A 55747-nucleotide genomic window follows, 5' to 3' on the forward strand; every position below is an offset into this window, starting at 1 on the left:
GTGACGGGGGCGGCGCGTATCGCGAAGCGTATCCGGATGCGTGCCGCGCCACGCGACGACAGCGTCGATTGCGTCAATCGCGTACGACGGCGTCCCACGCACGCTTCAACCGGCGAGCGGCCTCTTCGGCACTCTGTTCTCCCAGCATCGAATACGACACGCGCAGCGTGTCGCGTTCCGGATCGGATGCATAGAATGCGTTGCCGGGCACGAACACGACCTTTTCGCGGATGGCCGCTTCGAGCACCTTTTCCGCCTGAACTTGCCGCGCGAAGCGGCACCACAGGAACATCCCGCCTTCGGGTTCGTTGAACGACAGGTCGTTGCCGAAGGCGTCGCGCAATGCCTTCGTCAGCGCGTCGCGGCGCGTGCGATAAGCGGTGCGCAGCACGTCGATGCGGGACGCCAGGCGGCCCGACGCGAGATAGCGCGCGACGATGTTCTGCGTCAGCGTCGACGTGTGCAGATCGAATGCCTGCTTCGCGACGGCCATCGGCGGACGCAGCGCCGCGGGCGGCACGATCCATCCGACGCGCACGCCGGGCGAGAAGACCTTCGACAAGGTGGACAGGTAGCACACGGTGCGGTTGCCGCCCGGCTGCTGCGAAGCGATCGACAGCAGGCTCGGAATCGCCGCGCCGCTGAAGCGCAACTGGCCGTACGGATCGTCCTCGATGATCGCGCAGCCATGACGCTGCGAGAGTTCGACCAGGCGGATACGCTGCGCGAGCGGCATCGTGTAGCCGGTCGGATTCGCGAAATTCGGCGTCAGGTAGATCGCCTTGACGCCGCCGCGCTTCAGTTCGCGTTCGACCTGGTCGAGATCGAGCCCGTCCGGGCCGCCGTTGATGCCGTCGACCTTCGCGCCGATGAACTGGAATACCTGCAGCGCGGCGACATAGGTCGGCCGCTCGACGAGTACGCGATCGCCCTGGTCGAACAGCACGCGCGCAACGAGATCGAGCCCCTGCTGCGATCCGGACGTGATCAGCATCGATTCCGGCGAAGCCGGTATGCCGAGCGTGCCGGCCCAGTTGCCGATCTGTTGGCGCACGCCCGCTTCGCCTTCGGTGAGGCCATACTGGAACAGGTCGCGGTGCTCGTCGCGCAGGATGGCGCCGAGTGTGTCGTCGATGCCGTCCATGTCGAACAGGTCGGAAGCGGGAATGCCGCCGGCCAGCGAGATCACGTCCGGATTCTTGCTGAACTCCAGCAGCTCGCGCACTGCGGAGGACTTGATGCCACGCGCGCGCATGGCCAGCACGATGTCGTTCATGGAGGTGCCTGTTGTCGGAAATGCCGGCGCGCAGGGCCGCCGGAAGTGAAAAAGGCCGGCAGGTTCGTCGAACCGGCCGGCGGATGGGAAGTGTGTCGAGCGAATCGCGCGCGAAGCACGATTGCCGTCGCTCAATCGAACATGCGCCAGCCGTCTTCCTGGTGGATCAGGAACAGGCCCATCGTGCGTCGCGTCGACGTACAGCGCTCGATCGCATGCAGGTTCTTGCTCTGGAACAGCGTCAATTGACCGGGCTGCGGCTTCAGCATGATCTTCGCGGCCCTTTCGAGCGCGGCGATCGCACCGGTTTCACGATATTCGGCATGCATCTCATCGAGTGCGGCGCGCGATTCCGGCCGGTTGTCCCACATCACCATGCCTGCGTCGTTGTCGGCGCCCTGAATGGTCAGGAACCCGCCGAGCTGCCGTGGAAACGATCGCTTCAACGGCCAGTTCGCGGTGTCGCGCCCGTAGCTCACGTCGTCGCAGTGCGGCGCGAAGTTGAACGGCGCCTCGAAGGGTTCGTACACGCGTCGCGTCGCCAGCAGGAACTCGACTTCGTAGTCATGCCCGATCGTCAGCGGCTTCGCGTCCAGCGCATCCGCAAACAGGCGAACGAAGCGGGTCGTACGCAGGCCGTCGTTGACGCGACAGGCGATCCCGAAGTATTCCGCCGCCTTCGAAACGAGCTTGTCCCCCTGTTCGCGCTGAAGCTGGCCGAGCGTCACCGACGTGGCGACGATACCCGCGTGGTGGGCGTTTTTCGTAAACGGCGAACTCGAGAAGCCCTCGTCGTCCCACCATGCGTCGCGCTCGCCGTCGGGCACGATGTCCATGACGATGGCGTCGGCCTCGTCCGCATCGAGCGCGTGAACCGCCGAGGCGATGGTCATGCGCTCGGCGCGCGCCGCGGTGCCGAAGCGCATCAGTTGAGCTGGGTAGGTATGCTGCATGATGCCTCCACGTATGCGGAATGATTAGGATTGCGGCATAAGGCAGTCGCCCTTGCCCAGTTCGGACAATGCCGGTTGCCTCAATAGACGGTAAAGCTCCGCGGGTTTCGGCTCGGATTCGGATCGCCGGTACTTCGGAAACAGCAGCAGGCCGCTCGTGCCGGCGACGAGCGGCGCGCCGTCCCGCATGCCGAGCCGATCCCCGGCCCGGATCGGCTGGAAATTTCGCAAGCCTGCGTCGAGCCTGACCTCGCCGTCCGGATAGGGGACGATGTGCGCCCACGTATAGATCGGATTCGCGCACGCATCGACGGGCGGCAACGAAGCGCCGTGGACGACCGCGCTGACGGTGGTGATTGCGTCCAGGCACACGCGCACGCCCGCCGCGATCTGGTAGAGGCCGAAGCCCTTCTGGCCAAGCTCGATGCTCAGCGCGACGCCGTCGCCCTGCTGGATGAATTCGTCCGACGTGCAGCCGCCTGCGGACGCGCTGGAAAACGGCCTGCCCCAATGCGTGACGACGGGCGTGTCCGGTGCGATCGCGTGCGCCAGTTGCAGGCTCGTCGGGTGGTAGTTGAAGACGAAGAACGGCGCTTCCGACGGCTCGATCGTCTGATGCAGATCGACGCAGAAGCGGGCGCGCCTCATCACCGGCTCCATCTCGCGAGCGCGCCGGTCGTCGGCCGTGTCGCGCCCGGCGCGACCGAATGTGCGGTTCAAGTCGCGTTCGACGAAGCGCGTGCCGCGCCGCGCGGCGTCGACGTTGCCCAGCAGAAAGCCGATCGACACCGACGGCGCCAGCACGCCGGCCTCCACGTAGCGGCAAAGCGCATTGAGCACGGGGAGTCCGGCGTATTCGTTGCCGTGTGTGAGCGCGATGAACAACAGGTCGAATCGCGGCTCGTGTGCCGCGTTCGCGTGGGGCGGATGGATCACGAAGCCGAAGCGCTCGACACGCTCGACGCGGGCGCGACCGATCGTGCTCGACGCGGCGAAACGTTCGAACGCCGCGATCTCGGCCTCGAGCCGACTGCGCGCGGGGTCGCCGCCCGCCGTTGAAGCGATGTCTGTCATCAGTGAAACATCCGCCATTGACCGTCATGCCATACCAGGAACGATCCGAGCGTGCGGCGCACGGTCGTGCATTGCTCGACCGCATGCATGACGCGCGTGTTGAGAATGTTCAGCTGTCCGGGCCGTCCGTTGATGGTGACGCTGCGCACGCGGTCCAGACGATCGATGCGCCGGGTTTGCGCGAATTCGCTCATCAGTTCGTCGAGCTCGGCGCGCGTCGCGGGCCGGTAGTCCCACATGACGAGGCCGGCGCTGTTTTCCGCGTCCTGGACCGACAGGAAGAGCGAGATCTGATCGTAGCCTTCGTCGTAACCGTCCTTGATCGGCCAGTTCAGCGGTTCGCGGCCGAAGTGGATCGCGTCGCAATGCGGCGGGACGCTGTAGAGCCCGTTGGGCACCGGCTGATATTCCCGTTTGGACACCAGCGGGAGTTCGCCCCAGTCGCCGACCCGAACCGAATCCGCGCCGAGTTCGCGGGCGCACAGTTTGACGAATTCCGTGTCGCGCAGCGCCGCATTCGTGCGGCCTGCATAGGAGAAGTAGTCGATCAAACCGGGGATCAACTGCTCTTTCACCAGCCGCTGGGTCGGCCCGATCGCGAGCCCCGACTTGCCGGCGCCGGCGAAGCTCTGGTGCTGCGTGACCGGCGGGAAGGCCGGATCGTCCCACCATCGGTCGAGCGCGCTCGGGTCGACCAGATCGACAAGAACCGCGGCGGCCTTGCGATCGCGAATCAGCAATGCGGCATCGGCGAGCGTGAGATCCGCGTGCTCGACCTGCTTGTCGAAATCGTAGATTTCGGCGCGATAGTGCTTGTTCAAAGCGAATTCCTCCGAGGAGAAGGCGATTCAGGACAGTGATCTCGGGACTACCGTGCGGCCACGCTCATGGATTCGAGCAGTTTTTCGCTGAAGACGCGAAGACACGGATATTCGAACAGCAGGCGCACCGGCACGTCGTGGCCGAGCTGTCGCTCGAGCTGGGTGCTCACCAGCGCGGCGGAAATCGACGAGCCGCCGATCGTGAAGAAGTCGTCGTCGGGCGTCACGGCGTCGCGGCCGAGGACGCTCGCCACGACGGACGCGACGACGTGGTCGACGCGCCGGACATGAGGAATCTCGATAGGCTGGATCATGGGTTGGCACCGGTCGAATGACGAACGGCGCGCCGCGCCGTTCGCCGGTTTCATGGCCGCGGGTGCGGTCGGTCAGGCGTAGGACGGTTGCTGCGCGAAGCTCACGCCGCGTGCGTTGCGCTCGACGCGGCGGTTATGCCCGAATCGATCCTCGCCGGAGACGAGCACGACGCCGAACTTGTCGAGCGAGATCTTGCTGCCGTATTCGTCGACGGTATCGGTGTCCGGATAGACCTTGACCGCGGCCGGCACGTAGCGGCTCGCGTAGCCGAGCCGGGTCTGGTCGACCGTCGAGTTCGGAAACGACGAGTGCATCAGCGTCGACCAGAAGATCACGAACTGGCCGGGCTTCATCACGATCGACACGGCCTTGCTCTCGTCCGGCTTCCAGTCTGGATCCTTCTGCAGGCTGCGATAGTCGTAGCCGAAGAAGCCGCGCTTGATGCCGTCCTTCTCGAGCGCATTGATGTTGGACGGATCGAATTGCATCTTCCGCGACTCGTCGTAGAACATCTCTTCATGCGTGCCCGGCACGAACCGCAGACAGCCGTTTTGCTCGGTCGCGTCGGTCAGCGCCGTCCATACCGTGATCGCGCCGCCGAAACGCTGGTCGCCCGGCCACACGATCTGCGGCTGGCCCGACGCGTGCGCGAACGTGTCGGCCTGATGCCAGTCGGTCCCTTCGTCGCCCGGATACTTCGGGAACATCTCCGAACGCCAGCAGATGACGTCGGGCCCGAGAATCGAGTTGAGCCGCTGGACGATTTCCTGCCGGCCGATATGCTCGCTCAGCAGATTGACGTCGAGGTGGCGGTCGTAATTGGCGATCGGGCTCGTCGGCGGCAGGTCGTACACCGCGTATTCACGATCGAACAGCTGCGCGCGGATCGTCCTGTAGCGCTCGCGCGCTTCCTCGGGCGAATACAGCGTGAACGGGCCGATGTAGCCTTGCGCGCGAAAAGTGGCGATTTCCTCGGGCGTCAGTCGAAAGTTCTGCATGGAGCTGCTCCTGGTCGAATCGATTAAATGCATCCGCTTCGAACGGACGAAGCGGTGTTCGGGAAATGACGCACGCGCTTACGCGAGTTCGGCGGCCGCGGCTTCGTAGATGCCGGCCCAGCCGTCGATCGTGGGCGCAGCCATCAGCTTGCTGGTCGGCACCCGCACCTGCAGCCGGTTTTCGATCTGAATCTGCAGTTCGACGATCGTCAGCGAGCTGGCACCCCGGTCGAAGAAATCCTCGTCGCCGCGCAGGTCGGCGAAGCCGAGCGTGTCCCGGCAGGTCGAGGCGATCATGTCGGGGATGGCAACAGTTTTTTCAGTCATTACGTTCTCCGGATTTTCAGATGGGACTTGCGAGTCGAACCCGATCGACCTTGCCGTTCGCGTTGACCGGTAGTTCGGCGCACACGGCGATGGCGTCGGGAATCATGAAACCAGGCACCAGCTTGCGCAGTTCGCCGCGAATGAACGCGGCCATGTTGTCGCGCTGTTCGTTGGTCTGGACCGTGGCGACCAGCAACTTTTCGCCGTTCGGGTCTTCGCGAACCTGGACGACGCATTCCTCCACGCACGGCAAGCGCGCAACGAGTTGCTGCACCTCGTCGAGGCTGACGCGGTAGCCGCGGATCTTCGCGAGCCGATCGCGCCGACCGACGAATTCGAGCGTGCCGTCCGCACGGCGCCGGACGATGTCGCCGGTGCGGTAGAGCCGGCCAGGTCCGGACGGATCCGGCACGAAGGCCGCGCGGGTCGCGTCGGGGTTGTTCAGATAGCCGAGCGCGACGCCGTCGCCGCCGGTGTAGAGCTCGCCTTCCTGCCCGTCCGGAACGGACGCGAGATCGCCGTCGCCGCGCACGACATGCACCGACGTGCCGGTCACGGGCGTGCCGATCGGTACGACGCCGTCAGGCCGGTTGTCGCGCGTCATCACGTGGCAGCACGTAAACGTGGTGTTTTCGGTCGGGCCGTATCCGTTGACGACGGTGATGTCGGGGAACGCGTCGAGCGCGGCATTGACCGCGTCCGGATGCAGCACGTCGCCGCCCGCCAGCAGCACACGCACGCCGGTCAGCATGGCCGGATAGCGGCGCACGACGAGATGAAACAGCGCGGCGGTCAGCCACATCACGCTCACGCGCTGTTCGCGAATCAGCTGCGAAACGGCATTGGGATCGAAGATGGCGCCGTCGTACACCACGAGGCGCGCGCCGTTCAGCAACGCGCCCCAGATCTCGAACGTCGACGCGTCGAAGGTGATAGGGGACAGCAGCAGGAATGCATCGCCCGGCTCGATCGCGATGTAGTTCGGCCGATCGACGAGCCGCACGACGCCGCGATGCGGCACCACGACGCCTTTCGGCTTGCCGGTGCTTCCCGAGGTAAACATCACGTAGGCCGGTGCGTCGCCATCGTGCGAGGCGGCGGGCGGCGGAGCGTCGGCAGCTTCGGCATCATCGGCCGATCTGTCGTTTGCGAGATCGGCGACGTGGATGACCGACAGTCCCGACTCGCGCAGCGAGTCGTCGCCGACTGCCGCGATCGCGTGCCGCGCCGCACTGTCACGTGCGTACGCGTGTTTGACCGCAGCGGGGTAGTTCGGATCGAGCGGGACGAAGGTCGCGCCGAGTTTGACGATCGCCAGCATCGCGATCACGGCGTTCGAGCAGCGCGGCAGCATCAGCAGCACGGGCGCGCCCTGCGTGACGCCATGCCGCGCAAGCACCGCGGCAAGCCGGTTCGCGCACCGGTCGAGTTCGCGGTAGGTGAGCGGCGCCGTGTGCGCCGTTCCCTCCAGTGCGATGCGCTCCGGCGTGCGGCGCACCTGCTCGGCGAAGCGGCCGTCGATGGTCGAGTGGTTCATTGAACAGTTTCCGATCGGTTGGCTTGCGTTCCGAAGAATTGCAGCAGCGTGTCGGTCATGGCCGGCTGCGCGCGACACAGCTCGTAGTGGTCGCCGTCGAATTCGTGCACGCCGGTCGCATCCGGCAGGTGCGCCACGATGATGTGTGCGCTTTCCGGCAGCACCTGTCGATCGCTTCGCGTCGCGATCACGAGCGTCGGCTGCGTGACGGTGGCGGCTTCGTCGAGGAAGTCGGTGCGCCGGTACGCGACGTAGTTCAGTCCGTAGCGGTGCAGGTGCGCCGCGCTCGAGAACGGCACCGAGATGAACGAATGAAATTCGGATTGCGGCGCGCTGCGGCCGGACGAGATCTTGTCGAACAGCATGCCGGCCATTTCCTTGCTCGTCGCCGCGACCGGCAGGAGCACGTCCACTTCGCGCTGGAAGCTGCTCGGCGGACAGACCGACGGCTTCAGCATGAATTCGCCGCACACCAGCGCGAGCCGGCGAACGCTGTCGGGGTAGCGCGCGGCGGCCAGCAGGCCGACGCCGGCGCCGGAGCAATAGCCGATCACATCGATCGGGCCGTCGTGACCGACGCGGTCGTTCGCATGCGCGGCGACCGTCACGAGATCGCGCACGTGGTATTCGACGTCGAATGCGTCGTCGGTCGCATCATCCTGCAGGTCGAGCACGAACCGCGATTCCCACGTGATCACATTGAAGTGCGGCTCGAGCGCGTTGCACAGTCGTTCGACCATCGCATGACGCACGCCGAACGGCAAAACGAGCATCAGGTTGCGTCGGCCGGTCGAGCGTTCCGTATGAAACACTCGCAGGGGCCGACCGTCGAAGGCCGGAATGGTCTCTCGCTGCATGGGACGAATATCGTAGGGAAGGAAGGGCGTCGCCGCGTCGCGCGGGACGGCATGCGTTGGGACCGCGGCCGGCCGGATTTCAGCTCGGCGTCGGCGTGCGCGGACAGTCGATGCCCAGCGACGCGCACGTGATTTCATCGATCTCGATCCAGCACGCGAACACCGGCTTTCCGTCGATGATCTGCGGGGGCGCGGCGCGGTGCGCGTGAACCTTCAGACGCATCAGCAGCCGTTCGACGCCGAGCGGCGACACCGTGATGAGCCGTCGCACGCCGTTCGAGCGTGCGAATTCGACGACGTCCGCCAGCAATCTGCGCGTGTTCGCATGCGCGCGCTTGAGGCCGCCGGAATCGGCGCCGAGGATGTAGGACGAAAAGCGCGAGAGTTCCCAGATATCCGGCGCATTCGGCACCGGTGCCGCGCCCATCAGCCCGGGAAAAATCTCGCTCAGCAGGTACGGCCGGGTCGTCGGCAGCAGTCGGGCGCACGAGCAGATCGCGCCGCTATCCTCGCGACCGAAGATATGGATCGTGTCCGGTCGATCGAATTGATCGAACTCCTGCTGATTGACTACCGGAAGCTGCCAGCCCAGCTTCTCGATGAAGATTGCGTGTCGATACGACGCGAGTGCCGCGAGGTTCGATGCGGACAGTTGCGACGCGTTTCCGATAGTGGTTTGGTGCATGTGCGAACTCCAATGGACGTACGCATTAAATGCGAAATGGAGGACGCGTCGAAACTGCAACTTTTTACAGGACCGGCAGGGCGAGATGCGCGCGGACACTAACGGTCCACGGCAGCGTATTGATCCAGTCCGCGAGCAGCGAGCGGGTGTGGTCGGGCCCGACGTCGTAGCCTCTTGCGCAGACGATCATCACGTTGGAGGTCACGCTGTTCGGAAACATTCGGCAAGTGCGATCGCGATCCGTCAACCAGGCCCAGCCGAAGGTCATCGGCGGGCGCCAGTTGGTATCGATCCATTCGCAATGGCCGGCATGACACGCGGGAAGGCCGAGATCCCATGCGTCGCTCAGTACGCGTTCGTCGCACGCTGCATAGAGCAGCGCGAGCGTGATCGACGCGAGCTGCGTAGCGGGCACGCGGACGTATCCGTCGTGCGAACACGTGTCGAAGTAAGCCGGCATCGCATGTCCGTCCGGTTTCAGATCCAAGAGCAACCTCCTTGTTTGGCGTGTGTCCCGGCCGATGCGCGCATCGCGCGCGAATGACGACCGTGACCTTCAAACATGGGCGGACGACTGGCCGCGCGGCGTCGCCACGGCAGGCCGGAAGCGGAACAACATCGATGCGGAACGGATCGGATCGCGCGGCGGGAAGTAGCCGTTGGCGCGACGATGTGCGGTGTGATGCCGGAGGTGATCCGGCTGAATCGCGGTAATCCGGACGGGATTGGTTCGGATACCAAAAAGGCCATGAAGCCACGCCATCCGCCGTGATTCGAAGTGCGGACTTGATGCCATGAATGGCCGGATTTCGGAAATATTCTGCGACTAACCGTGGCGACGCGCAATTCCTTTGATCCTGCAAAAAACTACAGCTGACGGTCGGTGCCGGATGTCTGCATCATCGCGACAGACGGATTGGCCGGCCGCTTCACGGCATGGCCCGACGCGGGCACGCAAGGCCCGGTCGACCGCAGTGAAGCGACAAAGGGAGCGTGGCGTGATCGACGTAGCGGATATTGAGGTACGAAATTTTGACAGCGCCGACATCGACGGCTTCATCGCGTACTGGTACGACAGCGGCGACAGCCATCTGATCGAAATGGGCGTCGACCCGGCGCGGCTGCCCGGCCGCCGCCAGATGCGCGACATGCTCGCGCTCAACATCGAGCGGGACACGCGTGCCGACATGCCGCGCAACGCGATCCTGAGCGTCGCGCTGAAAGGACAGACCGTAGGCGTGCACGAACTCACGCATCTCGAACCGCGCGTCGGCGGGGCGCCGGGGCAGTACGTCAGCGGCGTCATGCATGCGCATATCTGGAGCCCGGAACATCGGCGACTCGGCATCGGCATCGTGTCGTACGTGAAGGCGATGGCGGCATTCTTCGCGCGCTTCTCGCTCGATTCGATCCGGTTCGAGTCGCCGGCCAACAACGTGGGCGCCAATCGGGTCAAGACGCGGCTCGGCATCGACGCGCAAGGAGAGGGCGTGTTCGATCTGCCGATCCTGCGCACGCCGCTGCGTACGGTCAGGTATTGCGTGACACGGGATCAGCTGCCGGCCATTACCGCGCGCATGGAAGCGCTGTGGGAAGCGCGCCGGCATAGCGGCTCGCCTGCGTGACGTACGCGTCCGGCGCGTGGCCGGCGCTTGATCGACCGATGAACCCGACCTCCCGACCACGACACTCATGACCGCCACTGCAGCGTTGAAAGTCTTCATGCCGGTCCGCGCGCCGCGGATCCGGCTCGTGTGCTGCTCGTACGCCGGCGGCAACGCGTCCGCGTACGCCCATTGGCATGCCGGGTTGCCGGACGACGTCGAAGTGTGCGCGGTCGAACTGCCCGGGCGCGGCGCGCGGTTCCGCGAGCCGCCGTTGCGCACGATGGGCGCGCTCGCCGACCACGTCATGGCAAGCCTGCTTCCCCTTGCCGATGCGCGCATCGTGCTGTTCGGACACAGCATGGGCGGCGCGCTGGCGCTCGAGCTGGCGAGCCGGCTCGTCGACGTCGGCATGCCCCCGTCGGCCCTTGCCGTGTCCGGATGCGCGGCGCCGCATCTGCCGTCGCGACGCCGGCGCCGGCTGCACGATTTGCCCCGCGACGAACTGGTGCAGGAACTGAATCTGCTGGAAGGGCTGCCCGCGGGGATGCTGGATGCGGATGCGTTCATCGATCTATTCCTGCCGACGATCCGTGCGGACCTCGAGTGCCGGGAAACCTGGCGCGCGGCGATTCGCGCGGTGCCGGTGCCGGTCCATGTGCTCGCCGGGGCCGACGATGCGCTGGTCGCACTCGATGATCTGGGCGAATGGCAACGCTATTCGTCGTTGCCGATCAGCGTGCGGGTGTTCGGCGGCGAGCATTTTTTCATCGACTCGCATCGCGCGGAGGTGCTTGCGCATCTGCGCGAAATCCTCGGCGAGCCACCGACGCCGGCCGGCGGTGGTGCGGTGAAACAGGCATCGACATCAACCGCCGAACGGATCGCCTAGAAGCCAAAAATGGCGCGCCGTTCACTTGCCGCAGGCCGCGCCGGATGTCGCGGCGTCGATCGAGCGCGCCGCTGTCAGGCGTGGCCGATCACGACGCGCCGCGATTCTTTTTCCCGGCCGGCGTGCTGCCCGCCGCCGGAAACGCGCCGACGCCGCGCGGGCGTTTCGGTTCGATCGCCGTGTTGCCGATCACGTGCCGGAAATCGATCTCGTGCGCGGCGAGCGCGCCGATGAGCGTCGCGATGACCGCAAGGTGGGAGGGGACGGTGCCCTTGCTCGAATAGTTCGTGATGGAGCTTTCGTTCATCCGGATCAGACGGGCGAATTCCCGCGCCGTCAACTGCGCTTTCTTCAACTCCTGTTGAAATTCCGTATACGCCATTGCACACATGTCGCTTCATCTCCGCAAAACGCGAATCGACCCGGGCGGCGCCGGCGCCGACGGGTGGCGTGCCCGTCGTGCCGGCGTCGCCGCGGGTTACATCTTCACCTGGTCGAGGAAGGTCTTCTTGCCGCTCTTGTAGCCGTAGATCGAGATGATCCCGTGCGTCAGGTCGCCCTTCGCGTCGAACGTCGTCGTGCCGATCACGCCTTCGTACTTCGTCGACGGCATCGCGGCGAGGACCTTCGCCGGGTCGGTCGAGTTCGCACGCTTCATCGCGTCGACCGCGATGTAGACCGCGTCGTACGCGAACGGCGCATCGAACTTGATGCCCTGGTTGAAGCGCTTCTGGTACTTCGCGAGGAACGCCGCGCCGCCCGGCATCTTCTCGAGCGCAGCGCCCGCCTGCGAGCACAGCACGTTGTCGGCGGCAGGGCCGGCCAGCTCGGCCAGCGAGTCGGTGCACACGCCGTCGCCCGACAGGATCTTCGCGCGCAGGCCGAGCTGCCTTGCCTGCTTCGCGAGCGGGCCGCCGGTGGCATCCATGCCGCCGTACATGATCGCGTCCGGGTTCTCGCCCTTGATCTTCGTGAGAATCGCGCGGAAGTCGACCGCCTTGTCGTTGGTCGCGTCGTGCGACATCACCTTCAGGCCGAGCGCCTTCGCCTTCTTCTCGAATTCGTTCGCGAGGCCCTGGCCGTACGCAGTCGAATCGTCGATCACCGCGACGCTCTTCACACCCTTCGACTGCGCGTAGCTCGCGAGCGCCGGACCTTGCTGCGCGTCGGTCGCGACCACGCGGTAGGTCGTCTTGAAGCCCTGCTGCGTGTAGGTCGGGTTCGTGGCCGACGGCGAGATCTGCACGATGCCCGCGTCGCTGTAGATCTTCGACGCCGGGATCGACGTGCCCGAGTTCAGGTGGCCGATGACGGCGACGACCTTGTCGTCGACGAGCTTCTGCGCGACCTGCGTCGCCTGGCGCGGGTCGGCCGCGTCATCCTGCGCGTCCAGCTGCAGCGTGATCTTCTTGCCGCCGATCGTCAGGCCCTTCGCATTGATTTCCTCGACCGCGAGGCGCGCACCGTTCTCGTTGTCCTTGCCCAGGTGCGAAATGCCGCCCGTCGTCGGTTCGACGCTGCCGATCTTCACGACCTGGTCGGCCATCGCGCCCGACGCGGCCGCGAATGCGGCGGCTGCCAGTGCGACGGTGATCAGGGGTTTGCAGCGCATGCCGACAGTGCTTCGTTCCATCTGCCATCTCCGTTGATTGATATTTCTAGTGCCGTCCGGCCGCTTGCGCGCCCTTGTGAGGCGATCGGCGTGCCGGACGAATCTCCATGACCCGTGAGGGGGCCGGCTTGCATGCCGCCGGCTCTCGACGTCGACGAAAACGCCGGCGCCGAGCGGTTCCCGAGCGAGCGGGATGCTTTCGTCAGACGACACGCAATTGGTATGAATATATCCGAACGCGTATGCGCCCGCTGCGCCGAATTGCGTAGCCTTGCGCAAATGTGAGGCGATCGCGCCATTGTTGCGCCGGCCCGTCGTGCAGGTTGGTGGCCGTTTCGCGCCGCTGTCGATTGCTCCGATTATTCGACCGGGCCGATGCCGATGGCCATGGACAGTGCGATGCAATTAATCGGGAACTGTTCGGTCGGTTTGTCTGCACACTTTCATGCCTTCTTCTTGATGCAACTAACGGTCAAGCCCGGCCGCGTCGGCGAATTGGTGCGGGTCGATATGAGCGGCGTGTGCGTTCGGCTTTGCAGGCAACCGGGTTCGACATGGCCGGATCGTTCTTCGGATCGGTCTTTGCCGTTCGACGAAATCGTGAGCCTACATCCGTCCGCGCAACGCGACGACTATCACGCCCGCAATCGCCAGCAGCCCGCCGCACACCGTCTCGATGCCGGGCCGCTCGCCGGTCAGCATCATCGACAATGCGGTCGCGACCGCCGGCGTCAGATAGAGAAAATTGGCGGCGCGCGCCGCGCCGAAGTAGCCGAGTGCGACAGTCCAGGTTGCGTAACCCAGCGCGGCGGGAAAGATACCGAGCACCAGCACGGCCAGCGTCGTGTCGTGCGACGCGCCGCCGAGCGACACGAGTGCGCCGGGCAACCACGGCGTGAGCAGGAGCGCGCCGGCCAGCAGCGTGTACGCGGCGCAGGGCAGCGCGCCGTACACGGGAATCAGCCGCCGCTGCAGCACGAAATAGCTTGCCGAACACAGCGCCGCGCCGAGGATCAGCGTGCTCCCCGAGCCGAGCACGAGCCCGCCGGGTTGTCCGTGCGCGATCACCGCGATGCCGGCCAGGCTGATCAGCGAACCGAGCCATCCCCAGCGATTGAAGCGTTCGTGCAGAAACACCGCGGCCAGCAGCGCCGTGAAGATCGGCAGCGTATTGACGATGAAGCTCGCCGCGCCGGCCGACACGGTTTGCTCGCCGGTATTGAGCAGCGCGTTGTAGAGCGCGATGCCGAGAAACCCGCAGACGAGAAAGCGCAACGCGTCGCGTGTCGACGGCTTCGCGGGCCGCCGCCACGCCAGCCATGCGATCACGAGCACGGCCGCGGTCGCGAAGCGCCCGGCCGCGAGTTGCAGCGGCGCCAGCCCGTGCAGGCCGATCCGGATGAACGGGAAAGCGGAGGCCCACGAGACGATCGTGAACGCCACCGCGCCGGCCGCGACGAGCGGCTGTCGCGCGCTGCGCGACGAGGAGGAAAGGGTGTTCATGCGACAATGCTGCGGGCTGGCGAGATGTTAAGCTAGCGCACAGATCAACATCCGAATATGAATATGGCTCACAGCTCGGTGCGGCGCCGGGCCGACGGCTCGGCGCGCACGTCTCGGCGTGTGGCGGACGCGCTGCCGGCCGTCACGCCGGCACCCGGCTCGCGGCCGCCGCTGGCGAGCCTGGAGACTGTCTGCATGGTGGCGCGCCACGGTTCGTTTCTGGCGGCCGCCGACGTGTCCGGCGTCACGCACGGCGCGATCAGCCGGCGCGTGGCCGCCGTCGAGAACTGGCTGGGCATGGCGTTGTTCGAACGCCATGCGCGCGGCGTGCGCCTCACGCCGGACGGCCAGCGCTTCGTCGGCCGGATCGAACAGGCGTTCACGATCATCGACGGCGCGGCCGACCAGTGGCGCTCGCCGCGTGCGCCGCGCCTCGTCAAGCTGAGTGTGGTGCCGGCATTCGCGCAGCTCTGGTTGTTCGAGCGGCAGCATGCACTCGAGAGCGAAGCGCCCGCGTTGCGCATCGAGCTCGGCATCGACGTGCGCAACGTGGATATCGCCGCCGGCGAGGCGGATCTGTCGATCCGCTACGGGCGCGGCAACTGGCGTCAGCTCGAAACCCGCGAGTTCATGCCGGAGACGCTCCATCCGGTCGCGCATCCGCGGCTCGCCGCACAGCTGGCCGCGCTGCGTCGTCGAAGCGGCGATGCCGCGCTGCTCGAGATGCCGCTGCTGCACGATTCCGACGTGACCGGCTGGCGCACCTGGTTCGACGCGCTCGGCATTGCGTTCAAGCCGCGCGCGCAGGATCGCCGCTTCGAGGATTACAACCTGGTGCTCGCGGCGGCCGAAGCCGGGCTCGGCGTGGCGCTGGCGCGGATGCCGCTCGCCGATGCGTATCTCGAGCGCAGCGCGCTCGTCCGCGTGAGCCGGCACGAGGTCGAATCGCCGCTCCGGTATCACTTCGTGCATGCGAAGGGCGAGAATCGTCCGGAGGTGCTCGCGCTGATGGAGCGGATGCGGGCGGCGCTGGGGCAGGCGGTACAGCCGCTGGCGCGCGCGACGAAGGGTGGCTGACGTCGCGGCTGCTCGACCCGGGATGCCGGATGATTGACAATGCGATCGCGGAAAACCGCGAGATCCGATAATGAATGAGAATCGACAGTTTCTGCAGACGTACGGATGCAGAGGGAGAGAGTGAGTAATGAATAGACCAGACAAGTCGTCGAAAGCGCGTGCGGCGCTCGACCAGCTGTTTTCGGGCATGGCGCCCGCGGACGCGCAGCAGCGCGCGTCGCGTCCGGGCAACCCGTTCGAAGCGGCAGGCGACCCCGCCGGCCCCGACGGCCGGGTCGAAGTCACGTTGTCGACGCGGATTCAGCTGCGCGGCTATCCGGGCGCGGATGCGTTCATGAAGCGCATGGCCGAAGCCTGGGGCCTCACGTGGGGCGCGTACGACGCGGTTCGCGCGACGGCGACGCTGCCGGCCGGCTGGCGCTCGCGCCGGCTTCCGGACGTCACGCAGATCGTCGACGAGCGCGACGTGCTGCGCGCGGAAAGCAGCCTGCAGGGCGGCGAGATGTCGTATCTGAAAGTGCATCCGCGCTACTACATCGATGCGCGCAAGGGGTTCGGCTGGGGCAAGTCATCGAACGCGTCCGACGATCCGGATGGCGACGGCCCGGACTGGAACTGCTACGTGATGGATCGGGAAAAGTCCGTCGAAGTGCACGAGCTGACGACGTCGTCGTCGAAGGCCGACATGGACAACGCGCGTGCGACGTTGCTGAAATGGCTCGACGAGCACTATCCGAAGCATCGCGATCCGTTCGCGTACTGGACGGACTGCGAACGTCCGTTGTAAGCCCCGTCGTGCGGCGAGTGGCGATCGCGGAGGGCGCTTGAAACGGAACGGTTCGGTGCCGATTCTGTGGGCCGCGTTCGGCGCGGCGGTCGGCTCGACCGTCATCGAGCTGATGCTCTGGCCGATCGCCGGCGAGGATGCGATGCACAACCTGCTGCGCGATGCGCGCCTGACGGCCGCGATCGTGATGGGGCGAGCCGTGCTCGGCGCGTCCTCGGGGTTCGATCCGCTGATCATGGGCGTGGCGACGCTGGTGCATGCCGCGCTGTCGCTGGCCTATGCGGCCGTGCTGGCGAAGCTGGTCCGCAACCTGTCGCCCGGCGCCGCGCTGCTCGCGGGCGGCGTGTTCGGACTCGTTCTCTACGGCGTCAACCTGCACGCGTTCACCGCGATCTTTCCGTGGTTCGTTCCCGTGCGCGGCGCGATCACGCTGGTCGCCCATCTGGCCTTCGGCGTGACCGCCGCGGGCGTCTACTGCATCGTGCGGCGCTCGCCGCGCGCCTGATCGGCGGCGGTTGCCGCGTCGCCTTTTCGCATCACGACCCCTGGAATAATCCGGCGTGCCCGGTCGTTCAATCGTCGGGTGACCCTATACGAAGCCGGCGCCGTGCGTGACGCCAAGGGTCGAATGGTCGGGGCACATCGCAACGTTCATCCGCCGCGCTCGGCATGATGCGACGTGCGCCGTCAGAACTTGTGGCGGATGCCGACGATCGCGAGTTCCTGCGTATCGGTGCCCGAGTTCACGCCATACGAGCCGACCGATGCCGCGGCCTTCACGATCGCGCCGCTCGCGTTCAGCGTATTGCCGCTCGCCTTCTGGTAGCCGAACAGCGCATACAGGTCGGTGCGCTTCGACAGCGCGTAGTCCGCGCCGAGGTTCACCTGGTTGTAGTGCGCGGAGGTCGGGCCCGTCAGCGACGTGTAGTTGTAGCCGACGCCCGCGCGCAGCGCCGGCGAGAACTGCCAGTTGAAGAACGCCGAGCCGTTGTTGAACTTCGCGTTCTGCGTGAAGGCCGACAGCGTGTCCGCGCCGTACTGCGTGTTCGAATACGCGAGGCCGAAGGTCGCCGGCCCGGCCACGTACTGGCCGGCCACGCGCACGATCTGGATCGACTTCGCGCTCGAGAAGCCCTGGTTGATCACGGTGTTGAACAGCGTGTCCGAACTGCTCGACCACGTGCGCACGCCGCTCGCGACCGTCGAGCCGCCGTTCGCGAAGAAGTAGCCGGCGCCGAGCGACAGCGGCCCATTCGCATAGCTCAGGCCGAAGCTGTAGGTGCGGCCGTTGCCGGTCGCGCCCGCGACGCCGCCGAAGCCGTACAGCGCGGCGAACTGGAAGCCGGAGATCAACGGGCTCGTGTATTTCACCGAGTTGCTGACGCGCAGGCTGTTGTCGTAGTTGTCGAGGTCGCCCGGCGTCGAGAACACACCGCCGAAGTAGTTGTCCTCGGTGAGGCCCTGCACGAGATCGACGACCGGATCGTACTGGCGGCCGAGCGTCACGGTGCCGTAGGTGGTGTTCGCGAGGCCGACGACGGCCTTGCGGCCGAATTCGCGCCCGCCCTGGCCGAGCGCGCCGGTGCCGAGGTTGAAGCCGTTCTCGAGCTGGAACAGCGCGGACAGCCCGCCGCCGAGATCCTCGATGCCGCGCAGCCCCCAGCGGCTGCCGGACAGGTTGCCGCTGCTGAACCTGACGAGGTTCGACGCGTTGCTGCCGTTCGCGTTCCGCACGTTGTGCACGTAGGCGATACCCGCATCGGCGATGCCGTACAGCGTGACGCTGCTTTGCGCGTGCGCGCCGGCGGCATGGAGCGAGGCCGGCAGGGCGAGCAGCGCGAATGACCGGATTCGTTTCATGATTGGATTCCCCCGTTGGTCGATAGGTCTGACGAGTCGGTGAACGATACGGACGGCGCATCGTCAAGGGAACCAATAAATTGTCGGATCGTTATGAGCCGGGGCGGCGTATCGCCGTATCGTTGCGTGCGCAACCGGACGACGGCGCGCTTGCCGGGCCCTCACGCATCGTGCCGACGCGATGCATTCCTGAGCACGAGCGCCATCAGCTGCCGGCGCGAATCGACGCCGAGCTTCGCGAACGCGCGCTTCGCATAGGTATCGACAGTGGACGTCTTGAGTCCCATCGACTGCGCGATCGCCGCCGACGTCATGCCCTGGATGAACGATGCGCACACATGCATCTCGCGCGCGGTCAGCCGTTCCTGCAGTTCCGGCAGCCATTGCGCGACGCGGTCGAGATCGAGTTCGTCGCGCGGCCCTTCGTCCGCGCAGACAGCGCCAAGCAGCCGCTTGTGCGCGGACGCCATCGGCAGCACGACCTGCGACAGCTGCTTCAGCAGACTCAGCTCCTTCAGCGAAAACGGCGGCAACCGCCGCGACCGCGCGATCGAAATCGAGTAGCGCGTGCCGCCCGTCACGCCCGCGATCACGCATTCGTCGTGAATGTCGCCGGCGTCGAAGAACAGGTGCCGCAGCTCGCTCGCGACCCGCTGCGACGACACCTGCAGCAACTGCGTGTCGCTTTCGCTGTCGATGGCCGCATAGGTGAGGTCCTCGCTTGCATAGCTTCGGTAGTAGTGGCGCATCACCTGCGCGACGAGCTCCGGCTCGCGCCCGAAGCTGCCGATCCAGCCGACACTGCGCCGGCCCGACGCCGCGCTTCGTTCGTAGTCGAGATGCACCGCGTCGAAATCGACGTAGCGCACGAGCGTGTCGTACACGGCGCGCATGAACTGCGGCGTCCCGATCGCTTGCGCGATATCGCCGAGCGTATCCGTCACGAATGCGACGTGACTCAGCGGGAGATCGGGAGTGGAAAGCGCAGCGCTCATGGCGTCGGATGTCGAAGAAGTCAGGTGGCGCTACAGGTATCACGAATAATTTCGACTGCCTACGCGGGAATCTACCCAAACCACCGCGAACGGCGATGACGTTTGTCCCGGTTTTCACGACTGACGGTGCGGGCCGCGATCTCTACATTGACCCTTGTGCTGAACACCGCTCGACGGCGTTGACGCGAGTCCGGACCGGACATGGCGCCAGGGCCGATACCCATCACAAGGAGAATCCCCATGCGTATCCGTTCCCGTCGTCGCGCGGCCCTGTGCGCCGCGCTCGTCACGTCCGCGGGGCTGGCCCTCGCGACCAGCCGGCCCGCCCATGCGGGCGACGCCAACCTGAACGTGTACAACTGGTCCCAGTACATCGCGAGCGACACGGTGCCCAACTTCGAGAAGCAGACGGGCATCAAGGTGCGCTACGACAGCTACGACAGCGACGACACGTTGCAGACCAAGCTGCTCGCGGGCAGCTCGGGCTACGACATCGTCGTGCCGACGTCGAACTATCTCGCCAAGCAGATCCAGGCCGGCGTGTACCAGAAGCTCGACAAGTCGAAGCTGCCGAACCTCGCGAACCTCGACCCGCTGCTGATGAAGATGATCGCGGAGGCCGATCCGGGCAACCAGTACGGCGTGCCGTGGGCCTGGGGCACGACGGGCCTCGGCTACAACGTTGACGCAGTGAAAAAGCGGCTCGGCGAGAACGCGCCCACCGACAGCTGGGCGCTGCTGTTCGATCCCGCGAACGCGGCGAAGCTCAAAGGCTGCGGCATCTCGTTGCTCGATGCGCCGGATGCCGCGTTCGCGGCCGCGCTGCAGTACCTGGGCAAGGATCCGGAGAGCAGGAATCCGGCCGACTACCAGGCGGCCTTCGAAGTGCTGAAGAAAGTCCGCCCGTACGTGACGCAGTTCAGCTCGTCCGGCTATATCAACGACCTCGCGAACAACGACGTGTGCGTCGTGCTCGGCTGGTCCGGCGACGTCAGCGTCGCGCGGCGGCGCACGCTCGACGCGAAGCGTCCGTACGAAATCCGCTACGTGAATCCGAAGGAAGGCGGCCTGCTGTGGTTCGACGTGATGGCGATTCCGAAGGACGCACCGCACCCGGAAGCGGCGCTGAAGTGGATCAACTACATCGAGGAGCCGAAGACCAACGCGGCGATCACGAACGAGATCTTCTATCCGAGCGCGAACAAGGCCGCGAAATCGTTCGTGACGCCGGCGATCGCGCAGGATTCGGGCATCTATCTGCCGGACGGCACGCTCGCGAAGACGTCGCTCGCGATGCCGCGCAGCGCCGACATCGCGCGGATGCAGAACCGGTTGTGGCTGCAACTGAAGTCGGGCGGTTGAGGGCGACGATCATGGACTCCATCGCATACGCCCGGCCGGCCGCCGCCGGCCATCGCGGCCGGCCCGCGCACGACGCGTTCGTGCGCATCGAAAACGTCGTGAAGAAGTTCGGCGACAGCACCGCCGTCGACAACGTGGACCTGACGATCGCGAAGAACGAGCTGTTCGCGCTGCTCGGCAGCTCGGGCTGCGGCAAGTCGACGCTGTTGCGCATGCTCGCCGGGCTGGAGACGGCCACCTCGGGCAAGATCCTCGTCGACGGTGAGGACCTCGCGTCGCTGCCGCCGTACCGCCGCCCGGTGAACATGATGTTCCAGTCGTACGCGCTGTTCCCGCACATGTCGGTCGAGTCGAACGTCGCGTTCGGGCTGAAGCAGGAAGGCACGCCGAAGAACGAGATCAAGGAACGCGTGGCCGACGCGCTCGCGCTCGTGCAGATGAGCAAGTACGCGAAGCGCAAGCCGCACCAGTTGTCCGGCGGCCAGCAGCAGCGCGTCGCGCTGGCCCGCTCGCTCGTCAAGCGCCCGAAGCTGCTGCTGCTCGACGAGCCGATGTCCGCGCTCGACAAGAAGATCCGCCAGAAAACCCAGCTCGAACTCGTGAACATCATCGAGAAGGTCGACGTGACCTGCGTGATGGTCACGCACGACCAGGAAGAGGCGATGACGATGGCGAGCCGCCTCGCGGTGATGAGCGAAGGCAAGATCGTGCAGATCGGCACGCCCGGCGAAGTGTACGAATACCCGAACAGCCGCTTTTCGGCCGAGTTCATCGGCTCGACGAACCTGTTCGAAGGGCGCGTGGTCGAGGACGAACCCGATCACATCTTCGTCGAGAGCGACGACCTCGAAGCGCGCATGTATGTGAGCCACGGCGTGACCGGCCCGCTGGGGATGCCCGTCGGCATCTCGGTGCGGCCCGAGCGCGTGCATGTGTCGCGCGACAAGCCCGGCTCGCATCACAACTGGGCGCGCGGCGTCGTGACCGACATCGCGTACATGGGCAGCTACTCGCTGTATCACGTGCGTCTGCCGAGCGGCAAGACGGTCGTGTCGAACCTGTCGAGCTCGCACCTGCTGCACGACGGCGCGCCATCGTGGAACGACGACGTGTTCGTGTCGTGGTCGCCGGCCAGCGGCGTCGTGCTGACGCAGTGAGGACGACATGATCAGAACTTCCGCTTCCACTCCGTCCGCGCCGGTGTCGACCGGTGCGGCAAGCAGCAGCGCCGGCGCCGGCCGCGCGCGCCGCAGCCGCTTCACCGCGCTGTCGCGCTTCCTGCCGTCGGGCCGCAACGTCGCGATCGGCGTGCCGTTCCTGTGGCTCACGATCTTCTTCGCGCTGCCGTTCGTGCTGGTGCTGAAGATCAGCTTCGCGGACCAGATGCTCGGCATTCCGCCGTATACCGCGCTCGCACGGCTGGAAGCCGGCACGGTCCAGCTCGTGTTGTCGCTGAAGCATTACGCGTTGCTGCTGCAGGACGACCTGTACATCGCGACCTACCTCAGCTCGCTGAAGATGGCCGCCGTGTCGACGGTGCTGTGCCTGCTGATCGGTTATCCGATGGCGTACTGCATCGCCCGCGCGGCGCCGGCACGCCGCAACCTGCTGATGATGGCCGTGATGCTGCCGTTCTGGACGTCGTTCCTGATCCGCGTCTATGCATGGGTCGGGATCATGAAGGACGACGGCCTGCTGAATCGCGCGCTGGCGGCGCTCGGCGTGATCGCTGCGCCGCTGCGCCTCTATCACACGGACGCGGGCGTCTACATCGGGATGGTCTATTCGTACCTGCCGTTCATGGTGATGCCGCTCTATGCGCACCTCGTGAAGATGGACCTCACGCTGCTCGAGGCCGCGTACGACCTCGGCGCGAAGCCGTGGGTCGCGTTCACGCGCATCACGCTGCCGCTGTCGCGCAACGGAATCGTCGCGGGCAGCCTGCTCGTCTTCATCCCGGCCGTCGGCGAATACGTGATCCCGGAACTGCTCGGCGGCGCGAACACGCTGATGCTCGGCCGCGTCATGTGGGACGAGTTCTTCAACAACATGGACTGGCCGATGGCGTCCGCGGTGACGGTGACGATGGTGGCGCTGCTGCTCGTGCCGATGGCGCTGCTCCATTACAGCCAGGCCGAAGCGGAGGTGCGCTCATGACCCGCGCGAATCGCCTGTTGTCCGCCTGCGTGCTGGGCGTGGGCTTCCTGTTCCTGTACGTGCCGATCGCGAGCCTGGTCGTGTACTCGTTCAACGAATCGAAGCTGGTGACGGTGTGGTCGGGCTTCTCGCTGAAGTGGTACGCGGCGCTGTTGCACGACGGCGAACTGCTGACGGCCGCATGGCTGTCGCTGAAGATCGCGGTGCTGACGGCGACCGCGTCGGTCGCGATCGGCACCTGGGCCGGCTTCGTGCTGGCCCGCATGGGGCGCTTTCGCGGCTTCACGCTCTATGCGGCAATGATCAACGCGCCGCTGGTGATTCCCGAAGTGATCCAGGGCATCTCGCTGCTGCTGCTGTTCGTCGCGATGCAGCAGACCTTCGGCTGGCCCGCCGGGCGCGGCTGGCTGACGATCTGGATCGGCCACGTGATGCTGTGCCTGTCGTACGTGGCGATCATCGTGCAGTCGCGCGTGAAGGAGATGAACAAGTCGCTCGAAGAAGCGGCGCTGGATCTGGGCGCGACGCCGCTGAAGGTGTTCTTCGTGGTGACGCTGCCGCTGATCTCGCAGGCGCTGCTGTCGGGCTGGCTGCTGTCGTTCACGCTGTCGATCGACGATCTGGTGCTGTCGGCGTTCCTGTCGGGGCCGGGTTCGACGACGCTGCCGCTGGTGGTGTTCTCGCGCGTGCGGCTCGGCTTGAACCCGGAGATGAACGCGCTCGCGACGGTGTTCATCACGGTCGTGACGATCGGCGTCGTCGTCGTGAACCGCTCGATGCTGGCCCGCGAAAGGCGGCAAGCCCGCGACGCCCGTGCGTGGCACGCGGCCGGCGCGCCTGACGTACCGATGGCCTCGCCGCCATCGATCGCAAGACGGGCGTGCACGCGCGTTGCGAGCGCGCACCGCATCCAGTTGAAGTGCAGCACGACAAGGAGAATCCGTTCAATGAAAAAGAAGATGCTGTGCGCGCTGATTGCCGGTGCGTTGCCGGGGTTGGCCGTCGCGAGTTCGAGCGCCGAGCAATCAAGGCATTGCAGGAGCAGGTGGCCGCGTTGCAGAAGCAGATGAGGGCGCTGCAGGCGCAGCTCGCCGCGAAGCCGGCGCCCCGTCGCGCAGGCGTGCGACGGCCGCGGCGAGGCGAGTACGATCGTGGCCGACCCGGCGTCGTCCGGACTATGGGCGTGCGCAGGCCGCGCTGACCAACGACGAAGTCAGCGAAATGAAGCAGCAGATCGCCAACCAGCAGCTGAAGGTCGACTCGCTGACGGACGCGGCCAGCACCGGGCCGATCGCCGGGTTGTCGGTGACCGGCTACCTCGATCCGACCTACGTGTACAACCGGGGCGCTGGCACGTCGTCGTTCCAGTTCGCGAACCACGAGAGCGCGTACACCTACTACAACAGCACGTTCGGCGATGTATTCCTCGACATCAAGAAGACGTTCGGCGTCGGGCCGAGCGCGCCGTCCGCCGAAATCACGCTGATGCCGAACCGCGGCGCCGGCCTGTCGATGATGACGGGCAGCGGCGCAAGCGGCCTCGACATCGTGAACACGGCCGTCGTCACGGTGCCGCTGTCGGGCACGACCGCGTTCATCGGCGGGCTGGTGCTCGGCTTCGGCGGCTACGAGTACCAGCAGTCGAACCAGATGCTCACGCTCACGCACAACCTGCTGTACGACTTCTCGGATCCGGGTTCGTCGATCGGCGCGGGCATCAACTATCTGAGCCCGAGCGGGCAGTGGGCGTGGAAGTTCTTCGTCGGCAACGAGCAATTCCGCAGCGCGGGCGCCGTCACGCAGACCGGCGTGAACGCACTCGGCGATCCGATCACGACGAGCAACAAGGTGCCGACCTTCACCGCGCGCGTCGACTACATGCGCGGCAGCGCGCTCGATATCGGCGGGTCGATCAACATCGGCCGCCAGACGCTGCCGAGCGCGATCGACCCGGCCACCGGCAACGTGCACTACGGCGTGGGCGGCAATGCGCCCGGCGCATACGGCACGTTTTTCTTCGCGGAAGCCGATGCGACCTACACGCTCGCCGATGCGCAGTACAACGCGGAGTTCGACTACGGCCAGCAGCAGCACGGCGCGTTCAACGGCGGACTTGCGCAGTGGTTCGGGTTGTCGCTGCTCGCGCATCGCAAGTTCAACGTGCCGGTGGTCGGCCGCATGGGCGCGACGTTGCGCTACGACCTGCTCGTCAACCGCAGGAACGGCGGCGGCGGATCGTCGATCGGCCTGAACGGCAACGGGATGGATCCGTACAACGGCTTCGGCATCGACGCGGACTGCCTCGCGATGTCGAAGGCGAACGGCGGCGTCGGCTTCGAGTGCAAGGGCGCGACGCGGCAGGCTGCCGCATTCGACCTGCTGTTCTATCCGACCCAGCAAGTGACGGTCAAGGTCGAGTATCGGCACGACTGGGCGAGCAACAAGGTATTCCTGCGTCACGACGGGTCGTACGCGAAGTCGAACGACCTGCTCGCGACCCAACTCATCTACGCGTTCTGACGCGACGCCGTTAGCGATTGTCACTCATGCTCAAGTTCGAAAATCAGCAACATATTCAGTCCTACTATGCAGATACCGCCAACGACCGAACCCGCCATCCGTCGCTGGACGGCGCCGTGTCGGCCGACGTGTGCGTGATCGGCGGCGGGCTCACCGGCCTCACCGCGGCGCTCGATCTCGCCGAGCGCGGCCATTCGGTCGTGCTCGTCGAGGCGTCGCGGATCGGCTGGGGCGCCAGCGGTCGCAACGGCGGCCAGTTGATCGCCGGGTACTCGTGCGACATCGATACGTTCTCCGCCTATCTGCCGGCCGACGACGTGCGGCAGATATGGGCGATGGGGCTCGAATCGGTGGATCTCGTCCGGCAGCGGGTCGAGCGCCACGGCATCGATTGCGACCTGACCCTCGGCTATCTGACGGCCGCGAACAAGCGGCGCCACATCGATGCGCTGCGCAAATGGCGCGACACCGCGGCGAGCCGCTTCGGCTATCGCGGCTACGAAATCGTCGAACGTGCCGACATGCGGCGCTTCGTCGCTTCGGATCGCTACGTCGGCGGCCTGCGTCATGAAGGCAGCGGCCACCTGCATCCGCTGAACTACACGCTCGGCCTCGCACGCGCGGCGCGCGCGGCCGGCGTGACGATCCACGAGGACACGCCGGCGCTCGCGCTCGAGCGCGCCGCGCCGTATCACCGCGTCAGGTGCGCGCGCGGGCACGTGGACGCCCGCTACGTCGTGCTGGCCGGCAATGCGTACCTCGGGCAGCTGGCGCCGGCGCTCGCACGCAAGATCATCCCGGTGGCGACCTACGTGATCGCGACGGAGCCGCTCGGCGACGCACGCGCGGCCGAAACGATGCCGGCCGACGCGGCGATCAGCGACTGCAATTCGGCGCTCGACTATTTCCGGCTGACGCGCGATCGCCGATTGCTGTGGGGCGGCAAGGCGAGCAGCTCGACGCGCACGCCGCGCGATCTCGCGAAGGCGATGCGGCACGACATGCTGAAGACGTTCCCGCAGCTCGCCGACGTGCGGATCGACTATGCGTGGGGCGGCCTGATCGACGCGACGATGAATCGCGCGCCGCATTTCGGTCGGCTCGAGCCGACCGTGTATTTCGCGCAGGGCTTCTCCGGGCACGGCGTGAACGTGACCGGCCTCGCGGGGCGGCTGATCGCGGAAGCGATCGACGCACAGGCTGCGCGTTTCGACCTGTTCGGCCGCATTCGCCATCGCGACTTTCCGGGCGGCCGCGCGCTGCGCACGCCGATGCTGGCGCTCGCGATGGCGTGGCACCGGACGATGGATCTGCTTTGACCCGTGCGGCGCGGCTTGCTCGAGCGCGCGGCAACGAATCGTTTTGAACCATTCACTCATGCGCTGGAGGCATTCATGACCCACGTCACCCGTCTCGTCGACCTGATGCAGGCGCCGGCCCGGCTCACGCAAAGCCGCGTGCCGGCCGGGCTGCTGCTCGACGGCAATCCGATGCAGACACTGTCGCATCACTACATCAGCCCGTGCGGGCAGTTCAGTTGCGGGATCTGGGAATGCACGCCCGGGCGCTGGACGATCGACTACGACGAGTCGGAGTACTGCGAGATGCTGAGCGGCGTCGCGATCGTGCGCGGTGCGCACGGCGGCGAGCGCGTGCTGCGCGCCGGCGACCGCTTCGTGATTCCGCCGGGTTTTCGCGGCACGTGGGAGGTTGTCGAGACGTGCCGGAAGATCTACGCGTCGCATGCGCCGCAGGCCGAGTTGTCGCGTGCGTAGCGCGAGGCTGATTCCATTCGATCGAAACATCAACGAGGAGCATCCCATGACCCAGGAATTGTGGCGTCTGAGCGCGGCCGAGATGGCCGCGTACGTCGCGCGGCGCGACGTGTCGTCGACGGAACTCGTGCACAGCTGCCTGCAGCGGCTCGAGCAGGTGAACCCCGTCATCAACGCGATCGTCGACGTGCTGGCCGACAGCGCGTTGCAGGCGGCATCCGAAGCCGATGCCGCGATCGCGCGTGGCGCGCCGGTCGGCCCGCTGCACGGCGTGCCGGTGACGGTGAAGATCAACGTCGACACGGCCGGCCACGCGACGACGAACGGGGTGCGCGCATTTGCCGGTCTGCTCGCGCAGGAAGACAGCCCGGTGACCGCGAACCTGCGCAACGCCGGTGCGATCGTGATCGGGCGCAGCAATGCGCCGGCGTTTTCGTATCGATGGTTCACCGACAACGACCTGCACGGCCGCACGTCGAATCCGTGGAATCCGTCGCTGACGCCGGGCGGCTCCAGCGGCGGCGCGGCCGCCGCGGTCGCCGCCGGCATCGGCGCGATCGCGCACGGCAACGACCTCGGCGGCTCGATCCGCTACCCGGCCTACGCATGCGGCGTCGCGGGGTTGCGGCCGAGCACCGGCCGCGTTCCGGCCTACAACGCGACGCAATCGAAGGACCGTACGCTCGCCGTGCAGCTCGCGTCCGTGCAAGGGCCGCTGGCGCGCACGATCGGCGACCTGCGCCTCGCGCTCGATGCGATGGCGGTGGGCGACGCGCGCGACGCGTGGTGGATGCCTGTCGCGCCGGCCGGTCGCGACGCGACGTTCCCGGTACGGGTTGCCGTGTGTCCGGCGCTGCCGGGCGTGCCGTCCGACCCGGTGGTCGTCGAAGCGGTCCGGCAGGCCGCGCGCTGGCTGGAAGAGGCGGGCTGCGTCGTCGAGGAAGCGCAACCGCCGCGGATCGCCGAAGCGTGCACGCTGTGGCTCGACCTCGTGACGAACGAAGCGCGCAGCGGGCTCGGCGACGTGATCATGCAGCACGGCGACGCGGCGATCCGCACCGCGTTCGCGAGCCAGCGCAGGCTCGCGTCGCCGCTCGACCTCGCCGGCTACATGAACGGCCTGGCGCGGCGGACTGCTCTTCTGCGCGACTGGCAGCAGTTCTTCACGCGTTACCCGCTGCTGCTGATGCCGGTGTCGTGTGCGCAGCCGTTCGCGATCGATGCCGACCAGCACGGCGATGACGCGATGCGCGACATCGTCGCCATGCAGGGGCCGTTGCTGGCGACGGCGCTGCTCGGGCTGCCGGGGCTGTCGGTGCCGACCGGGGTGCGCGACGGCGTGCCGACGGGCGTGCAACTCGTCGCCGGGCGCTTCCAGGAGGCGCTGTGCCTCGCCGCCGGCGAGGCGATCGAGGCGCGCGCCGGCACGTTCACGCCGATCGATCCGGTGACCGGATCGTGATGACCGACCTTTGACCGGAAAGGAACACCCATGAATCCATCCACATTTGAAGACTGGCAGGCCCGCGCGGCCGTGCTGCGGATCGAAGCGCGCGCGTTCATCGACGGCGACCTGTGCCACGCGCACAGCGGCGCGACGTTCGCGTGCGTGAGTCCGATCGATGGCCGCGTGCTCGCGCACGTGGCCGACTGCGGCGCCGACGACGTCGATGCGGCCGTGGCGGCCGCGCGCCGCGCGTTCGACGCGCAGGCATGGGCCGGCATGAATCCGCGTGCCCGCAAGGCCGTGCTGCAGCGCTGGGCGGCGCTGATGCGCGCGCATCGCGACGAACTGGCGCTGCTCGAGACGCTCGACACCGGCAAGCCGATTGCCGACACCACGGCCATCGACGTGCCGGCCGCCGCGCATTGCGTCGACTGGTACGCCGAAGCGATCGACAAGGTCGGCGGCGAGGTCGTGCCGGCCGACCGTCATCTCGTCGGGCTCGTCACGCGCGAGCCGATCGGCGTCGTCGCGGCGGTCGTGCCGTGGAATTTTCCGCTGTTGATGGCCGCGTGGAAATTCGCGCCGGCGCTCGCGGCCGGCAACAGCGTGGTGCTCAAGCCGTCCGAGAAGTCGCCGCTCACCGCGATTCGCGTGGCGCAGCTCGCATGCGACGCCGGTGTGCCGCCCGGCGTGTTCAGCGTCGTGCCCGGCGGCGCCGAGCCGGGACGGCTGCTGGCGCTGCATCGCGACGTCGACTGCATCGCGTTCACCGGCTCGGCGCGCACCGGGCAGCAGATCATGGCGTGCGCCGCGCAATCGAATCTGAAGCGCGTGTGGCTCGAACTGGGCGGCAAGTCGCCGAACATCGTGCTGCCCGATTGCCCGGACCTCGATCGCGCCGCGCAGGCGGCGGCCGATGCGATCTTCTTCAACATGGGGGAAGTGTGCACGGCGGGCTCGCGCCTGCTCGTGCATCGCGACATCAAGGAGGCGTTCGTCGACAGGCTGGTCGCCGCGTCGCGGCGGTTCACACCGGGGCATCCGCTCGATCCCGCGGTGGCGATGGGCGCGATCGTCGATCGTGCGCAGCTCGAGCGCGTGATGCGCTACATCGGCATCGGACGGGAGGAAGGGCGCCTCGTGACGGGCGGTGCGCGCGTGCGCGAGGAGACCGGCGGGTTCTATGTCGAGCCGACCGTGTTCGAGGTCGACGCGCAGGCGACGATCGCGCGCGAGGAGATCTTCGGGCCGGTGCTGTCGGTGATCGCGTTCGACGACGTCGATACGGCCGTACGCATCGCCAACGATACCGAGTACGGGCTCGCGGCGGCCGTGTGGTCGGCCGACCTCGCGACGGCGCATACGGTCGCGCGGCGCCTGCGTGCCGGCACGGTGTGGGTCAACTGCTACGGCGACGGCGGCGACGACATGAACTTCCCGTTCGGCGGGTACAAGCAGTCGGGCAACGGTCGCGACAAGTCGCTGCACGCGCTCGACAAATACACCGAGCTCAAATCGACGATCGTGCGGTTGTGATGCGGGCGGGGCGGGCGGTCGCATGTCCCGCACGCATCGGCTGCGCGGTGCATCTCGCGTTCGGTCGCGTCTGCGCGGGCGGTGATGCGCGGCTCGGCGCATGGCGACGGGATCAACGAATCCTGACCCCCTTGCGCCCCGGCTCGATGACGTCCCGCCGTCCGCGCGGCATTCAATGTTGGTACGATCGCGCGTATCGTTCACGCCGGCGTCGCTCGCCGCCGGTTCATCGGCCGCGCGGCTACCCGGTACCGCAGTAGCGCGGCCACGTTCGGGAGAAGCGGTTCATGCTGCAGGCATTCGCGGTCTTGCTGACCTTCCAGTGTCTCGGGGAAGGCGTGTCCTATCTGTTCGGCCTGCCGGTGCCGGGCCCCGTGATCGGCATGCTGCTGCTGTTCGGCTTCGTGATGCTGCGCCCGCGGGCGGCCGACGCGATCGAGCCGACCGCGCTCGAGCTGCTGCGCCATCTGTCGCTGCTGTTCGTGCCGGCCGGCGTCGGCATCATGGTGTCGGCCGACCGCGTGCGCGGCGATGCGCTCGCGGTCGTCGTCGCGCTGGCGGTGAGCACGTCGCTCGCGATCGCCGTGACGGCGCTCGTCACGCGCGCGTTGCTGCGCCGCCAGCGGCGCGGGCACGGCGCGGCGGAGGGCACGCCGTGACAGCCTTCCCGAAACTCGGCGCGATCTGGGTCTACCTCGCCGCGACCCCGCTGCTCGGCCTGACGATCACGCTGATCGCCTACCTGATTGCCCAGGCCGTCTATGCACGCGCGCGCTTCAACCCGCTCGCGAACCCGGTGCTGATCGCGGTCGCGCTGATCGTCGTGCTGCTGACGATCACGCACACGCCGTATCCGACGTATTTCGAGGGCGCGCAGTTCGTCCACTTCCTGCTCGGCCCGGCGACCGTCGCGCTGGCGCTGCCGTTGTACCGCCAGTGGTCGAAGCTGCGGCGCAGCGCGGTGCCGCTGCTCGTCGGGCTGCTGGCGGGCTCGCTGACCGCGATCGTGTCGGCGGTGGGCATCGCCGCGCTGTTCGGCGCGTCGCACCAGACGATCGCGTCGCTCGCGCCGAAATCCGCGACCACGCCGATCGCGATGGCCGTCGCGCAGGCGATCGGCGGGATTCCATCGCTGACTGCGGTGCTGGTGATCTCGACCGGGATTTTCGGCGCCGTGTGCGCACGCGCGATCCTGAACGCGCTGCGTATCGAGGAGCCGGCCGTGCGCGGTTTCGCGCTCGGCGTCGCATCGCACGGGATCGGCACCGCGCGCGCGTTCCAGGTCAGCGAGGAGGCCGGCGCGTTCGCCGGCCTCGGGATGGGGCTGAACGGCGTGCTGACCGCGTTCATCGTGCCGATCCTGCTGCCGGTGTTGTCGCGCTGGATCTGAGCGGCGGCGCGCGCCGGCCGCGCGCGAGGCTATCGGTTTCCCTGATGGCCGCGTGCGCCGCCCCGGCCGGCGGGCGCCTGCCGCGCACGTATCGCTGCCGTTATCAGGAGAATTCAGGAACCGGCACGGACATTCGTGCGACGATCGGCTAACGTTGCATCGGCGCCGTCGTCGCACGCCGACACCCGTCGCGTGCGTGCCGGCGTTCGACCCACATCCAACAATCGACAAGGAGAACCGGCGATGACGAAGTTTCGCGTGGTTTCGGTGGCAGTGGCAGTAACGGCGTCGTTCGGTCTGCTGTTGACCGCGGCGCCGGCGGCATACGCGCAGGATCCGGCGTCCGCGCCGACGCAGAAGCAGCTCGACAAGGCGCAGAAGAAGGCCGCCCGCAAGGCCGCCCGCGCGCGCCATGCGAAGGACCTGAACGCGATCGGCACGGGCAGCGGCTACCGGCTGACCAACGACCAGAGCAACTATCCGCAGAACGCGGTGGAAAAGGCGCCCGCGACGAAGGCGGCGCCGGCGCCCGCTCCCGCTCCTGCCGCGCCGGCATCGGGCCAGTAACGGCCGGCGTTCGCGCAATGACGAACGGCGCCGGTTCGACCGGCGCCGTTCGTTCGTGTGCGTGCCGCGCAGGCGACACACGCCGCGGTCCCGGGCCTGCCGGGGCCGGCGGCGCCCGCGTTACGACGCGAGCTTCACGGCCAGTTCCGCGACGTGCTTGCCCTGGTAGCGCGCGATGTCGAGCTCGTTCGCGCTCGGCTGACGGCTGCCGTCCGCGCCCGCGAGCGTGGTCGCGCCGTACGGCGTGCCGCCCGTGATCTCGCTCATGTTGACGAGCCCGCTGCATGCGTAGGGCACGCCCACGATCACCATCCCCTGGTGCAGCAGCGTCGTGTGGAACGACGTGATGGTCGTTTCCTGGCCGCCGTGCTGCGTGCCGGTCGACGCGAACACGCTGCCGATCTTGCCGACGAGCGCGCCCTTCATCCACAGGCCGCCGGTCTGGTCGAGGAACGTGCGCATCTGGCCGGCCATGTTGCCGAAGCGGGTCGGCGTGCCGAAGATGATCGCGTCGTAGTTCGGGAGCTCGTCCACGGTGGCGACGGGCGCGGCCTGGTCGACCTTCACGCCGATGGCCTTCGCCTGGTCGGCGGGGATGGTTTCCGGCACGCGCTTGAGCGTGACCTCGACGCCGGGCACCGATTTCGCGCCTTCCGCGATGTGCTGCGCCATCGTTTCGACGTGCCCGTAGGACGAGTAGTAAAGAACGAGTACCTTGGCCATGATGCGAATCTCCGATTGATAAGGTAAGGCCCCGCGGTCAGCGGGGCCTGGTTTTCCGAACGGGCGTCACGCCCACTCGGCCGTCACTTCGACCGGGCGCAGGTCGAATACCAGCACCTCGGCATCCTTGCCGTCGGCGAACGTCAGCGTCTGTTCGTCGCGGATGCGTGCGCCGTCACCTTCGCCGAGCGTCACGCCGTTGACCGTCACGCTGCCACGTGCGACATGCACGTAGGCGAAGCGGCCCGGTGCCAGTTCGAGCGTGGCGCGCTCGTCGCCGTCGAACAGGCCTGCGTAGATCCGCGTGTCCTGGCGGATCTTCAGCGAACCGCCGTTACCGTCGGGCGACACGATCGGCGTGAGCCTGCCGCGCTTGTCGGCCTCCGCGACATTCGTCTGCTGATAGCGCGGCTCGGCACCCTTCTCGGACGGTCCGACCCAGATCTGCAGGAAGTGGACGGGCGTCTCGTGCGAGTGGTTGAACTCGCTGTGACGCACGCCGGTACCCGCGCTCATCAACTGAACGTCGCCCGGCACGATCACCGACCCGGTGCCCATCGAATCCTTGTGCTCCAGCGCACCGTCGAGCACGTACGACAGGATTTCCATGTCGCGGTGCGGGTGCGTGCCGAAGCCGCGGCCCGGTGCGACGCGGTCGTCGTTGATCACCAGCAGGTCGGAGAAGCCGACTTGCTTCGGATCGTAGTAGTTCGCGAACGAAAACGTGTGACGGGAGCTGAGCCAGCCATGTTCGGCGTGGCCACGTTGGTTTGCTGCACGAGTCTCGATCATGATTTTGTCCTGGAAGTCGCCGGACCTCGAAAGTGGGCCCGGCCGTTCGTTGAGATGAATCTTAGGTCAATCGATTTGACAAATAAATGGTTGTAGGGATAATGACTGTCACTTTCGGGTGGACAATATGGAACTCAACGACCTCAGGATCTTCGTGTCGACCGTCGACGCGGGCAGTTTCACGGCGGCGGCCGATCAACTGATGCTGTCCAAGCAATTCGTGAGCCGGCGCACGATGGCGCTGGAGGCGTCGCTCGGCGTGCGCCTCCTGCATCGCAACACGCGCAATCTCGCGGTCACGGAATCGGGGCAGGAGTTCTATGCGCGCGCGCAGCGCATCCTCGCCGAGGTCGCCGACGCCGAGCAGGCGATGTCGGTGCGCAGCACCGAACTGCATGGCTCGCTGAAGATCAGCGCGCCGCTGTCGTTCGGGATCACGCACGTGTCGCCGCTGATCGCCGAATTCCTGGCCGCGCATCCGGCCGTGCGGCTGAACCTCGACCTGACCGACCGGCGCGTCGATCTCATTGGCGAGGGCTTCGACCTCGTGCTGCGGATCGGCGCGCTCGAGGATTCGACGCTGATCGCGCGCCCGCTCGGTGCGTGGAAGATGATCGCGTGCGCGAGCCCCGCTTACCTGAAGCGGCAGGGCACGCCCGACACGCCGGCCGATCTCGCCGCGCACACGTGCCTGCTGTACGGCCGCGAGCGGCGCGTCGGCTGGGAATTCCGGATCGACGGCGCGGCGCGCACGTTCGACGTGCAGGGGCCGCTCGTCGCGAACAACGGCGAAGTCGTGCGCGACGCGGCGATCGCGGGGCTCGGCATCGCGCTGCTGCCGCATTTCATCGTCGGCGCGGCGCTCGACAGCGGCGCGCTCGTGCCGGTGCTCGACGCGTACGCGCCGTCGCCGATCACGCTGAACGCGGTGTTTCCGCAGCATCGGGAAGGGTTCGTCACGCTGCGCACGTTCATCGGATTTCTGGCGGAACGGTTGGGCGCGCGCAGGTAGAGAGCAGGGGACGCGATTGATCGGCGGCGCGCATTCGCGTTAGGCTTCGACGGGGCCGACGGTCCGCAGTGCATGCCGGGCCGGGCGTTTTTACCTCACATCGCATCGAGCACGTAGCTTCTACTCGCTGCGATCCACGACGAGTCCAATGACAATGAAAAACCGATCGAATGCTCGCGCCGGCGAGCGAGGGCAAACCGTAATGCACGGCCGGCATGCGCGGCGCGCGGACCTGCGATCCGCGATCATATTGGCAGTACTGACGATAGCGCCGATGGCCGCGCACGCGGCCGGCTTCGACTGCACGAAAGCCGCTTCGCCGACCGAGAAGGCGATCTGCGCGGATCCCGCGCTGTCGTCGCTCGACGGCCAGCTGGCCGCCGCGTGGAAGAAGGCGCTCGCGAAAGGCGGCGATACGGCCGCGCTGAAGGCCGCGCAGTTGCAATGGCTGAAGCAACGCGACCGCTGTGGTGCTGGCGTGTTGTGCGTCGGCGATCGCTATCGCGAGCGGCTTGCGAGCCTGAACGGTGCGCCGCTTGCAGCCGACCGGTGGCAGCAGACGTGGTATCGCGACAGCGACACCCCGTCGTTCGGCGGCGTGCTGACGTTCACCGGCACGGCGCCGCGCCTGCACTTCGAACTGAGCGGCAACAACGGTGCGAATACCGGCGGGCTCAGCGGCGATATCGAACTGCACGGCGACCGCGGCACGTTTCGCCAGGATCAATGCCGACTCGATTTCAGCCGAAAGGGTGGACGCATGCAGGTCGCGCAGCAGGGCAGCGATGCCGATTGCGGCGCCGGTTCCGGCGTCACGTATGCGGGCGACTACGTGACGGCATCGGAGGCGCAGGCGCGTCCGCGGGCGGATCTCGTGACCCTGAAGGTGCTGACCGACGCGCGGCAGAACGCGGTCGCGCACAAGCTGCTCGGCGCCGACTATCAGACGCTCGTCGACATGATCAACGTCAGCGCGGACGAGAAGGATCTCGACGGCCTGAACGCCAACGTGACGTCGTACTGGGTGCGTGGCATCGCGACGACGAACGCCGCGATCATGATGCAACGGGGTACCGACCTGTGGATCGGGCTGCTCGTGTTCGATGCGCATGACAAGGTGCGGATGCGCTACTACTCGAACGTGCCGGCGTGGAAAAAGACGGTGCCGAAGACCATTCGCGCGTGGCATGACAAGCTCGACAAGACGCTTCCGGTCGATGTGATGTGATTCGGCGGGACGGCGGCCAACAGGCGTGTCGGCTGTCTGTTGGTAAATCGAGTTTTTGTTTTTTTTATGGCTTTCTGGTCCATTCGGTTTTCCCGAGTGGCAATTGAATTTGTCCCGCGAAACATGTCGCCGGCAGCCGCAGAGGGCATCCTGATCGGACGACGGTGGATGGTGGGGGCAATATGACGGTGCGTCCATGACGGTGCGTCCGAAATCGTCATACTATTGCGCTCGAAATCCTTCTCCGGAGCTTTCTGCAATGTCCTCGCCCATCGACGTTCACTTCTTCCGCGTCCTTGCGGACAGCTATCAGCGACTGCTCCACAAGTCGCTCGTTCCTGCCGGGATGGGCACGTCCGAAGCCGCGACATGGCTGTACGAGGAAGCGCCTTTCGGGATTCTCGCGCATGGTGTAGCGGTCGATCCCGTGTTCGTCTACGGCAACAAGCGCGCGCAGGCCATTTTCGGCTATGACTGGGATGAATTGACCGCACTGCCTTCACGGTTCTCGGCGGAGCCGATGGAGCGGAGTGAACGCCAGTCGTTTCTCGAGCAAGTCGCGCGAGACGGTTTCGTGTCGGGATATCGCGGGATACGCATCACCAAGTCCGGCACACGCTTCTGGATCGATCACGCGACGGTGTGGCAACTTACCGATTCCGCCGGGAATCACTGCGGTCAGGCAGCGATGATTCCGGAAGTGCGCGCCATTGGGTAGTTTTCGCGACGCCGACGCGAGTGCCGAACCTGGGCCAGTGTGGTGCTTTGATCGACATCGTGGATTACCACGTGAGACACGGCCTTGCGCATTAACGTGACCAAGCAAGCTGAAGACGCGGTTTTCGTCATATGAATTCGCGCCGAATCACCTATATTGAGCGTTCGGCAATCGAGGGCCGAGTCTTCTCCGCGCTCGCGTTGGAAAAGAGCCCACGTCCGCGGCGGAGCGTGTTGCCGATCACTGATCATTACGAGGAGTGGCAAGCATGGGATCGTCTCTGCAGGGCATTGCGTTCAGGTCGGTGTACAACAAAAAGTGGATATCGCTGGTTACTAGCTTCTACGGTCGAGATTGTTACGTGGCGTGCAAAGACACCCCGGATGTGTTCTGCATGTTCACCATGAATCCGACGATGGGCGTATTTAGCGATGTGGAGGGCAACTGGATCATGCAAAGCCTGGACGATCCGACGAAATTGATCCCATATTCGGCCGTTGAGCCGCCGGATGACAATACCCTCAATCACGCGCGCTTCTTATTTACCAAGACCGAGCTCGGCCAGGGCACGCAGGTATCGATTGTTACGCTGGATAAGGCCAGGACCTGGGTGGTCGACGACAACGGCACCGACCAAGGCGTGCTGAGCCTGGCCACCGCTTATACGTTGGATTACGTCGGTGACGAAGTCGACGGCAAACTGACGTTCGAGTACTGGGACAGCGTGCTTTCGCCGTGGCCGCCCGCCTGAGGGCGATCGGGCCGCCAGACTGCCGCTCGCGCACGCTGCCGGAGTGACGCAGATCGCGGCGCGCGGAGGCGACCGGCTAGCGGCCAGCACCGTAGTGCTAGCTTCGCTGAGCGGTGCTGCGAAATGGCCCGTACCACCTACGTATCTCACAACCCGGCTTCCGCCGGGTTTTTCATGGTCGACGCCGGCTTGCACTAAGGGGCCAGAAATGCTGCATCTGATAACGCCTCATGGCGGATCCGTCGAAGCCGTGTGACCCGTGGGCGATACCAAAATTTGGTATATGGTGATGCCACCATGAGGAGGTGCACGATGGCACGGAACACTTCAATCTCGCTGGGAGACCACCTCACGCAGTTTGTCGACATGCAGGTCGCGTCCGGTCGCTATGGCTCGGCCAGCGACGTGGTGCGGGCGGGGCTGCGCCTGCTCGAAACGCAGGAAACCGAGTTGCGGGCCCTACAGGAGGCCTTGAAGGCCGGCGAGGCCTCGGGCGAGCCGACTGCCTTTGACAGCCAGGCGTTCTTGGAGCGGATGCGGAAAAAGCATGCCGATTGAGGCGCGTCTGGTGTGGCTGACGCCGCTGGCGAGGCCGATCTCGAGGACATCTGGACCTACACCTTCGAACGCTGGTCGCTTGAGCAGGCCGAGCACTATGTGGGCGAGCTGGCCTCGGCGTTCGAGCGTCTCGCGCGGCGCGAGTGGAGAGGGCGACCGAGTCGTGCGGGCCACGGCTATTGGCGCTATATGGTCGGTTCCCACGTGGTGTTCTATCGGGAAACGGCCGACAGCCTGGACGTGATTCGGGTATTGCATCAACGCATGGACGTGGACCGGCACCTGTAGAGGACGCCGTGCCGGTCCCCGATACGATGACGCCGCAGGTTATTCATATTCAAACCTGGGACGCCCCGCGAGTCTTTTCAGCAAAACTCCCGTGCAGTCGTCGGCAGCGCCCCGAGAAGTTCGGTCCGGTCGACGAGCTTGCTAGCAATCAGATGCCGCACTTTACTTTCGGCCTCCCATACGCCATAGACGGCGAGCAGCGCAGCGCCGAGCGCTTCCTTCCGAAACTTCTCCAGCAGACCGGGCCAGAGGATCACGTTCATCTGGTCAGTCTCGTCCTCGAGCGTCATCAACAGCACGCCGTTCGCCGTGCCCGGCCGCTGCCGTACCGCGACCAGTCCGCAAGCGCGCGAGCTGGCCGCTACGCAACGGCTGCAGCTGCTCGGCCGACTGTAGGCGATCGAGAGCCAGCCGATCGCGCAACGCGCCAGCGGATGCCGGTCGAGGGTAAAGACCATCGCGCGACAGTCGGTGACAATCTCCTTGCCCTCCGAATGCTTGCGACAGCGCCGGCACCGCGTCGTCTCGCTCGGTGCCGCGCAGTAGATTTGCGATGCTCCCTCGGCCGCATACGCCACGTTTGTTACGTGACAATTGTCCACTGCAAGGGGACAACGAATCTTGTTTCGACGGATTGATGATTTTCGGTGAGACAGTAGACTGCACCCGTGCTTCGCCAGAACCGATCCGCAGCGTGCCAAGACGGCGCGACCGGACGGGTTCTTCGGCAACGGGCCGACCGGCCCGCGGTTCGATCGTGCGAGGCGGGTTCGTTGTCGATCTTTGGGTTCGCCGTTGCGGCGGCCGTCGGCACCGAATGCGTCAAACCATTCATTCAAGGTGATTGCTATGCGTTACGTTTCGCTGGATTCGAAGAAGGACGAGCTGCTGCTGGCGGGTCGCGTGCTGATGATGACCCTGTTCGTGCTGTTCGGCTGGCAGAAGCTGAACGGCTTCTCGGGCACGGTCGCGTACATGGCGTCGACGGGGGCGCCGTCGCCCGAGCTGTCGGCGGTGATCGCGGTGGCGGTCGAGCTGGTCGGCGGCGCGCTGATCGCGGTCGGCTTCTACACGCGTCCCCTCGCGCTGGTGTTCGCGGTCTATACGCTCGCAACCGCGTTGATCGGGCATCGCTACTGGGCACTGCAGGGCATGGACCAGTACCTCGCGATGATCAACTTCTACAAGAACATCAGCATCATCGGCGGCCTGCTGTTGCTCGCGGTCACCGGGCCGGGGCGGTATTCGTTCGACCGGAAGTAAGCGGGCGCGAGACTTCGTGCCGCACGACAGGCCCGGTGCGCGCAATCGCGCACCGGGCCTCGTTTCATCACGCGCACGTCGTCGACGTGCGACCGAAATCGACATCGGTGCCGGTTCTCGTATAGATTGAGGCCCCTGATCCCTTTCGTCGTTGGCTACCGTGTCGCATCCGACCATCCTTCTCATCGGCGCGTCCGGCCTGCTCGGCCGTGCGGTTGCCGCTTCGCTGTCCCGCGATTTGTCGCTGACGCAGGTCGCCACCATCCGGAACCCGGACACCGCGGGCGCACGCCGCCTCGCGTTGCCGCCGGACAACGTCGCGCGGCTCGACGTCCTCGATCAGCCGGCGCTCGAACACCTGTTCGACACCCGGCGACCGGCCGCCGTGATCATCTGCGCCGCCGAGCGGCGCCCGGACGTCTGCGAACGCGACCCCGCGGCCGCACGCGCGATCAACGTCGACGCGCCGGCCCGCATCGGCGCGCTCGCCGCGCGCTACGGCGCGTGGACGCTCGGCATTTCCACCGACTACGTATTCGACGGCAAGGACGCGCCGTACCGCGAAGACGCCGCGCCGAACCCGTTGAACATCTACGGCCGCACCAAGCTGGAAGGCGAGGCCGCGTTGCTCGCCGCGTCGCCGCTTGCCTGCGTGCTGCGCCTGCCGTTGCTCTACGGCCCGATCGTCGACTGGCGCGAGTCGGCCGTCACGAGCCTCGTGCCGGCGATCGTCGCGTCCGCACGACCGGGCGCGGACGCGGTCGGCATGGACGCGTGGGCGATCCGCTATCCGACCTACACGCCCGACGTCGCCGAGGTCATCCGCGACCTGACGCTGCGCCATCTCGCGGGTTCGACCGTCACCGGCATCCGGCATTGGTCGGCCGAGGAACCGATGACGAAGTACGACATCGCGCAGCGGATCGCGGCCGCGCTCGGCATCGACGCCGCGCTCGCGCGGATCGACACGCCGGCCGATGCGACGCCGCGTCCGTACGATTGCCATCTGGATGCGGCGCGCGTGCGCGCACTCGGGATCGCGCATGCGACGCCGTTCGCGACCGGGCTGCAAGCCGTGTTGCGGGACGCGCCGCCGCTGCCGTAAGTCCGAAACGCCCGGTTCGCCGATGCGCTGACGCATTCGAACAACGCACGAGAGCAAGAGAGCGAGACCGGGTCCATGCCGACACGTCTTCGTACCGACGTACCGGACTCGATCGCGCACGCGACCTCCGCGACGATGTTGAGCGGCATGGCAGGCGTCCGCGTGTCGCCGACACCGTTCGGCGAGTTTTTCGCGCGACGGGCATGAGCGCCGCGCGACCCGCCATTTGACACCCCGCGCGCGCGGCCATTAAAGTCGCGTCGCGGGGCGGTGGGTCAAGCACACCCCCGGAACAGGCAGCCGATGTTCCAGGACCACGGGGCTACCCCGTGGATGAGACCGACACTCCGATGCGTCGCAAGAGCGCAGGTTGCGCGTTGCGCAACGACTGCTCTCGCAGCACCTGTCACGTTGACTCATCGTCCCGCCCATTCCTTGCCATGCACGCATCCCGGTTCGATACAGCCCGCACGATTGCCGAAGCGATGCTGGCCGGCCCGCCCGAACGTGGCGGCATGCTCGAGCGCATCGCGACCGTGCTCGGCGCCGCACCGTCGTGGTCGCACGAGCTCGTGGATCACGCGATCGCGCACTTCGGCACGCACTGGGCCGACGTCGATACCGATCTGCTCGCCAGCGCGCTGGCCGATACGTCGGCGTTCATGATCGCGTGGTACGGCCGTGATCGGCCGGTCGTGATGCGCATCGTGCGCCGGCCGCCGGTGCAGCGCCCATTGCCGGTGCAGCGCCCATTGCCGGCGCGGCTCGCCGGCGCCGACGTGCCGCAATGGCCGACGTGCGGCGACCTGGCACGCTGGCTCGGCGTCAGTGCGCCCGAGCTCGACTGGCTGTCCGAGCGCTGGCGCGTCGACGCGCGCGGGAGCGACTCGCCGCTGCATCACTACACGTACACCGGCTACGACAAGCGTCGCGGCGGCTGCCGCCTGATCGAGATCCCGAAGGGCCGGCTGCGCGAAGCGCAGCGCCGCATCCTGCACGGTCTGCTCGATCGCATCCCGCCGCACGACGCGGCGCACGGCTTTCGCAAGGGACGCGGGATCGTGTCGTTCGCGGCCCCGCATGCGGATCGCGACGTCGTCGTGCGCTTCGATCTCGCGGATTTCTTCGTGTCGGTGCGCGCGGCGCGGGTGCATGCGTTGTTCGTGACGCTCGGCTATCCGGCGGAAGTCGCGCGCACGCTGACCGCGCTGTGCACCAACCGCGTGCCGTCGGCGCGGCTGCTCGCGCCCGACCTGCGTGACCGATTTGACTGGACCGGCCGCCAGCGCTACCGCAACCGCCACCTGCCGCAGGGCGCGCCGACTTCGCCGGCGTTGGCGAACCTGTGCGCGTTCCGCCTCGACATGCGGCTCGCCGGGCTCGCGCGTTCGCTCGACGCGACCTACACGCGCTATGCGGACGATCTCGCGTTCTCGGGCGGCGGCGCCCTTGCCCGCGAGGCCGGGCGGCTGCAGGCGCGGGTCGCCGCGATCGCGCTCGAGGAAGGCTTCGCGCTGCAGCTGCGCAAGACGCGCGTGATGCGGCGCGGCGTGCGGCAGCAACTGGCTGGCGTGGTCGTCAATCGCCATCCGAATCTGGCGCGCGACGAGTTCGATGTCCTGAAGGCCATCCTGACCAACTGCATCCGCCACGGACCGGCGTCGCAGAATCGTGCCGCGCACCCGGATTTCCGCGCATACCTGGCCGGACGCGTCGCCCATGCACGCGCGCTGAACGCCGCGCGCGGCGCGAAGCTGCATGCGCTGTTCGCCCGGATCGCGTGGGACGGGTGCGGCTTCGGCGCGTAATCGCCGCGCCGGCGTCGACGCGTGCGGTCCGGCGAAGCCCCGGGCTGCGCCGGACCGCAAAAGTCCTCAAACACGAGGGATCGGCACTGCTATCATTCGCGCCATGCTGCCGCGCCCGTGCAAGGGGGCGGCGCCGGTGGCGAGGAGGTCGCCACCAAGGCGGCGCGCCGCGCGTTCGAGCGCGACGCGCCCCGTGTTGCGTGCCGATGCCATGCGGCTTTCGACGATCGCATTGCCTGCAGCATACTGCGAAAGCCTTGCAGGTCCGGGCGAATTCACACATCGCAACACAGATTGGCGGAACTTCGTGATAGGTTCGGCCATCGGAGGTTTTTTGAATAAAAACATACCCAAAGAGGATGAATACATGACCCAGGCCCTGCAGGAACTCGAAGCACAACTTCGGGACCTGAACATCAAGTTGTCGGATGCCAAGCAGAAGGAGAAGCAAGCCGCACTCGCGGCATTCAAGGAGCAGGTCGAGTTGTTGGGCATCACGCAGCAGGAAGTGCTGAGCGCCCTCGGCTACATCGTCCAGCGAAAACGCAAGGCGCCTGCCAAGTATTACGATCCGACGACCGGCCGCTCATGGTCCGGCCGCGGCCCGCGACCCAAATGGCTCGAAGGCAAGGATCTCGACACGCTGCTCGTCGACCGCGAGGCCCGAACCTGGTGGCCCGGGGACGACCAGGGCTGATGCCGCAGCGGCACCGCCGCGGTGCCGTTCGACCCGCGCCGGCGGCGACGCCGGCCGCGCCACACCCGCTTCATCCCGTTCTTCGGTGTCCCGCCTGATGGCGGGATCGCCGGCTCCGATACCTTTCAAATTCATTACCGCCGCCGCCCGTTCCGTTCCCGGAAGCGGGCGCGCGCGGCGCTTTCTGCGTGCGCATTGTTCGTCAACGGGATGGTCGGCGGCTACGGGGCGCTGATGTCCGACGGCTATCCGACCGCCGCGCGGGCGACCGCGCAGAACGTGCTGGGAATATCGGACGCGCGGTCGGCGGATTCGGGCCGGTGGCGGTCGGCGCGCTGGCCGCGCGCTATTCGTTCCAGACGGCGATCGCGCTGCTCGCCGGCCTCTACATGCTCGACATGGTCGCGACGCTGTTCCTGATCCCCGAGCTCAAGGGCGTCGAACGCGAATGACGATGCGGGGCCGGGTGCGCGGGCATCGTTACGCGCTCCGGCTCTTGGGATTCCCGATCATTCTCGCGGCCGGGTCATACGCAGCGGATAGAGGCATGTGCATCCGCTCGAGCGGACGGTCGGCCGGACCTGACGCTGAACGCCCCCGACGCCCGCGCTGACCGACGTGCCTTCCCAGTCGCGCATGGGCACGAATATCATGATCCATCTCGTCGACGGCGTATGGCACCAGAGTTGGGTGCAGACCAATACGCTATCGTTCGCGCAGCGCGTGTTGCCGCGCGGCGTCGAGTTGGTGCGGCATGGCGGCCCGCTGAGCCAGCGGCTCGACGGGCTGGGCGTGTCCACCGTCGCGCGGTTCGACGTGGTCAAGGATGCGCAGCTCATGCTGAACCTGCCGACGCCATTGAAGGCGTTCGATGAGCGCGGCTGCCGTTAGCCACCCCTTTCAGAGGAAGCATCGATGACCCAGCTGACCCATGATCTCGATCTCGTCGTATTCGGTGCCACCAGCTTCGTCGGGCAGATCCTGACGCGCTACCTGTCCGAATACCTGTCGGGCAGCGGCGAAACGCTGCGCTGGGCGATTGCCGGCCGCTCCGACGCGAAGCTCCGGCACGTCAGGGAGGCACTCGGCGCCGCATGGCAGACGCTGCCGATCATCGTCGCCGATGCGGCCGACGACATGCAATTGCAGGCGTTGTGCGCGCGCACGCGCGTCGTCGTGTCGACCGTCGGTCCGTACGCGCTGTATGGCGAACCGCTGGTCCGGATATGCGCGCAAACCGGTACGGACTACTGCGATCTCACCGGCGAGACACAGTGGATCAAGCGGATGATCGAACGGTACGAGCCGACAGCCCGGCAATCGGGCGCGCGCATCGTGCATTGCTGCGGTTTCGATTCGGTGCCGTCGGATATCGGCGTGCTGTTCCTGCAGCAGCACGCACGGCGGCAGTGGGGCGTGCCGGCCACGCACGTGAAGATGCGCGTGAAGACGCTGAAGGGCGGCGCGTCGGGCGGAACGGTCGCGAGCGTGATCAACGTCGTGCGCGAAGCCGCGGCCGATCCCGCGTTGCGCCGCGAACTGCTCGATCCGTATGCGCTGTGCCCAGCGGATCATCGCTTCACGGTGCGGCAGCACGCGGTCCGCTCGGCGGAATTCGATCGCGACAGCGGCACGTGGATCGCGCCGTTCGTGATGGCGGCCATCAACGAGCGCGTCGTGCATCGCTCGAACGCGCTCGCCGGCGACGCATACGGAACCCGATTCGCCTATGACGAGGCGGTCATCACGGGCACGGGCCTGAAGGGCCGTCTCGCCGCGCTAACGATGGTGGCCGGCCTCGGCGCGTTCATGGCGGGCGTGCTCATCCCGCCAGTGCGCGGCCTGATGGAGCGCTTCCTGCTGCCGAAGCCCGGCGAGGGGCCGAGCGTCGCCGCGCAGCTGGCCGGCCGCTACGATCTGCGCTTCTTCGGGCGCGCCGACGACGGGCGGACGCTGCGCGTGAAAGTCACCGGCGATCGCGATCCCGGATACGGCTCGACGGGCAAGATGCTCGGGCATGCGGCGCTCAGCCTTGCGCTGGATTGCAGCCGCGACGGTGCGAAGACCGGGCGCGGCGGAGGTTTCTGGACGCCCGCGACGATGTTCGATGAGCGCTTCATTGAACGCCTCGAGCGGCATGCCGGCTTGCGTTTCGCACTGCTGCCGGATGCGTGAGCGGAGCGCGCGGCGTGTGCAGTGCGATCGTTCGTGCGCGCTGTGCAGAATGCATCGGCGTCCGGATGGATCAGCCGCGCATTTCCGAACGCATGAGCTGTGACGACCATCCGCAGCAGCACCGCACGATGATGCCGCCCGACTGGTTCGACCCGCCGCGCAGCGATCTTCATCCCGCGCGGCATCTACGCCCGCTGGAATCGGATGTGTGCGCCGCCACGCCGCTGCACGCGTCGCCGTCCGAACCCGCCCCCGCGCGCGGCGTCTTGCCGGTCCAGCGTCGATACGCATGGCGGAAGCTGCGCGGTTCGCTGTAGCCGAGCCGCTCCGCGATCGCGGCCACGCTCAGCGTCGGCTCGTCGAGCAGCCGCACCGCCTCCTGACGACGCACGTCGTCCAGTAGCGACTGAAACGTGATGCCGTCCTTCTCGAGCCGGCGGCGCAACGTGCGCTCGGTCAGATGCAGCGCGTTCGCGAGCGACGTCATCGACTTGAAGCGCATGAGGTCGCGCGCCATCAATTCCTTCGCGCGGTCGGCGAAGCGCGTGCCGATCGACGCCGCCCACTGTCGCTCGAGCGCTTCGCATTGACCGTGCAGCGCATTGAAGCTGACTTCGTTCGCGAGCCGCGGGACCTCGGTGCCGTTCACGCTCGTGAACACGAGCCGGTTCTCGCCGGCATTGAACGCCACCGGGCAGCCGAAGTGATGCGCGTAGTCCGCACCGTTGCGCGGCGCGCGGCGCGCGAGATGCAACCGGGCGGGCCACACCGGCTTGCCGACCAGATCGGACACGATCAGCCGCAGGCTCGACAGGCACATGTCGGTCTGGAACACCTCGATGTCGGGTTCGCCGTTGTACCGATCGATCGTCACGCTCATGCCTTGCGCATGCGCGTGCACGCGCACGTCGAAATACAAGCCCATGAACAATGGAAACTGGCTCATGCACCGGAACGCCTGCATCACGGAGCCGCTGATCAGCATCGCGTAGCCGGCGAGGCCGAGCGTCGACACATGGAGCCGCGCGCCGATCGACAGGCCGATCGACGGCAAGCCGGTGCAGCGCAGCAGATTGCGGAAGCAGCGCTGCTCCTGGCCGCGATTCACGTGCAGGCTCGGCGACGCGACTTCGGCCGCGCCGAGGCCGGTTCCTTCGAGCAGCACCGCGCCATCGATATGTCGGACGCGGCACTCGTCGAGCGCGGCCGCGATCGCGTGCACGGTGGCGGGAATGTCCTCCTGGCGGCCGGCGGGACGCGCGAGGCCGAGCGCCGAACGCAGGCTGCGTTCGGCGCGGCTTTGAGGTCGATGGGACTTGCTGTCCATGGTGCGAGGGCGACGACGGGTTCGCATAGAACATAGCGGGAATGCCCGCGAAACGCCAGCGGGCCTTCCCCGCTCCCGACACGCCGCCGGTCGCACGTCCGCAAATATCCCCCGATTACGTCCGCTTTTCTCATTCGTCGTCGATTTTTTGGCGCACCACACTCGTTTCCGAATCGCGCAATGCCTGCGATGCCCGCATTGCCGACGACACGAGTGTTGACGTCATGGACGACATCCACGCGAGGACAGCATGAAAGACACGAGGCCGGAGCAGCGCGCGCCCAGCGCCGCGACAGACGATGTGCAAACGCATGCGAGCGGGCACGCCCAGGCGGGACCACGCAGCGCGCATTCGCTCGGGTTGTTCACGCTGGTGATCTTCGGTCTCGCGTACATGCTGCCGATGACGGTGTTCACGACTTACGGGATCGTCACGCGCGAGACCAACGGCCATCTGACGATCGCGTATGCGGTCACGCTGGTCGCGATGCTGCTGACCGCGCACAGCTACGGCCACATGGCGCGGCTGATGCCGAGCGCCGGTTCCGCTTATACGTTCGCGAGCCGCAACTTCGGCACGTCGGCCGGCTTCATGGTCGGCTGGGCGCTGCTGATGGACTACCTGTTCATCCCGATGATCAGCTACCTCGCGATCGGAATCTACATGAAGCAGCTCTTTCCGGCGGTGCCGGCCAGCGTGTGGATCGTCGGCAGCATCGCGCTGATTACCGGGCTGAACATCGTCGGCATCCGGCTCGTCAATCGCGTGAACTTGATCCTGATCGCGAGCCAGCTCGTGTTCATCGCGGTGTTCGTCGCGGCGGCCGCGCACGTCGCGGCCGGCGAGGGGCTGACGACGACGCTCGCGCTGCCATCGTCGGGCGACGCGCGCGCGATCCTCGCCGGGTCCGCGATCCTGTGCCTGTCGTTCCTTGGCTTCGACGCGGTGTCGACGCTGTCGGAGGAAACGCACGAGCCGCGCCGTACGGTGCCGCGCGCGATCCTGCTCTGCACGCTCGCGAGCGGCCTGCTGTTCATGCTGATTGCGTATGCGGGGCAGGTGGTGTTTCCGGACTGGCATGCATTCAGGGATCTCGATTCGGCGAGCCTCGAACTGATGCGACGCATCGGCGGCGGCACGCTGTCGGCGTTCTTCGTCGCGGTGTACGTGGCCGGCTGTTTCGCGAGCGCGATGGCCGGCCAGGCGAGCGTGACGCGCGTGCTGTTCGCGATGGGCCGCGACCGGGTGCTGCCCGAGCGTGTGTTCGGCCACCTGCATGCGCGGCTGTGCACGCCGGTGCGCGCGACGCTCGCGGTCGGCGCCGTGTCGTTGTCCGCGCTGTTCATCACGCTCGATCTCGCGTCGACGATGATCAGCTTCGGCGCGCTCGTCGCGTTCGCGGTCGTGAACCTGTGCGTGATGCGCAGCTACCTCGGTCGCCCGGAACACCGCCGCTTCGCGTGCTGGATCAAGTTCGGCGTGGTGCCCGCGCTCGGCTTCGCGATGAACGTATGGCTGTGGTCGGGCCTGTCGCGCCAGACCTTCTACGTCGGCCTCGGCTGGCTCGCGCTCGGGCTTTGCCAGCTGCTGTGGCTCACGCGCGGTTTCACGCGTCCGGCGCCGACGCTGTCGATGAACTGAATGACCAGCCGGCGGCGTGCGGTCGCCGGTGTCGCAACGCAAAAAGGAGGAGTGACCCATGAACGGTGTTGACGTCAATCTCGATGCGGACCTGCAAGCGCTCGGCAAGCGCCACCTGCTGATGCACTTCACACACGCCGATGCCTATCGCGAGCAGGCGCTGACGGTGTTCGACCGCGGCGAAGGCTGCTGGCTCGTCGATCGCAGCGGCAAGCGTTACTTCGACGCGCTGGCCGGGCTGTACTGCGTGCAGGTCGGCTACAGCCACGGCGCGGAGATCGGCGACGCGATCCGCGAGCAGATGGTGCGGCTGCCGTTCGCGACCAACTGGGGCTACGGCCACGAACCGGCAATCCGTCTCGCGCACAAGCTCGCGGCGCTCGCGCCGGACGGCCTGAATCGCGTGTTCTTCACGTCGAGCGGCTCGGAGTCGAACGAGTCGGCGATCAAACTGGTGCGCCAGTATCACCAGGCGCGCGGCGAGCCGCAGCGGCGCAAGTTCATCGCGCGGCGCGTCGCGTATCACGGCACGTCGTTCGGCGCACTCGCGCTGAACGGGATGACAAACTTCCGCAAGCATTTCGAGCCGCTGATGGCGGGCGTGCGGCACGTGAGCAACACGAAGCGCTACGGGCGACCGGAGGGCGAGACGGAAGCGCAGTTCACGCGCCACCTGCTCGACGAGATCGAATCGCTGATCGTGCAGGAAGGGCCGGACACCGTCGCCGCGATCGTCGTCGAGCCGCTGCAGAACGCGGGCGGCAGCCTGACGCCGCCGGCCGGTTATGCGCAAGGGTTGCGCGCGCTGTGCGACCGGCACGGCGTGCTGCTCGTCGCGGACGAGGTGATCTGCGGCTTCGGGCGTCTCGGCGAATGGTTCGGGTCGACGCGTTACGGGCTGAAGCCGGACATCATCACGTTCGCGAAAGGCATCGCGTCGGGCTACGTGCCGCTCGGCGGCGTGATCGCGAGCGACACGGTGGTCGATACGGTGCTCGCGGGCCCGCAGCAGATGTTCCTGCACGGTGCGACCTACGGCGGTCATCCGGTCGCCTGCACGGCCGCGCTCGCGAACCTGGCGATCATGGAGCGCGAAGGCGTGCTCGCGAACGTCCGCGACAACCAGGCGGTGTTGCGCCAGAGGCTCGAGGGGCTGCTCGAGCTGCCGTGCGTCGGCGACGTGCGCGGCGACGGCTACCACTACTCGCTCGAACTCGTGACCGACAAGGCCGCGCGCCGCTGGGCGGCCGGCATCGGCGCGCAGGCCTTCGTGTCGACGCTGCTCGCGCCCGCGATCTTCGAAGCGGGGCTGCTGTGCCGCGCGGGCGTCGATCACGAAGGCACGCCGATCGTGCAGTTCTCGCCGCCGCTCGTGATGTCGCGCGACGAGATCGTGTGGTTCGTCGCGCAGATCCGCGACATCCTCGTCGATACCTACGCGCGTGCGACGCGCTGAGCACGGCACGGGCATTCGTTATCCCAGGAGCATTCGATGCGAACCTCGCAACAGAGCTATATCGCCGGGCAGTGGGTCGACCCGGCCGACGCGCGCGCGATCGACGTGATCGATCCGGCGACCGCCAGACCATATGCGCGTCTCGCGATCGGCGGGCCGGCCGACGTCGACCGGGCGGTCAGCGCGGCGAAGCAGGCCTTCGATACGTACTCGCGCTGGACGGTCGACGAGCGTGTCGCGCTGCTGCGGCGCGTGCTCGAGATCTACCAGCGCCGCTACGACGAAGTCGCGCACACGATCAGCCAGGAGATGGGTGCGCCGATCGCGTTCGCACGCGCGATGCAGGCCGCGGTCGGCACCGCGCATCTCGAACAGACGATCCGTGCGCTGCAGGCGTTCCGGTTCAGCACGCAGACCGATTCGCTGCTCGTGTCGCACGAGCCGATCGGCGTGTGCGCGCTGATCACGCCGTGGAACTGGCCGATCAACCAGATCGTCTGCAAGGTCGCGCCGGCGCTCGCGGCCGGCTGCACGATGGTGCTCAAGCCGAGCGAGATCGCGCCGTTCAGCGCGGTCCTGTTCGCGGAGATCCTGCACGAAGCCGGCGTGCCGCCGGGCGTGTTCAATCTCGTGCACGGTTACGGGCATGAAGTGGGCGACGCGCTGTCGCGGCATCCGGATGTCGACATGGTGTCGTTCACCGGGTCGACGCGTGCGGGCGTCGAGGTCGCGAAGGCGGCCGCCGACACGGTGAAGCGCGTGCACCAGGAGCTCGGCAGCAAGAGCCCGAATCTGATCCTGCCCGACGCCGACATCGACGATGCGGTCGCGCGCGGCGTGTGCAGCTGTTTCAGCAACAGCGGCCAGTCGTGCAATGCGCCGACGCGGATGTTCGTGCATGTCGACCAGCTGGCCGCGGCCGAGGCGGCGGCGCGTGCCGAGGCGGCGCGCACGGTTGTCGGCGATCCGCGGTCGCCGGAAACGGACATCGGGCCGGTGGTCAGCCGCACGCAGTTCGACCGCATCCAGCACTTCATCCGGCTTGGGATCGAAGAAGGCGCGACGCTCGTCGCCGGCGGCCCCGGGCGGCCAGAGGGGCTCGCTGACGGCTTCTACGTGCGGCCGACGGTGTTCTCGAACGTCACGCCGGACATGACGATCGCGCGCGAGGAGATCTTCGGGCCGGTGCTCGCGATCATGACCTACCGCACCGAGGACGAGGCCGTCGCGCTCGCGAACGATTCGGTCTACGGGCTCGCGGCCTATGTGCAGTCGAAGGATCTCGATCGCGCACGCAGGGTGGCGGCGCGGCTGCGGGTCGGCAATGTCCACATCAACTACCCGCCGTGGAACCCGGCCGCGCCGTTCGGCGGCTACAAGCGCTCGGGCAACGGCCGCGAGTATGCGGAGTTCGGGCTCGTCGAATACCTGGAGACGAAGGGGACGACGGGGTACGCGTGAGCGTGCGGGAGATGACGATCCCGGCCGCCCGGGGAAAGCGAGGCACGGATGCGTACTCGCCGGTGTCGACGCCGCTCGCGGCGTCCGGCCGTCACGGCCATGACAACCGTAACGACCCGGAGCCGCCTCGGCATCCGCGACGCGGCTGACGATCCCGTGCGCGGCGCAGCACGCGGCGTCGAGCCGACGCCGCGCCCGCGGGCAATCAGTCGTCGTCGGGATCCGGTGCGCCCGCATCGGGTCCCGCAACGGCCGCGGCGGCCCGCCTGCGGATCTCGGAATCGAGGATCAACCGCCCGCGCAGCTTGCCCTTCATCCGCTTCACATGCTTGGGTGCCTCGGTCATGTGCTCGACCATCAGCGCCCGGACGCGTTCGGCATCCCGCTCGCGCGCGGCCTGCAGGATCGCCTTGTGGATCGACACGTTCGCTTCGCCGAAGCGCTTGTGCTCCACGAGCGGCGTATCGTTCCGGAACTCGATCAGCTGCCGGATCATCTCGTTGATCAGCTCGCAGCTGAAGCGCAGGAATGGGTTCGGGTTCGCGGCCGCGAGGATGTCGTGGAACGTCGTGTCCTCCTGCCGCTGGCGCAGCATATGGCCGCGGTCGTGCACGCCCGACGCGCCGTCGCAGCACGCGATGTTCGCCTCCAGCGCCGCGAAGTCGCGCTCGGTCAGGTGCGGCACGGCACCGGCCGCCAGCTCGGGTTCGAGCAGCTTGCGCACGGTGTAGATGTCGTCGATCGTCACGTCCTTGAAGAACAAGTAGTTCTGCAGGAGCTGCAGCGTGCGGTCGAGCGGCACCTCGACGACCATCCCGCCGCCCGACGGCCCGGTCGTGACCTTGATGAGCCCCTGCACCTCGAGCGACTTCAACGCCTCGCGGATCGTGCTCTTGCTCACGGCGTAGAGCTGCTGCAGCTCGGCTTCGCGCGGCAGGCGGTCGCCCGGCTTCAGGTCCTTCTCGGTGATCAGCCGCTTGATCTCCTCGGCGACGAGGTCGGCCCGCTTCGGCTGCTTGATTTCGACCGCGAGGCCCGCCCTGGCTCGGTCCATGACCATCTTCACGACTCCTTTGTCTGACTGCGCGCCGCGTCATCGTCGACGATCCGTTCCGGCGCGGGTACGGAATTTTGCCTGATTGACACCAATTTTGATCAACTTTAGCATCAGGTTCATTCTATTTATCATGATAAATAGGATCAACCGGCGGCGCGCATCCTGCAGGGCGTGGGCACGGTTTGGCAGTCGGTCGCATCGCGTGTGTCCCCCTTTATCAGGAGCGTCAACTTGAATCGCCGAGAACTGTTGAAACTGGCCGCGCTGTCGGCCGTGCCGGGTGCGCTCGGCAGCATGTCGTCCCGTGCCGCGTTCGCGCAGGGTTCATCCATCCAGCTGGCGTGTCCGGTGCCGATGTCGGGGCCGTTCGCCGCCAACGGCAAGTACGCCGATCTCGGCATGAAGCTCGTCGTCCAGCAGTACGGCAAGGTGCTCGGCGCGCCGCTCGCCTACACGGCGCTCGACACCGAGGGCAAGCCCGCGACCGCCGTGCGGCGCGTGCAGGAGATCGCGCAGCAGAAGGGCGTGCGTTTCTTCGCGGGCGGCATCCTGTCGTCCGAATCGCTGGCGATGGGCAAGGAAGTCCAGAAGGCGGGCGGCGTGTTCATCACGACGGCCGGCGCGGACGAGATCACCGGCAAGGATTGCAATGCCGCGACGTTCCGCTGGTCGGTGCCGACCTTCGGCGCGATCGAGCAGACGGTGCGCCCGTTGACCCAGATGCTGCCGAAGGCGAAGCGCTGGTACACGATCACGCCGCAATACGTGTTCGGCGACGGCCTGCTGTCGGCTGCGAAGGCGATCTTCAAGGAGAAGGGCATCGAGCATGTCGGCAACAGCTACCACTCGCTCGCCGAGAAGGAGTTCAGCGGCTACCTGACGAACGCGGCGGCCGCGCAGCCGGACGTGCTCCTGATCCTGAATTTCGGCTCGCAATCGTCGGACACGCTGCGTCAGGCCGTCAGCTTCGGGATGAAGCGCAACTGCACGATCCTGCTCGCGTGGGCGTCCGGCCTCGAGCAGTTCGAGGCGCTCGGGCCCGACATCTGCGACGGCGTGTATTTCGGCGCGCAGTACTGGCACGACATCGATTCGCCGCTGAACCGCGACCTCGTGAAGCGCGCGAACGCCACGTTCAAGGCGAACCCGAACTACAGCCTCGCGGGTTCGTACATCTGCTCGAAGATCCTGGTCGACGCGATGGTGAAGGCCGGCAGCGCCGATCCGAAGAAGGTCGTCGCGGCGATGGAGGGCATGAAGTACGACGGCCTCACGGGCCCGGAGGAAATCCGCAAGGGCGACCACCAGGTGCTGAAGAACTACTACCTGCTGAAGGGCAAGCCGAAGAGCCGGATGAAGAACGCGGACGACTACGCCGACATCGTCAGCTCGGGCCAGTCGTTCCTGCCGATCGACAAGACGAACTGCAAGCTCGCGTGACGCAGTGCATGCGCCCGCGGCCGTCGTGCGCCGCGGGCGTCCGTTACCTTCCTTTCTGACACGGAAGCCATGAACGTCTATCTGCTGCAGATCGTTAACGGCATCGGCGTGGGCATGCTGTATTTCCTGCTCGCCGTCGGCCTGTCGATCGTGTTCGGCCTGCTGCGCTTCGTGAATTTCGCTCACGGCGCGTTCTACCTGCTCGGCGCCTATCTCTGCTACCAGGCGCTGCAATGGTCGGCGAATTTCTGGGTCGCGCTCGCGGTCGTGCCGCTCGTCGTCGGCGCGTTCGCGTGGGGCGTCGAAAAGCTCGTGCTGCGTCACGTGTACGCGCAGCAGCACGAATTCCACATCCTGGCGACGGTCGGGCTCGCGCTCGTGCTGCAGGAATGCGCGATCCTCGCCTGGGGCCCGCTCGGCGACAACGTGCCGCCGCCCGACGCGCTGAACGGCGTCGTGATCTGGGGCGGCTTCGTCTACCCGAAATACCGGCTGTTCGTGATCGCGTTCACGGCCGTGCTCGCCGCGTTGCTGTGGTGGGTGCTCGAAGGCACGCGGCTCGGCAGCACGGTGCGCGCGGGCAGCGAATCGTCGGAGATGGTGTCGCTGCTCGGCATCAACGTGACGCGCGTGTTCAGCCTCGTGTTCGCGCTCGGCGCGGCGACGGCGGCACTCGCAGGCGTGCTCGCCGCGCCGATCCGCGGCGTCGACCCGTTCATGGGCATCGAGGCGCTCGGCATCGCGTTCGTCGTGGTCGTCGTCGGCGGGATGGGGAATTTTCTCGGGGCGCTCGTCGGCGGGCTGCTGGTCGGCATCGTGCAGAGCCTGATGAGCACGCTGTGGCCGGAAGGTGCGCGGCTGATGATCTATGTCGCAATGGCGGCCGTGCTGCTGCTGCGTCCGAACGGGTTGCTGGGGAGGGCCGCATGATCGAATCGTCGAAACCGCTGCCGCCCGGGACGGCGGCCACGTCACGCCCGCAGCCGTGGCGCGGCGCGCTGCAGCGGCCGGAAGGCTGGCTCGCGGTGGCCGTCGTGTGCGTGCTGCCGGTCGCACTGACCTCGGGCTCGCTCGCGACCGAAGTGCTGGTGTTCGCGCTCGCCGCGCTCGGCTGCAACCTGCTGCTCGGCTACACGGGGCTGCTGTCGTTCGGGCAGGGCATCTTCTTCGGGCTCGGCAGCTACGCGGCGGGGCTGGTGCTGACGCACGGCGTCGCGTCGGTGACCGCCGCGCTGGTCGCCGCCACCGTGCTCGGTGCCGTCGCGGCCGCGCTCGTCGGCTGGTTCTCGATCCGGCAGCGCGGCACTTACTTCGTGATGCTGACGCTCGCGTTCGGACAGCTGTTCTACTTTCTCGCCTACACGACGCCGGGCCTCACGGGCGGCGACAACGGGCTGCTCGACATCCCGCGCCCCGTGCTGTCCGCATTCGGGCATCCGCTCGTTCCGCTCGATTCGCCGTGGCGCTACTACGGCTTCGTCGCGGTGCTGTTCGTCGTGGTGTTCTGGCTGCTGTTGCGCGTGTCGCGCTCGGTGTTCGGCCGCACGCTGCTCGCGATCCGCGACAACGAGGCGCGCGCGGCCGCGGCCGGCTACGACGTGAAGCGCTTCAAGCTCGCGGCGTTCGTGATCTCGGGGGCCGTCACGGGCCTCGCCGGTGCGCTGCACGCGTTGATGACGGGCATCGCGCCGTTGTCGAACATCGACTACCACACGAGCGAGATGATCCTCGTGATGACGGTGATCGGCGGCACGGGCAACCTGTTCGCGTCGGTGCTCGGCGCGGCGTTCTACGTGCTGTTCGCGGACTGGCTGTCGACGCTGTGGCCGCGCTGGCTGCTGCTGCTCGGCCTCGTGCTGATCGCGGTCAGCCTGTTCATGCAGCGCGGGTTGTGGGGATTGGGTGAACGTGTCGCGGCGTCGCTGCGGCGCGGCGGACGCACGGCAGCGACGACCGGGGAGCGGCAATGAGCGAAGCGATTCTCGAGGCGCGCGGCATCGTCAAGCGCTACGGCAAGTTCACGGCGCTGGGCGGTGTCGATCTGCGGATCATGCCGCGCACCGTGCATTCGGTGATCGGGCCGAACGGTGCGGGCAAGACGACGCTGTTCCATACGCTGACGGGCACGTTGCCGATCACGGCGGGCTCGATCCTGTTCGACGGTCACGACGTGTCGCGCGAACCCGACCACAAGCGCGTGCGGCGCGGCATCGCGCGCTCGTTCCAGGTGACGAGCCTGTTTCCGAACCTGAGCGTGCGCGAGAACCTGCGCGTCGCCGCGCAGGGCGTCGAATCGCGGCGTGCGCTGAATCCGTGGGC

General features: G+C 66.9%; 56 protein-coding genes and 5 pseudogenes (2 of these 61 running past the window's edge). 39 read left to right on the top strand and 22 right to left on the bottom strand.

The genetic code is table 11. The features are described 5' to 3' along the window. Positions 1-4 carry the final stretch of a cation:proton antiporter gene (locus ACP26O_RS31575; RefSeq protein WP_175666367.1) on the top strand. 1241 nt of this gene lie to the left of the window's left edge, so 4 of the gene's 1245 nt are visible here — the last part of the coding sequence; the start codon falls outside the window, past its left edge; it ends in the stop codon at positions 2-4. 69 nt (positions 5-73) lie between these two features. Here the strand turns inward: ACP26O_RS31575 and ACP26O_RS31580 are convergent, their stop codons facing one another. The 11 genes from ACP26O_RS31580 to ACP26O_RS31630 form a co-directional block, all read right to left on the bottom strand. Beyond that, positions 74-1276: a PLP-dependent aminotransferase family protein gene (locus ACP26O_RS31580; RefSeq protein ID WP_175666366.1), complete on the bottom strand. Its 1203-nt coding sequence runs from the start codon at positions 1274-1276 to the stop codon at positions 74-76. A gap of 131 nt (positions 1277-1407) precedes the next feature. Continuing rightward, positions 1408-2229: a hypothetical protein gene (locus ACP26O_RS31585; protein ID WP_175701418.1), complete on the bottom strand. Its 822-nt coding sequence runs from the start codon at positions 2227-2229 to the stop codon at positions 1408-1410. Between the two features lie 24 nt (positions 2230-2253). Then, complete coding sequence (locus ACP26O_RS31590) at positions 2254-3303, bottom strand: succinylglutamate desuccinylase/aspartoacylase domain-containing protein (RefSeq protein ID WP_175666364.1); 1050 nt, start codon at positions 3301-3303, stop codon at positions 2254-2256. Continuing rightward, positions 3303-4124, bottom strand: coding sequence for a hypothetical protein (locus ACP26O_RS31595; RefSeq protein WP_175666363.1), 822 nt, complete (start codon positions 4122-4124; stop codon positions 3303-3305). Before ACP26O_RS31595 ends, ACP26O_RS31590 begins: the two co-directional genes overlap by 1 nt. A 47-nt stretch (positions 4125-4171) precedes the next feature. Continuing rightward, the gene (locus ACP26O_RS31600) at positions 4172-4492 is read right to left on the bottom strand and encodes an acyl carrier protein (protein ID WP_228910379.1); all 321 of its coding nucleotides are present in this window, start codon (positions 4490-4492) and stop codon (positions 4172-4174) included. 18 nt (positions 4493-4510) lie between these two features. After that, complete coding sequence (locus tag ACP26O_RS31605; RefSeq protein ID WP_006749751.1) at positions 4511-5437, bottom strand: chlorinating enzyme; 927 nt, start codon at positions 5435-5437, stop codon at positions 4511-4513. Positions 5438-5515: 78 nt separating this feature from the next. Beyond that, entirely contained in the window at positions 5516-5764 is a 249-nt protein-coding gene (locus tag ACP26O_RS31610) for an acyl carrier protein (protein ID WP_011660930.1), read from the bottom strand. Positions 5765-5780: 16 nt separating this feature from the next. Beyond that, positions 5781-7301 carry an amino acid adenylation domain-containing protein gene (locus ACP26O_RS31615; protein ID WP_175666362.1) on the bottom strand — a complete coding sequence of 507 codons (1521 nt, stop codon included), beginning with the start codon at positions 7299-7301 and terminating at the stop codon, positions 5781-5783. Next, a complete protein-coding gene (locus tag ACP26O_RS31620) occupies positions 7298-8113 on the bottom strand; it encodes an alpha/beta fold hydrolase (protein ID WP_244103943.1) in 816 nt (271 codons plus the stop codon). Before ACP26O_RS31620 ends, ACP26O_RS31615 begins: the two co-directional genes overlap by 4 nt. A 124-nt stretch (positions 8114-8237) precedes the next feature. Then, positions 8238-8843, bottom strand: coding sequence for an acyl-homoserine-lactone synthase (locus ACP26O_RS31625; protein ID WP_175666360.1), 606 nt, complete (start codon positions 8841-8843; stop codon positions 8238-8240). Positions 8844-8907: 64 nt separating this feature from the next. Beyond that, positions 8908-9330: a DUF4902 domain-containing protein gene (locus tag ACP26O_RS31630; RefSeq protein WP_175662201.1), complete on the bottom strand. Its 423-nt coding sequence runs from the start codon at positions 9328-9330 to the stop codon at positions 8908-8910. Between the two features lie 511 nt (positions 9331-9841). On the opposite strand from ACP26O_RS31630, the gene ACP26O_RS31635 reads away from it, so the two are divergent. Together ACP26O_RS31635 and ACP26O_RS31640 are read left to right on the top strand one after the other, a co-directional pair. Then, positions 9842-10468, top strand: a complete 627-nt coding sequence (locus ACP26O_RS31635) for a hypothetical protein (RefSeq protein ID WP_175666359.1) — start codon at positions 9842-9844, stop codon at positions 10466-10468. A 97-nt stretch (positions 10469-10565) separates the two neighbouring features. Next, positions 10566-11339, top strand: coding sequence for a thioesterase II family protein (locus ACP26O_RS31640; RefSeq protein WP_244099089.1), 774 nt, complete (start codon positions 10566-10568; stop codon positions 11337-11339). 88 nt (positions 11340-11427) lie between these two features. Here the strand turns inward: ACP26O_RS31640 and ACP26O_RS31645 are convergent, their stop codons facing one another. The 3 genes from ACP26O_RS31645 to ACP26O_RS31655 all read right to left on the bottom strand — a co-directional run bounded on the left by ACP26O_RS31645 (position 11428) and on the right by ACP26O_RS31655 (position 14454). Next, the gene (locus tag ACP26O_RS31645; protein ID WP_006749740.1) at positions 11428-11730 is read right to left on the bottom strand and encodes a hypothetical protein; all 303 of its coding nucleotides are present in this window, start codon (positions 11728-11730) and stop codon (positions 11428-11430) included. Positions 11731-11817: 87 nt separating this feature from the next. Then, positions 11818-12972 carry a branched-chain amino acid ABC transporter substrate-binding protein gene (locus ACP26O_RS31650; RefSeq protein WP_426356409.1) on the bottom strand — a complete coding sequence of 385 codons (1155 nt, stop codon included), beginning with the start codon at positions 12970-12972 and terminating at the stop codon, positions 11818-11820. Positions 12973-13557: 585 nt separating this feature from the next. After that, positions 13558-14454 carry a DMT family transporter gene (locus ACP26O_RS31655; RefSeq protein ID WP_175666357.1) on the bottom strand — a complete coding sequence of 299 codons (897 nt, stop codon included), beginning with the start codon at positions 14452-14454 and terminating at the stop codon, positions 13558-13560. Between the two features lie 57 nt (positions 14455-14511). Between ACP26O_RS31655 and ACP26O_RS31660 the strand changes: the two genes are divergently transcribed. The 3 genes from ACP26O_RS31660 (at position 14512) to ACP26O_RS31670 (ending at position 16823) form a co-directional block, all read left to right on the top strand. Next, positions 14512-15531: a LysR substrate-binding domain-containing protein gene (locus tag ACP26O_RS31660; RefSeq protein WP_175666356.1), complete on the top strand. Its 1020-nt coding sequence runs from the start codon at positions 14512-14514 to the stop codon at positions 15529-15531. Between the two features lie 127 nt (positions 15532-15658). Beyond that, a complete protein-coding gene (locus tag ACP26O_RS31665) occupies positions 15659-16318 on the top strand; it encodes a nitroreductase (protein WP_175666355.1) in 660 nt (219 codons plus the stop codon). A 37-nt stretch (positions 16319-16355) separates the two neighbouring features. Next, the gene (locus tag ACP26O_RS31670) at positions 16356-16823 is read left to right on the top strand and encodes a sodium:proline symporter (protein ID WP_175666354.1); all 468 of its coding nucleotides are present in this window, start codon (positions 16356-16358) and stop codon (positions 16821-16823) included. Between the two features lie 182 nt (positions 16824-17005). Here ACP26O_RS31670 and ACP26O_RS31675 read toward each other — a convergent pair whose 3' ends face one another. Further along, positions 17006-18178, bottom strand: a complete 1173-nt coding sequence (locus tag ACP26O_RS31675) for a porin (RefSeq protein ID WP_175666353.1) — start codon at positions 18176-18178, stop codon at positions 17006-17008. Between the two features lie 161 nt (positions 18179-18339). After that, positions 18340-19173: a helix-turn-helix transcriptional regulator gene (locus ACP26O_RS31680; protein WP_175666352.1), complete on the bottom strand. Its 834-nt coding sequence runs from the start codon at positions 19171-19173 to the stop codon at positions 18340-18342. Between the two features lie 240 nt (positions 19174-19413). On the opposite strand from ACP26O_RS31680, the gene ACP26O_RS31685 reads away from it, so the two are divergent. The 12 genes and pseudogenes from ACP26O_RS31685 (at position 19414) to ACP26O_RS31740 (ending at position 31927) form a co-directional block, all read left to right on the top strand. Continuing rightward, a complete protein-coding gene (locus ACP26O_RS31685; RefSeq protein WP_426356410.1) occupies positions 19414-20535 on the top strand; it encodes a polyamine ABC transporter substrate-binding protein in 1122 nt (373 codons plus the stop codon). Between the two features lie 11 nt (positions 20536-20546). After that, on the top strand, positions 20547-21692 hold the full coding sequence (locus tag ACP26O_RS31690) for an ABC transporter ATP-binding protein (RefSeq protein ID WP_341771720.1): 1146 nt from the start codon (positions 20547-20549) through the stop codon (positions 21690-21692). A 10-nt stretch (positions 21693-21702) separates the two neighbouring features. Then, positions 21703-22692: an ABC transporter permease subunit gene (locus tag ACP26O_RS31695; protein WP_426356439.1), complete on the top strand. Its 990-nt coding sequence runs from the start codon at positions 21703-21705 to the stop codon at positions 22690-22692. Continuing rightward, positions 22689-23522: pseudogene (locus tag ACP26O_RS31700) on the top strand (ABC transporter permease subunit); the annotation flags it as partial. The gene ACP26O_RS31695 and the pseudogene ACP26O_RS31700, both read left to right, overlap by 4 nt. Before the next feature lie 117 nt (positions 23523-23639). Further along, positions 23640-25212: pseudogene (locus ACP26O_RS31705) on the top strand (DUF3138 family protein). 26 nt (positions 25213-25238) lie between these two features. Then, on the top strand, positions 25239-26531 hold the full coding sequence (locus ACP26O_RS31710; RefSeq protein ID WP_175666348.1) for an NAD(P)/FAD-dependent oxidoreductase: 1293 nt from the start codon (positions 25239-25241) through the stop codon (positions 26529-26531). 75 nt (positions 26532-26606) lie between these two features. Next, on the top strand, positions 26607-26987 hold the full coding sequence (locus ACP26O_RS31715; protein ID WP_175666347.1) for a cupin domain-containing protein: 381 nt from the start codon (positions 26607-26609) through the stop codon (positions 26985-26987). A 46-nt stretch (positions 26988-27033) separates the two neighbouring features. After that, positions 27034-28449, top strand: a complete 1416-nt coding sequence (locus tag ACP26O_RS31720) for an amidase family protein (RefSeq protein ID WP_175666346.1) — start codon at positions 27034-27036, stop codon at positions 28447-28449. Between the two features lie 30 nt (positions 28450-28479). After that, a complete protein-coding gene (locus ACP26O_RS31725; RefSeq protein ID WP_175666345.1) occupies positions 28480-29970 on the top strand; it encodes an aldehyde dehydrogenase in 1491 nt (496 codons plus the stop codon). Between the two features lie 287 nt (positions 29971-30257). Further along, on the top strand, positions 30258-30629 hold the full coding sequence (locus ACP26O_RS31730) for a CidA/LrgA family protein (RefSeq protein WP_175666344.1): 372 nt from the start codon (positions 30258-30260) through the stop codon (positions 30627-30629). After that, positions 30626-31360: an LrgB family protein gene (locus tag ACP26O_RS31735; protein ID WP_175666343.1), complete on the top strand. Its 735-nt coding sequence runs from the start codon at positions 30626-30628 to the stop codon at positions 31358-31360. The genes ACP26O_RS31730 and ACP26O_RS31735 overlap by 4 nt, the downstream gene beginning before the upstream one ends. 243 nt (positions 31361-31603) lie before the next feature. Beyond that, entirely contained in the window at positions 31604-31927 is a 324-nt protein-coding gene (locus ACP26O_RS31740; RefSeq protein WP_011660954.1) for a hypothetical protein, read from the top strand. A gap of 120 nt (positions 31928-32047) precedes the next feature. On the opposite strand, the gene wrbA is transcribed toward ACP26O_RS31740, so the two are convergent. Both wrbA and ACP26O_RS31750 read right to left on the bottom strand, forming a co-directional pair. Beyond that, positions 32048-32650 carry an NAD(P)H:quinone oxidoreductase gene (wrbA, locus tag ACP26O_RS31745; protein ID WP_011660955.1) on the bottom strand — a complete coding sequence of 201 codons (603 nt, stop codon included), beginning with the start codon at positions 32648-32650 and terminating at the stop codon, positions 32048-32050. 66 nt (positions 32651-32716) lie between these two features. Then, positions 32717-33442: a pirin family protein gene (locus ACP26O_RS31750; protein WP_126224180.1), complete on the bottom strand. Its 726-nt coding sequence runs from the start codon at positions 33440-33442 to the stop codon at positions 32717-32719. A 127-nt stretch (positions 33443-33569) separates the two neighbouring features. Here ACP26O_RS31750 and ACP26O_RS31755 point away from each other — a divergent pair, with 127 nt between their 5' ends. The 6 genes from ACP26O_RS31755 to ACP26O_RS31780 all read left to right on the top strand — a co-directional run bounded on the left by ACP26O_RS31755 (position 33570) and on the right by ACP26O_RS31780 (position 37997). Continuing rightward, positions 33570-34454: a LysR family transcriptional regulator gene (locus ACP26O_RS31755; RefSeq protein WP_175666342.1), complete on the top strand. Its 885-nt coding sequence runs from the start codon at positions 33570-33572 to the stop codon at positions 34452-34454. 202 nt (positions 34455-34656) lie between these two features. Further along, positions 34657-35682, top strand: coding sequence for a lysozyme inhibitor LprI family protein (locus ACP26O_RS31760; protein WP_175666341.1), 1026 nt, complete (start codon positions 34657-34659; stop codon positions 35680-35682). A gap of 259 nt (positions 35683-35941) precedes the next feature. Further along, complete coding sequence (locus ACP26O_RS31765; protein ID WP_175666340.1) at positions 35942-36400, top strand: MEKHLA domain-containing protein; 459 nt, start codon at positions 35942-35944, stop codon at positions 36398-36400. 268 nt (positions 36401-36668) lie between these two features. Further along, entirely contained in the window at positions 36669-37151 is a 483-nt protein-coding gene (locus ACP26O_RS31770; protein ID WP_175666339.1) for a hypothetical protein, read from the top strand. Positions 37152-37463: 312 nt separating this feature from the next. Further along, positions 37464-37709: a type II toxin-antitoxin system ParD family antitoxin gene (locus ACP26O_RS31775; RefSeq protein WP_165754271.1), complete on the top strand. Its 246-nt coding sequence runs from the start codon at positions 37464-37466 to the stop codon at positions 37707-37709. A 12-nt stretch (positions 37710-37721) separates the two neighbouring features. Then, positions 37722-37997, top strand: a complete 276-nt coding sequence (locus ACP26O_RS31780; protein WP_244099086.1) for a type II toxin-antitoxin system RelE/ParE family toxin — start codon at positions 37722-37724, stop codon at positions 37995-37997. A gap of 77 nt (positions 37998-38074) precedes the next feature. Here ACP26O_RS31780 and ACP26O_RS31785 read toward each other — a convergent pair. Further along, positions 38075-38546: pseudogene (locus tag ACP26O_RS31785) on the bottom strand (error-prone DNA polymerase); the annotation flags it as partial. Positions 38547-38846: 300 nt separating this feature from the next. On the opposite strand from ACP26O_RS31785, the gene ACP26O_RS31790 reads away from it, so the two are divergent. The 3 genes from ACP26O_RS31790 (at position 38847) to ACP26O_RS31800 (ending at position 42173) form a co-directional block, all read left to right on the top strand. Continuing rightward, entirely contained in the window at positions 38847-39260 is a 414-nt protein-coding gene (locus ACP26O_RS31790) for a DoxX family protein (protein ID WP_175666338.1), read from the top strand. 160 nt (positions 39261-39420) lie between these two features. Beyond that, positions 39421-40365, top strand: a complete 945-nt coding sequence (locus tag ACP26O_RS31795) for a dTDP-4-dehydrorhamnose reductase family protein (protein ID WP_175666337.1) — start codon at positions 39421-39423, stop codon at positions 40363-40365. Between the two features lie 440 nt (positions 40366-40805). After that, on the top strand, positions 40806-42173 hold the full coding sequence (locus ACP26O_RS31800) for a reverse transcriptase family protein (protein WP_175666336.1): 1368 nt from the start codon (positions 40806-40808) through the stop codon (positions 42171-42173). A 66-nt stretch (positions 42174-42239) separates the two neighbouring features. Here the strand turns inward: ACP26O_RS31800 and ACP26O_RS31805 are convergent, their stop codons facing one another. Further along, positions 42240-42542: a hypothetical protein gene (locus tag ACP26O_RS31805; protein ID WP_146125631.1), complete on the bottom strand. Its 303-nt coding sequence runs from the start codon at positions 42540-42542 to the stop codon at positions 42240-42242. Between ACP26O_RS31805 and ACP26O_RS31810 the strand changes: the two genes are divergently transcribed. The 4 genes and pseudogenes from ACP26O_RS31810 to ACP26O_RS31825 all read left to right on the top strand — a co-directional run bounded on the left by ACP26O_RS31810 (position 42541) and on the right by ACP26O_RS31825 (position 45045). Beyond that, complete coding sequence (locus ACP26O_RS31810; protein ID WP_006750598.1) at positions 42541-42870, top strand: H-NS family nucleoid-associated regulatory protein; 330 nt, start codon at positions 42541-42543, stop codon at positions 42868-42870. The genes ACP26O_RS31805 and ACP26O_RS31810 overlap by 2 nt on opposite strands. Positions 42871-43065: 195 nt before the next feature. Continuing rightward, positions 43066-43322: pseudogene (locus ACP26O_RS31815) on the top strand (MFS transporter); the annotation flags it as partial. A 114-nt stretch (positions 43323-43436) separates the two neighbouring features. Continuing rightward, positions 43437-43761, top strand: a pseudogene (locus ACP26O_RS31820) (acetoacetate decarboxylase); the annotation flags it as partial. Positions 43762-43785: 24 nt separating this feature from the next. After that, positions 43786-45045, top strand: coding sequence for a saccharopine dehydrogenase family protein (locus tag ACP26O_RS31825; RefSeq protein ID WP_426356411.1), 1260 nt, complete (start codon positions 43786-43788; stop codon positions 45043-45045). A gap of 169 nt (positions 45046-45214) precedes the next feature. On the opposite strand, the gene ACP26O_RS31830 is transcribed toward ACP26O_RS31825, so the two are convergent. After that, entirely contained in the window at positions 45215-46372 is a 1158-nt protein-coding gene (locus ACP26O_RS31830) for an AraC family transcriptional regulator (RefSeq protein WP_175666334.1), read from the bottom strand. 41 nt (positions 46373-46413) lie between these two features. On the opposite strand from ACP26O_RS31830, the gene ACP26O_RS31835 reads away from it, so the two are divergent. The 4 genes from ACP26O_RS31835 to ACP26O_RS31850 are packed head-to-tail and all read left to right on the top strand — an operon-like array spanning position 46414 to position 50931. Continuing rightward, positions 46414-46626: a hypothetical protein gene (locus ACP26O_RS31835; protein WP_175666333.1), complete on the top strand. Its 213-nt coding sequence runs from the start codon at positions 46414-46416 to the stop codon at positions 46624-46626. Further along, complete coding sequence (locus ACP26O_RS31840; protein WP_175666332.1) at positions 46623-48014, top strand: APC family permease; 1392 nt, start codon at positions 46623-46625, stop codon at positions 48012-48014. Before ACP26O_RS31835 ends, ACP26O_RS31840 begins: the two co-directional genes overlap by 4 nt. Positions 48015-48072: 58 nt before the next feature. Beyond that, the gene (locus ACP26O_RS31845) at positions 48073-49470 is read left to right on the top strand and encodes an aspartate aminotransferase family protein (RefSeq protein ID WP_175666331.1); all 1398 of its coding nucleotides are present in this window, start codon (positions 48073-48075) and stop codon (positions 49468-49470) included. Positions 49471-49506: 36 nt separating this feature from the next. After that, on the top strand, positions 49507-50931 hold the full coding sequence (locus ACP26O_RS31850) for an aldehyde dehydrogenase family protein (RefSeq protein ID WP_175666330.1): 1425 nt from the start codon (positions 49507-49509) through the stop codon (positions 50929-50931). 205 nt (positions 50932-51136) lie between these two features. Here ACP26O_RS31850 and ACP26O_RS31855 read toward each other — a convergent pair whose 3' ends face one another. Then, positions 51137-51991: a FadR/GntR family transcriptional regulator gene (locus ACP26O_RS31855; protein ID WP_126224206.1), complete on the bottom strand. Its 855-nt coding sequence runs from the start codon at positions 51989-51991 to the stop codon at positions 51137-51139. 228 nt (positions 51992-52219) lie between these two features. Between ACP26O_RS31855 and ACP26O_RS31860 the strand changes: the two genes are divergently transcribed. The 4 genes from ACP26O_RS31860 to ACP26O_RS31875 form a co-directional block, all read left to right on the top strand. Next, on the top strand, positions 52220-53428 hold the full coding sequence (locus ACP26O_RS31860) for an ABC transporter substrate-binding protein (RefSeq protein WP_175666329.1): 1209 nt from the start codon (positions 52220-52222) through the stop codon (positions 53426-53428). Between the two features lie 69 nt (positions 53429-53497). Continuing rightward, positions 53498-54358, top strand: a complete 861-nt coding sequence (locus ACP26O_RS31865) for a branched-chain amino acid ABC transporter permease (RefSeq protein ID WP_126224210.1) — start codon at positions 53498-53500, stop codon at positions 54356-54358. Next, a complete protein-coding gene (locus ACP26O_RS31870) occupies positions 54355-55398 on the top strand; it encodes a branched-chain amino acid ABC transporter permease (RefSeq protein WP_175666328.1) in 1044 nt (347 codons plus the stop codon). The genes ACP26O_RS31865 and ACP26O_RS31870 overlap by 4 nt, the downstream gene beginning before the upstream one ends. Continuing rightward, positions 55395-55747 carry the start of an ABC transporter ATP-binding protein gene (locus ACP26O_RS31875; protein WP_085040185.1) on the top strand. It continues 415 nt past the right edge of the window, so 353 of the gene's 768 nt are visible here — the first part of the coding sequence; its start codon is at positions 55395-55397; its stop codon lies beyond the right edge, outside the window. The genes ACP26O_RS31870 and ACP26O_RS31875 overlap by 4 nt, the downstream gene beginning before the upstream one ends.

Origin of the sequence: Burkholderia sp. R-40, from assembly GCF_049942845.1 — a bacterium.
Classification (GTDB): Bacteria; Pseudomonadota; Gammaproteobacteria; order Burkholderiales; family Burkholderiaceae; genus Burkholderia; species Burkholderia ambifaria.

What these genes read in the sequence shown, in the direction of transcription:
- ACP26O_RS31580 (WP_175666366.1), bottom strand. Translation starts at nt 1,276, where the DNA reads ATGAACGACATCGTGCTGGCCATGCGCGCGCGTGGCATCAAGTCCTCC.
- ACP26O_RS31585 (WP_175701418.1), bottom strand. Translation starts at nt 2,229, where the DNA reads ATGCAGCATACCTACCCAGCTCAACTGATGCGCTTCGGCACCGCGGCG.
- ACP26O_RS31590 (WP_175666364.1), bottom strand. Translation starts at nt 3,303, where the DNA reads ATGACAGACATCGCTTCAACGGCGGGCGGCGACCCCGCGCGCAGTCGG.
- ACP26O_RS31600 (WP_228910379.1), bottom strand. Translation starts at nt 4,492, where the DNA reads ATGAAACCGGCGAACGGCGCGGCGCGCCGTTCGTCATTCGACCGGTGC.
- ACP26O_RS31605 (WP_006749751.1), bottom strand. Translation starts at nt 5,437, where the DNA reads ATGCAGAACTTTCGACTGACGCCCGAGGAAATCGCCACTTTTCGCGCG.
- ACP26O_RS31610 (WP_011660930.1), bottom strand. Translation starts at nt 5,764, where the DNA reads ATGACTGAAAAAACTGTTGCCATCCCCGACATGATCGCCTCGACCTGC.
- ACP26O_RS31615 (WP_175666362.1), bottom strand. Translation starts at nt 7,301, where the DNA reads ATGAACCACTCGACCATCGACGGCCGCTTCGCCGAGCAGGTGCGCCGC.
- ACP26O_RS31625 (WP_175666360.1), bottom strand. Translation starts at nt 8,843, where the DNA reads ATGCACCAAACCACTATCGGAAACGCGTCGCAACTGTCCGCATCGAAC.
- ACP26O_RS31640 (WP_244099089.1), top strand. Translation starts at nt 10,566, where the DNA reads ATGCCGGTCCGCGCGCCGCGGATCCGGCTCGTGTGCTGCTCGTACGCC.
- ACP26O_RS31645 (WP_006749740.1), bottom strand. Translation starts at nt 11,730, where the DNA reads ATGTGTGCAATGGCGTATACGGAATTTCAACAGGAGTTGAAGAAAGCG.
- ACP26O_RS31650 (WP_426356409.1), bottom strand. Translation starts at nt 12,972, where the DNA reads ATGGAACGAAGCACTGTCGGCATGCGCTGCAAACCCCTGATCACCGTC.
- ACP26O_RS31655 (WP_175666357.1), bottom strand. Translation starts at nt 14,454, where the DNA reads ATGAACACCCTTTCCTCCTCGTCGCGCAGCGCGCGACAGCCGCTCGTC.
- ACP26O_RS31660 (WP_175666356.1), top strand. Translation starts at nt 14,512, where the DNA reads ATGAATATGGCTCACAGCTCGGTGCGGCGCCGGGCCGACGGCTCGGCG.
- ACP26O_RS31665 (WP_175666355.1), top strand. Translation starts at nt 15,659, where the DNA reads ATGAATAGACCAGACAAGTCGTCGAAAGCGCGTGCGGCGCTCGACCAG.
- ACP26O_RS31675 (WP_175666353.1), bottom strand. Translation starts at nt 18,178, where the DNA reads ATGAAACGAATCCGGTCATTCGCGCTGCTCGCCCTGCCGGCCTCGCTC.
- ACP26O_RS31680 (WP_175666352.1), bottom strand. Translation starts at nt 19,173, where the DNA reads ATGAGCGCTGCGCTTTCCACTCCCGATCTCCCGCTGAGTCACGTCGCA.
- ACP26O_RS31685 (WP_426356410.1), top strand. Translation starts at nt 19,414, where the DNA reads ATGCGTATCCGTTCCCGTCGTCGCGCGGCCCTGTGCGCCGCGCTCGTC.
- ACP26O_RS31690 (WP_341771720.1), top strand. Translation starts at nt 20,547, where the DNA reads ATGGACTCCATCGCATACGCCCGGCCGGCCGCCGCCGGCCATCGCGGC.
- ACP26O_RS31710 (WP_175666348.1), top strand. Translation starts at nt 25,239, where the DNA reads ATGCTCAAGTTCGAAAATCAGCAACATATTCAGTCCTACTATGCAGAT.
- ACP26O_RS31715 (WP_175666347.1), top strand. Translation starts at nt 26,607, where the DNA reads ATGACCCACGTCACCCGTCTCGTCGACCTGATGCAGGCGCCGGCCCGG.
- ACP26O_RS31720 (WP_175666346.1), top strand. Translation starts at nt 27,034, where the DNA reads ATGACCCAGGAATTGTGGCGTCTGAGCGCGGCCGAGATGGCCGCGTAC.
- ACP26O_RS31725 (WP_175666345.1), top strand. Translation starts at nt 28,480, where the DNA reads ATGAATCCATCCACATTTGAAGACTGGCAGGCCCGCGCGGCCGTGCTG.
- ACP26O_RS31730 (WP_175666344.1), top strand. Translation starts at nt 30,258, where the DNA reads ATGCTGCAGGCATTCGCGGTCTTGCTGACCTTCCAGTGTCTCGGGGAA.
- ACP26O_RS31740 (WP_011660954.1), top strand. Translation starts at nt 31,604, where the DNA reads ATGACGAAGTTTCGCGTGGTTTCGGTGGCAGTGGCAGTAACGGCGTCG.
- wrbA (WP_011660955.1), bottom strand. Translation starts at nt 32,650, where the DNA reads ATGGCCAAGGTACTCGTTCTTTACTACTCGTCCTACGGGCACGTCGAA.
- ACP26O_RS31750 (WP_126224180.1), bottom strand. Translation starts at nt 33,442, where the DNA reads ATGATCGAGACTCGTGCAGCAAACCAACGTGGCCACGCCGAACATGGC.
- ACP26O_RS31755 (WP_175666342.1), top strand. Translation starts at nt 33,570, where the DNA reads ATGGAACTCAACGACCTCAGGATCTTCGTGTCGACCGTCGACGCGGGC.
- ACP26O_RS31760 (WP_175666341.1), top strand. Translation starts at nt 34,657, where the DNA reads ATGCACGGCCGGCATGCGCGGCGCGCGGACCTGCGATCCGCGATCATA.
- ACP26O_RS31765 (WP_175666340.1), top strand. Translation starts at nt 35,942, where the DNA reads ATGTCCTCGCCCATCGACGTTCACTTCTTCCGCGTCCTTGCGGACAGC.
- ACP26O_RS31770 (WP_175666339.1), top strand. Translation starts at nt 36,669, where the DNA reads ATGGGATCGTCTCTGCAGGGCATTGCGTTCAGGTCGGTGTACAACAAA.
- ACP26O_RS31775 (WP_165754271.1), top strand. Translation starts at nt 37,464, where the DNA reads ATGGCACGGAACACTTCAATCTCGCTGGGAGACCACCTCACGCAGTTT.
- ACP26O_RS31790 (WP_175666338.1), top strand. Translation starts at nt 38,847, where the DNA reads ATGCGTTACGTTTCGCTGGATTCGAAGAAGGACGAGCTGCTGCTGGCG.
- ACP26O_RS31800 (WP_175666336.1), top strand. Translation starts at nt 40,806, where the DNA reads ATGCACGCATCCCGGTTCGATACAGCCCGCACGATTGCCGAAGCGATG.
- ACP26O_RS31810 (WP_006750598.1), top strand. Translation starts at nt 42,541, where the DNA reads ATGACCCAGGCCCTGCAGGAACTCGAAGCACAACTTCGGGACCTGAAC.
- ACP26O_RS31805 (WP_146125631.1), bottom strand. Translation starts at nt 42,542, where the DNA reads ATGTATTCATCCTCTTTGGGTATGTTTTTATTCAAAAAACCTCCGATG.
- ACP26O_RS31825 (WP_426356411.1), top strand. Translation starts at nt 43,786, where the DNA reads ATGACCCAGCTGACCCATGATCTCGATCTCGTCGTATTCGGTGCCACC.
- ACP26O_RS31830 (WP_175666334.1), bottom strand. Translation starts at nt 46,372, where the DNA reads ATGGACAGCAAGTCCCATCGACCTCAAAGCCGCGCCGAACGCAGCCTG.
- ACP26O_RS31835 (WP_175666333.1), top strand. Translation starts at nt 46,414, where the DNA reads ATGCCCGCGAAACGCCAGCGGGCCTTCCCCGCTCCCGACACGCCGCCG.
- ACP26O_RS31840 (WP_175666332.1), top strand. Translation starts at nt 46,623, where the DNA reads ATGAAAGACACGAGGCCGGAGCAGCGCGCGCCCAGCGCCGCGACAGAC.
- ACP26O_RS31845 (WP_175666331.1), top strand. Translation starts at nt 48,073, where the DNA reads ATGAACGGTGTTGACGTCAATCTCGATGCGGACCTGCAAGCGCTCGGC.
- ACP26O_RS31850 (WP_175666330.1), top strand. Translation starts at nt 49,507, where the DNA reads ATGCGAACCTCGCAACAGAGCTATATCGCCGGGCAGTGGGTCGACCCG.
- ACP26O_RS31855 (WP_126224206.1), bottom strand. Translation starts at nt 51,991, where the DNA reads ATGGTCATGGACCGAGCCAGGGCGGGCCTCGCGGTCGAAATCAAGCAG.
- ACP26O_RS31865 (WP_126224210.1), top strand. Translation starts at nt 53,498, where the DNA reads ATGAACGTCTATCTGCTGCAGATCGTTAACGGCATCGGCGTGGGCATG.
- ACP26O_RS31870 (WP_175666328.1), top strand. Translation starts at nt 54,355, where the DNA reads ATGATCGAATCGTCGAAACCGCTGCCGCCCGGGACGGCGGCCACGTCA.